Raw genomic sequence first — 57,671 nt, 5'->3', positions numbered from 1 at the left:
GATCGCGGTGAAGCGGGAAGTAGAATCTCGCGGCGGATCCGAAGCGCTGCACAGCATTCGAGAAGGCGACATTCTCGAGATCAGTGAACCGCGCAGCCTTATCGGAGTGGCAGCGAACGCCGAACACCATCTGTTGATCGGCGCCGGTATCGGCGTCACTCCCCTGCTCAGTATGGCGTATCACCTGCACGACAGTGGCGCGGACTTTCAGCTTCACTACTTCTCACACAGTCGGGAGCACACCGCGTTCCTCGAATTGCTGGAGGAACGGGTCGAATTCCGCGACCGTGTCCACCTACACATCGGGATCACCCGCGCAGAGCAGAAGGCAGTTCTGGATGAGCTGACCGGCGAGGCACGCCCGTCTTCGGCCGTGTACACCTGCGGTCCGGAAGGTTTCATGGATTCGGTGGCATCCATCTTCACACCGACCGTGGGGCCGAACAACGTTCACATCGAACACTTCGTCGCTTCCGACATCGACACCTCGGGGGACACCGAGTTCACCGTCGAAATGGATACCGGTGAATCCTTCGAGATTCCCGCCGACCGAACCATTCTCTCCGTGCTGGAGGAGAACGGCATCGAGGTGTTCAAATCGTGCGAGGAAGGCATCTGTGGATCGTGCGTGTCCGGCGTTCTCGAGGGTGTGCCGGAGCATCGAGACAACTGCTTGTCGGCTGCAGACAAAGCTACGGGCAATCAGATCGCCCTGTGCGTCTCACGCGCCTTGTCGAGCAGATTGGTCATCGAGCTGTACTGATCCCAGCCGAGACCACGACTCCCCCGCCTTCGGACGGGGGAGTTTTTACATCTACGTACGTTGACAAACAACGTGACACGGAGCACAGTGGACTAACTTGGATCCGCGGCTCTCCGATCCGTCCGGAACAGCCAGTTTTGCACTTACGACGCCGACCGTGTGACTTCAGTTCGTTACATACAGGCATCGAGCCGGCAACGACTCGCGACGATTATCAGTCAACACACGTAGCCCAAAGTAAGGAAAACGAATGCCTGCTGAGAAAGTCCGACCCGCTGTCGACCGCGCATCCGACGGCACAGCGACCGCTGGAAGCCTCGCGCGCGGAAAGCTCGGCACCACCGACCTCGTAGCCCAGTCCTTGGCCGTCGGGCCGATCACCTCCGCGGCCCTCCTCGGTGGCATCATCGCCGCCAAAGGCGGTAGCGCCGGGCCCTTGTATCTCGTGATCGTGCTACTGGGAGTTCTGGGACTCGGAGCCGTCCTCGTCATGTTCGCCCGGCGCTACACCAGTGCTGGTGTCATGTACGAATACGTCGGCCGTACGCTCGGACCGACCGCCGGTATCTCCACAGCAGGCTTCTACTATCTCGCCTACATCATCCTCGGCGGCCCGACCATGCTGATCGGTGCGGGTGTACTCGGCCACGATGTGATGATGACGTACGCCGACGTCGATGTGCCGTTCTGGCTGATCTCCCTCGGAGTACTGCTGTTCGTCACTCTGGTCAACATTCGCGGTGTCGATCTCTCGGTACGCGCACAGCTGACCATCTTCGTGTTGTCCGTCGTGCCGTACCTGATCATCGCCGTCACCGTGATCGCCAAGGGTGGTGCCGACGGCAATACTGCTGTGGTGCTGGACCCGACGGCTCCCACCGCAGGCCAATTTCTCCCCACGTTCATCTTCTGCGCACTACTCTTCGTCGGCGTCGAATCATCGGCCTCGCTGGGTGAAGAAGCCAAGGACGCACGAAAGTCCGTACCACGCGCCATCATTGCGACCATCCTGATCGTCGCGGGATTCTGCCTTCTGATGCAGTACGCGGGAACCATCGGTTTCGGTGTCGAGAACGTCGCTCAGGATTGGGCTTCGGACCCACTCGGTCTGTCCACCCTGGGAACCACATATGTAGGCGAGTGGATCGCTCCACTGGCCCAGCTGGGCCTCGTCCTCGACATGGTCGCGGTGGCGATCGGATTCATGGTCGCTTCCTCGCGCGGAATATTTGCACTTTCCCGCGGACGCCTCCTCCCCCGATCGGGCTCGAGCCTGAGCAGGTGGCAGACGCCGACCGCCGGCATCGGGGTGTTCGCGGCGGTGTCCGTCCTCGGAATAGCGTTGGTGGCGTTGATCAGCGCGCGCACGGACATGGATCCCTACGTGGGCTTCGCCGTGGGCGCTACCTTCGGCGGATTGCTCGTCATGAGTGCGTATTTCGTGTTGATCATCGCGGCGATCAAGCTGTTGCTGCAGCGTGAATGGCACTCAGCCGGATGGATTGCGGTCGCGGCCGCAATTCTGACCGTCGGCGCAGGAATTGCCGGATCGATCTTCCCGCTGCCCGCAGACGAATCACGGTACGGAGTCTTCGCGGCTTTGGTCCTGATAGCGGTGTGTGTCGGATGGGGCATCTATCACGGAGTTGCCAGGCACCACACCCTGCCCGAACTTGCAGTAGCCGAACACGATCTCGCACCGACCGATGTGCCCCGCGCTCATATTCTCTGAAGGAACGATGCTGTGACCGACGAAAGAATGACCCTGTTCGACCTGCGAGTCACCGTGTGTGAGATCAAAGGTCGCTCGGTGTGCGGCATGAAAGAAGGTGACTTCTTCGAGGTTCGCAACAGTGATCAACTTACCCTTCCGGAGGGACAACCCTTCTGTTACTGGGCAATTCAAGCTGTCCTCCCCATGCTGCCGGCGAAAATGCGACGGCTCCCAGCAGCGGACTGGTTGGAGCAGGACACGATGGCGTGTTGTCCCGATCCCGAAGAGGGGCTCATCATGCGCATCGACCGCATCGGCGAAGTCACCATGCGCACAGAGGATCTGTCCTGATGGGGCACTACACGGAATTCGGCGTCGGGTTCGGCGGGACGCTGCCGCCCGCGGACTATCGCGCGTTGGCCCGATCGTTGGAGGCACACGGCTTTCACGTCGCGACCGCATTCGGCGATCTGATGATGCAACCCCCTGCCATGGTGCTGGCCGCCATGGCAGAGGCCACCTCCCGCTTGCGGCTCGGCGTCGGATGCTTCACGCCGTGGACCTTGCATCCGGTCGAGATTGCCGGCCAGATGGCCTATCTCGATCAACTCTCCGAAGGCAGGGCGTTTCTGGGAATCGTCCGTGGTGCATGGTTGGACCAGCTGGGTATCGATACCACCCGGGCGTTGACCGCCATAGCGGACACCCTCGGTGTGGTCGACGCCGTTCTGGCCGGTGACGGTCGCGGATACGACGGCACGAAGTATTCGGTCGGGACCGGTACTCGCCCCTACTATCCGGTACCTCGAAAAGCACTGCCGCTCATGATAGGAACATGGAGCCCCCGGCTTGCCGAGTTCGCCGGCCGACGAGCCGACGAGATTCAGGTCGGCGGCTGCGCCAACCCTGCCATGATCCCGCTGATCCGCGGCTGGGCCGAACCCGGAGAACGGGCCGCGGGAAAGCTCCCGGGAACAACGAGGATTGTCCTCACGGCAGTGACCGTCGTCGACGAGGACGGCGACGCTGCGCGCCGTCGAGCCCGCACCGAAGCCGCGTTACCGATGCATGCGATCGCAGCGCTGGATCGAACTGTCTCGATCGAACCCGAACTGCTCGACCGCATCGGAACACTGCTTCGGCAACATCGCTACGAGGATGCCGGACTGCTGATTCCCGACGACCTGCTGACGAAGTTCTCCTTTTGCGGCACTCCTACCGAGGTTGCCGAACAGGCCGCCGCCGCCTACGACGCCGGGGCCACACGGGTCGAATTCGATTCACCGTTCGGCATCACCGAAGCCGGTGGAATCGACCTCCTGGGTAGCAAGGTCCTGCCGATTCTTCGTTCGCTCGGGTACGGCTCGTGACCGACATCGGGCAGTACGAAATCGGAGTCGGCCTCGCGGGAAGTTTCGCACCACAGGACTACGCACCTCTGGCCGCTCGTCTGGAAGCGGCAGGTTTCGATGCCGTCACAGTATTCGGCGATCTGATGTACCAGCCCCCGGCGCTGGTGCTGCACAGCATGACCGCGTCGACATCCCGGATGCGGCTCGGTATCGCCGCGTACACGCCGTGGACGCAGCACCCGGTGGAAGTCGCGGGGCAAGTGGCACTCCTCGATGCCGCCTCCGGAGGGCGAGCCTTCTACGGCCTGGTACGCGGGGCGTGGATGGAGCAGTTGGGCAACGATCAGAGCCGGGCCCTTTCGGCGATCGTCGACACTGCGTCGATCGTGACCGCACTACTGGCCGGGGATACATCCGGTTACGAAGGAAAGGTGTACTCACTCGCTGCGGGCACCACGGCGATGTACCCCGTACTCCGCCCGAAGGTTCCTCTGCTGATCGGCTCCTGGAGTCCGCGACTTGCAGCCATCGCCGGGCGTATCGCAGACGAACTGCAAGCAGGCGGTAGCGCCAATCCAGCCATGGTGGGCCGCCTGTCCGCCATGGCTGCGGTCGGTGATTGCGAGCAGACACCGGGGATCTGCCTCAATGCGATCGCTGTCGTCGACGAAGATGGACACGCCGCTCGTGCCGCAGCCAGAACCGCTGCGGCACCGTACTTCGACGTTGTGGCCTGCCACGATCCGACGGTCGAGTTGGATCCGGAACTGTCCAAGCGCATCAACATTCTGTGCCGAGCCGGCGATCATCGAGCCGCAGGTCTCCTCATCCCCGATGACGTGCTGAACAAATTCGCGTTCGCCGGGACACCCACCCACGTTGCCGAACACGCGGCGAGCATCATCCGAGCCGGCGCACGCCGGGTGGAGTTCGATACCCCGTTCGGCCTGACCACCGGTAGCGGCCTTCGGCTGCTGTGCGAGGAGGTTCTGCCCACAGTTCGGGCCATTCTCCGAAACTGAAACTATGCAATCGTCGGCACTCGATTCATCTGTGCAACAACAACTATCACCCGGCGCGGCCGGGTAATCAACAGAAAGCGTTATCGATATGACCCCATCTACCGCCACCACGACACCTCCCTCGGTCGATACCGATCGTAAGAAGGTGATCGTCGTCGGGGCCGGATTTGCCGGTCTGACCGCAACCCGAGAGCTCGAAAATGCAGGATACAGCGTCACCGTCTTCGAGGCCCGTGACCGGATCGGCGGCCGCGCGTGGACCAATTCCCTACTGGGCGGCCACCAACTGGAGATGGGTGCTACATGGGTGCACTGGATGCAGCCTTTCGTGTGGACCGAGATCACTCGATACGGCCAGAAGATCTACCCGAGCCCGGACATAGAGAACGCGTACTGGGTCAGTGAGGGCACCGTTCATTCCGGAACCGAACACGATCTCGATGTCGCACTCAGCGCGATCCAAGAAAAAATCTTCGAGGGTTCTCGCGAGTTCTTCCCCTTCCCCCACGAGCCCCTCAGGGTGCTTGAGGATCCGAACACCCCGGACGAGCTCCGTGCACGCTTTCTCGCTGCAGATGAAGGCAGCGTGCTCGACTGTCTACGTAACGGTGAATTCACCCAGGAACAGATCGATCTCGCGGACTCGTACTGGTCCGCCGGGTATCAGGGGTCGACCGCAACGGCGTCGCCTCTGATGGCAAAGCACTGGGCGTCGTTGAGTGATCATCGCAGTTCTCTCATGGACGAGCAGACTCTCCGTTTCAAGCTCGTGGACGGTATGCGCGGCTTGTACGAGGCCTTGGCGGCAGACATCCGTAGCGACATCGTGCTGGATACCGCCGTGACACGAGTGGAACACGGCCCGACGTCGTCCTCGGTGACGCTGGCCGACGGCACCGTCGTCGCCGCCGACGCCGTCGTCGTCACGGTCCCGATCGGCGCGCTGAAGAACATCACGTTCTCCCCGCCGCTCGGAGCAGAACAGCAGACCCTCATCCGCGACGGATCGAACTCCACGGGTTTCAAGATCTGGGTCAAAGTCGCCGGTCACCACTCGGTCATCGCCGGAGCTCCCGGTGAGCACCCGATCTCACTGCTGCGCAGCGAGTACTTCCTCGAGGACGAGGACGCCACAATCCTCGTCGGATTCGGATCGGACCACACCGCAATCGATCTCGACGATACGGCGTCCGCGCAGAAGGCGCTCGATGTCTGGGCCACCGGGATGCAGGTCCTCGATTGCGGTGGGCACGATTGGGCCGCAGACGAATGGTCGGGACAGACGTGGGCAACACTGCGGTCCGGACAGTTCACCCAGGGCTGGAAGTCGTTCCACGGCAGGGAAACTCGGCTCCGATTCGCGGGTGCGGACATCGCTCGGGGGTGGAACGGAGTGGTTGTCGACGGAGCGATCGAAACCGGAATCACCGCTGCACGCACGCTGATCGCCGACTTGAACAAGGTGTAGATCTCCAGCGCGGCCGAACTGTGTCATCGGCGTCTCGCGACCGAAGCAACGCTCGGTCCCGAGACGCCGTGCGGGCTCACACCGACGTATTCGCCCGGCATCCATCGAGAATCGTGTCGATGAGCGCGAGCTGCGCTTTCCGAGACGTCCCAGAGTGCCCGAGCACTGCGGTGACCTGTAGGCCGATGATCGTCGTCATGATCAGGCTCGCGTGCACGTCGACGTCGATGTCTCGAAGTACACCGTCCTCGACCGCCTCTGCCAGATGGGCCGCAATTCGAGAACTCCACTGGCCGACGATGTCGTTGTTGGACTTCTCCATGTCCCTGTCGGTCAATGCTCGTTGCCACAGCGAAATGGCAATCCGTGCTTCGAGCCGAGTCTCTTCGGTCAACGGCATGATCTCGACGCAGACCTTGCGTAGCGCCTTCAGCCCACGATGAGTTCTCACCGAACTCTCGATTCGAGAATTGGTCTCCTCGAGCACCAACTCGAATGCGGCGCGCAGAATTTCGTCCTTGCCCGAGAAGTATCTACTCAGCGCTCCGTTGGTGTACCCCGCCTCGGCCGCAAGGTCTCGCATGTTGACGCCGTCGATGCCCCTGGCCGCGATGAGACGCCACGCGGCCGCAACGATGGTGTGGCGACGCTCGTCGCGATCGACCACTTTCGGCATGATGTCCTCGTCTCGGTATCGATTGTGTAGCAACCGTACCAAGACGAGGACTCCGTGCAGGACGCACTTGTGCTCGCTTCCGAAACTCGTCGGATGAGATCGCCTTCAGGAAGTTGTGGCCGAATCTGCTGCAGCAATTCGGCTGCGCTCCAACCGAACCGGTGCAGTCTCAGGGAGAATCCACAGACAGGTCAACGAGATGACGCACGCCCCGGCCAGGTAGTAGCCGATGTTGGAGGCGTCACCGGTGAAGGCGACGATCCGATTGGCGATCAATGGCGCTATTCCGCCGCCGAGTACCGCGCCGACGTGGAACGCGATGCCCATGCCCGTCTGGCGTTGTTCCTTGGGGAACAGCTCGGTGAAGTAGGTGTACATGGGCCCGAAAAGGAAACCAGTGGTGGTGAATCCGATCATCAAGCCGAGGACGACCGAGGTGACGGTGCCCCATTGAGCCATGTGAAAGATGGTGAGCGCGGCTGCGATGGTGGCTATCGCGCCGCCCATCATCACCGGTCGCCGTCCGATTCGGTCCGACAACAGAGATGCGATCACCACGGCGACGCCGTGCAGTACCAGTGCGGCAATGCTGCCGTAGACGATGTCGGTACGTGGCAGGCCGAGCCCTTCGGGTGCCTTCGCGGTGGCGTAGGACAGCATGAAGATCGCCAGCACGAAGGTGGTCGAATTCAATCCCACGTTGACGCCCGCGGCGAGCAGCAAGCGCCGCCAATTGCTCTCGATCACTGCCTTGAACGGCATCTGCGCACGCACGGCCTCTTCACCGCGGTCGGCAATCATCTGTTGGAACACCGGGCTCTCGTGAACGCCCCTACGAACCCACAACCCCATCACAAGCACCAGGCCGCCGAAGAGGAACGGGAGCCGCCAAGCCCAGTCCTGAACGGTATCCGCTGGTAGCAACAGCACCAGGGCGAACGATACGTTCGCGAGGATCGTTCCGATCGGCGATCCGAGAGCTGTGAAAACTCCGTACCGGGCCCTTTGATCGTCGGGCGAATGCTCGATGGCCAGTACCGCCGCGCCACCGGTCTCGCCGCCACGACTCAAACCGTGAAGGAGCCTGAGCAGGACCAGACATACCGGTGCCGCGACGCCTACCTGCGCGTACGTCGGTAGCAAGCCGATGATCAGGGTGGCGGCACCCATCCCGAGGAACGTCAGTTGTAGAGCGCGACGACGACCGTATGTATCACCCACCCAGCCGAAGAACACAGCTCCCAACGGAGCCATCAAGAACCCGATGCCGAACGTCGCCAGCCCCATGAACGTTCCGAACCACGCGTTACCCGTTCGAAAGAAGTTATCGGTGAACACGAGTGCAGTCGCAGTTCCGTAGATGGCGAAATCGTAGAATTCCAATGAGGTTCCGACACCGCTGGCGAACGCAATGCGCGTCAGACTCGACCGCTGCGGGGGCGACTGGACTTCGGTCTCGACAATTTTTTCGGACATCGGTTCGCTCCTGCTCGGTTGAACGGCCGCCGGACTGAACAATGACTTTCACGGCGCTGTAGACAACACTGTCGACTGTTCGAGTGGAAATTTCAGCGCAAGTCCAACGAAATAAAGGTTTCTCTACACGGGCGATGCAACCTCCCTATTGACATGTCCGCTTCGATCCATCACGGCTTCAGCAACACCGAGGTGCTGGGGTAAGCCTCCGCGAAGTGGTTCGGCAGTGGTGCCACGAAGACATTTTCGGTGCGGGTACGAGAAATGAGCCACCTGCCGTCTACCTTGCGGAAAGCATTGTTCAATCGACTGGATCGCAGCAGACTCTTGCCGTCGGCAAACAGCCAGGGCTGCATATGAATCCATTGACCTTCTGCTGTGTCGCCGGTGACGTGGATCTGTTCGGAGGTGAGGTAGTGCGCGTTGAGCAACAGTGCGGGGTCGTTCTTTTCACCCCAGAACCTGTTGAAGTGCGCCCGAATTGCATCCTTGCCCTCGGCGCGACCGAATTGGCCATCGTAATATTCGCCCACGCCTTCCCACACCGCATCCTCGGTGTACAGGTCGAGCACGAGTTCGATTCGATGGGCGTCGTCGTCCACCCCGAATTCGGGACACGGCGTATCGCACAGAAACATGTACCGCGCTTGAATGCGTCGGATGTCCGCCTCGGACTCGAGTACCTCGAGTCGAGCTGTCAATTCGGCGATGGTCGCATCGGTCATTTTTATTGTCTCTCCTCGATATTTGTTCACGGTCTGCTCCGCCTGGACGCTACGTCGTCGGCGAACGCGTCGACATAGGCAAATCCTTCAGTGACCCGGGCGCAGGAGGGGCTATGACGGCGGTAAAGAAAATGACTATGTTCGCCGGGCCTTTGCGGTCGTAGCCTCCTACCTTATCGGTCAACACACGTAGAGCCTTCGGCCTGAAGTTCGTGTGCGTACCACTGAGCCCAGCGCAAGGAGCAGTACACATGTCCGTCAATGCGAATCAACTACGGGGATCGATCGGGGTCGTCGGCATCGTCTTCCTCGTCGTGGCCGCCGCCTCCCCCCTGACTACCGTCGCGGGGTCACTGCCGGTGATGATCGCTCTCGGCAACGGTGCCGGCGCACCGCTGACCTACGTCATAGCGGCGCTGGTCCTCTTGGTGTTCAGCGTCGGTTACGCCACCATGAGTGCCGCGGTCACCGACACCGGAGCGTTCTACACGTACGTCACGAAGGGGCTGGGCAGCAGCGTCGGCGTCGGTGCCGCCGGCCTCGCGGTGTTCGCCTACACCACTGTCCAGGCCGGTGTATACGGGTTGGCCGCCAACACCATTCAATCTTTGGTCGTCAAGTACGGTGGGCCCGACCTTCCTTGGTGGGTGTGGGCGTTCGTCCTGATGGCTGTCGTCGGTCTGGTCGGCTACCGCAACATCGACGTGGGTACCAAGGTCCTCGGGGTGTTGCTGGTGCTCGAGTTCATCGCCATCGTCGCACTGTCGGTGGCGGTGTTCTCCAAGGGCGGCGCGCATGGAGTCGACTTCGACTCCTTCACTCCCGACGCGTTCTTCTCTGCCTCGCCTGGCATCGCGATGATGTTCGCCATCGGGTCGTTCATGGGTTTCGAGGCCACCGCGATCTACAGCGAGGAGGCGCGCAATCCGAAACGGACCGTGCCCGTCGCCACCTATGCTGCAATCATCGTCATCGGCGTGCTGTATGCAGTCGCCAGCTGGGCCGTCGTGCTGGCATTCGGTAGCGACCGAGTTGCCGCTGCTGCCGCTGCAGACACCGCAGGCCTGACTTTCGACGCTGCAGCGTTGTACCTCTCCCCCGCCGCCGCTGACGCGATGGCAATCATGCTGGTGACAAGCCTGTTCGCGACTCTGCTGGCATTTCACAGTGCTATCTCGCGCTACGTACTTGCGCTGGCGCGCAAGGGTTTCGCGCCACAGCGCTTGGCCGCAATCCATCACAGGCACGGTTCACCGCACGCCGGTTCGTTGCTGCAGAGCGCCTCCGCCTTCGTCGTGGTCGGCATCTTCGCCATCGTCGGCGCCGATCCCGTATTGCAGTTGTTTACCTGGATGTCAGGGGTGGCGATCGTCGCGATCCTGGTCTTGATGGTGTTGACGAGTGTCGCGATCATCGTCTACTTCCACCGCACCAGCAGCGACAACCGGTGGTGGCACACCCGCATCGCTCCGTTGCTGGGCAGCCTGGGCTTGATCGCCATCACCGCACTGGTCGTAGACAACTTCACGACCCTCATCGGTGGTTCGGACACAATTGCCAACGTCTTCCTTGCCGGCGTTGCCGTGGTGTTCCTGGTCGGCGTGGTTGCGGGGAAAATCGTGGCCGGCCGTCGGGCCGGTGCCGAGCCCCAGAAGATCGAGCCCCAGAACGTCGAGCCCGAGAACGTCGAGCGCACCCCGTCCACGAGCTGAGTACCCATCACCGCTACCCGACTGTCCGCTCGGGGGCACATCTTGCAATCGAAAGGCTACTCATGTCAGGCGGCACGCTCATCGAGCGGCGGTTCAACGTCATGGGGCGCAACGCCCCCCTGTTCTACGACCGGCCTGTGCACTTGGTGCGCGGCGAGGGGGTGTGGGTCTACGACGCCGACGGTCGCCGCTTTCTCGATGCGTACAACAATGTGCCCCACGTCGGTCACTGCCATCCTCGTGTCGTCGAGGCCATCGCACAGCAGGCAGCCACACTCAACCTGCACACCCGCTACCTGCACGAAACCGTCGTCGACTACGCGGAACGTCTTACATCCATGTTCGCCGAGCCGTTGGACACCGCGATGTTCACGTGCTCGGGAACCGAGGCCAATGAACTCGCCCTGCGAATGGCACGCTTCGCGACCGGGCGTGCGGGCGTCATCGTCAGTGATTTCAGCTATCACGGCAACTCGGCAACCCTGGGCGCGCTCACGACGTGCTTCCCCGTGGTGGAGCAGTTCCCCAGTTTCGCGCGCACGATCAAGGTTCCCGACCCTCGGGTAGACAGTCACGGCCTGGACCAGGACGCACTCGCCGACCGCTACGTCGGGTATGTCGAGGATGCGGTGCGATCACTCCAAGCGGATGGAATCGGAGTGGCAGCCCTGCTGATCGACTCGTTCTTCGCCAACGAGGGTCTGCCGGACCCGGTGCCCGGATATGTCGCCGGAGCCGTTCGTGCCGTCCGCGGCGCCGGCGGTGTCTTCATCTGCGACGAAGTACAAGCCGGCTTCGGGCGCACCGGCGATGCGATGTGGGGCCACGAACTCAGCGGGGTGGTCCCCGACATCGTCACCCTGGGCAAACCGATGGGCAACGGTCACCCTCTGGCCGGGGTCATCGCGTCCAATGAACTGGTCTCGGATTTCCAGGCGGCCTCGACCTACTTCAACACCTTCGGCGGCAACCCGGTTTCGGCCGCTGCTGGAAGTGCCGTCCTCGACGTCATCGAAGAGCAGTCACTGCAGGACAATGCCCGGTCAGTCGGAACGCATGTCCGCCGTGGCCTCGAAAAACTGAAGTCCGAGCATACGATCATCGCCGGCGTTCGGGGACGCGGTCTGTTCTTCGGGTTGGAACTGATCCACCCCGACGGCCGACCCGACCCCGAGGTCACCAAACTGCTGGTGAACATGATGCGTGAGCGGGGAGTGCTACTGAGCCGCATCGGCCGCCACGACAACGTGTTGAAGATGCGGCCGCCCATGGTCTTCACCGTCGCGAACGCTGACCTGCTGCTGTCCACCCTCGATGATGCATTCGCGGCGCTGTGAACGCCGTCGAGCACTTCTACGGACTCTCCGACGCCGATCAGGCGGAGAGACTGATGTCGTTGGCGCATGCAGCCGGCCGATTCTGGGAGGGCGGCTTCACCGACCTCGAACTCGTCAAATACCGTGAGAACGCTGTCTTCTCGGCACGCCGACCCGATGGGCAACGAATCGCGGTTCGCGTCCACCGCCACGGCTATCACTCCGATACCGCGCTGTGGTCGGAGCTGCACTGGATGGGCGAAATCGGTTGTAGCGCAGAGGTCGACGTGCCTCCCGTGCTCAGTGCTGCAGACGGACGTCTGCACGTGCTGGTCACACACGTTGCGGTACCCGAGCCGCGTCAGGTGTCTGTGCTGGGGTGGTTGTCCGGCTCACCGGTCGGTACGTCGGAATCGGGTGCCGACCTGGACGATGCCGCGGCCGCCGAACTCTATCTGCAGGCGGGGAGAATTGCCGGCGTCCTGCACGCCCACGCCGTCTCGATGGATTTGCCGGCAGGCTTCACTCGCCACGCGTGGGATGAAGCGGGACTGGTGGGTCCCGACCCACTATGGGGTCGATTCTGGGAATCCCCGACTCTGAGCCGCGAACAGCGAGATCTACTGCAGCAGGCCCGCATTGCGGCACAAGAAGATCTGACACAATTCGGCAAACACGCGAACAACTACGGACTGATTCACGCCGACTTCGTGCCGGAGAACCTTTTACACGAAGCCGGCCGGTTGAAACTGATCGATTTCGACGACGCAGGATACGGCTGGCACCTGTTCGAACTGGCTACCGCCTTGTACTTCAACGTCGACGAGCCGTGCTACCCCGGTATCTCGACGGCGCTGCTCACCGGCTATCGGACCGCGCGGACGCTCGACGAACGCGACGAGGATCTGCTTCCATTGTTCGTGTTTCTGCGCGGCAGCACATACCTGGCATGGGTTCAGTCCCGACCCGAAACCGAGACGGCCAAGACGATGGGTCCCATGCTCGTCGAACGTGCCTGCACGGCCGCCGAGCGCTATCTACTGTCGCGGCCGTGCGGAGTCAGCGGTGACGTGTCGGCCGACGAATGCCGATCGACGGGCTGAATATCGGTGGTCTCGGTCCACCGACCTTTGCCCCGGGCCAACGTCGGGTGATTCATTGATTCCACTTATCAATCAACGGAAAATAAGTCTTTGTCAATGATGGATCCCCCACCTACTGTGGTCAGGGTCACCCCATACATAGAAAGGCTCGGTCATGGAACTACGGCACCTGTACCACTTCGTGGCCGTTGCCGAGACTCGGCACTTCGGGCAGGCTGCTACGCGGCTGCACCTGGCTCAGCCGGCGCTCTCGCAATCGGTTCGCCAGTTGGAGGCCGAGCTGGGTGTGACGCTGCTGGCCAGAACGACCCGTCAGGTGAGCCTGACTCCGGCCGGGGAGTTCTTCTATCGAGAGACACTTCGTAACTTGGACAACCTCGAGCAGAGTGCGCGGGGAGTACGACGGATCGCCGACGGCCGATACGGATTGGTGCGCATCGGCTTCACCGGAACAGCCGCCTTCGATCAACTGCCGCCGATCGCGCGCGCGATCAAGCAAAGACTGCCCGGTATCGCGCTCGAAATCCACGGGGATCTACTGACCCCTGCGCAGGTCGACGGTCTGCGCGCCGAACATCTCGACGTTGCGGTGCTGCGGCCTCCTGTTGCTGGTGACGATCTGGAGCTACGGAAGATCACCACGGAATCGTTGGTGCTCGCGCTGCCCGTCGATCACCGGTTGTCCACCGAACCGGCGCTCGACGTCACCGATCTCGCGTACGAGGACTTCGTCATGTATGCCGACACGCATTCGGTGGTCAACGACGCTGTGGCGACGAGTTGTCGCGCAGCGGGTTTCAGCCCGAGGCGTGAGCACGAGGCCCCGGACACCTCGGTTCTCCTCGCACTCGTCGCGGCCGGGTTGGGCGTTGCGTTGGTTCCCGAGTCCGTCCGCGCCCTGCAGTTGAACGGCGTCGTGTTCCGCGACATCTCCGGCGCGAGCACTATAGATCTGGCGTTGGCCTGGCACCGAGATCGACCGTCGGCGCTCGTCGACGCGCTCGTCGGCGCCCTCGAGGATGCGGGAGTGCTCCCGCGACTCGAACCATCGGTACCTTCTGCTCCGTTCAAGGACATGTCATGAAAATTGTTGCAGTCGAGGCTATCCCGTACTCGATCCCGTACCGAAAACCACTGAGGTTCGCCAGTGGTGAGGTCTCGGCAGCCGAGCACGTTCTCGTCCGGGTGCATACCGACGACGGCGTCGTCGGTGTCGCCGATGCTCCGCCTCGGCCGTTCACCTACGGCGAGACCCAGCGGGGAGTGGCTGCCGTGATCGAGACCCTGTTCGCTCCAGCGATCATCGGCCTCACCCTCGTCGAGCGCGAGGTGGTGCATGCGAAACTGGCTCGCACCGTACGCAATCCGGTGGCCAAGTCGGCAGTGGACATGGCAATCTGGGACGCCCTGGGGCAGACCCTCGACCTCCCCGTCACGCACTTGCTCGGCGGATACACCGACCGGATGCGAGTGAGCCACATGCTCGGGTTCGACACCCCCGCTGCGATGGTCGACGAAGCCACCAGAATGCGCGAGACCTACGGAATCGAAGTCTTCAAGGTCAAGGTCGGGCGTCGACCCGTCGACCTCGACACCGCCGTCGTCCGCGCGCTCCGAGAAGGACTGGGCGACAGTATCGAACTCTACGTGGACGGCAATCGCGGATGGACCGCAGCCGAATCTGCGCGTGCGATGAAGGACATGTCGGATCTGGGGCTCACCCTCGCCGAGGAACTGTGCCCGGCCGACGACGTCCTCGGCCGCCGCTGGCTCGTCCAGCAACTCGACATCCCCTTCGTGGCAGACGAATCCGCGACCACCCCGGCCGAGGTCACCCGCGAGATCCTCGGTGGTTCCGCAACTGCGGTGAGCATCAAGACTGCGCGCACCGGATTCACCACGTCGCAGCGGACCCACCATCTGTGTGAGGGCCTCGGCATCGACGTGGTCATGGGAAACCAGATCGACGGGCAGCTCGGCACCGCCTGCACCGTTGCCTTCGGCGCGGCGTTCGATCTGACGTCCCGTCGCGCCGGCGAACTCTCCAACTTCCTCGACATGAGCGACGACCTGCTCACCGAGAGCCTCGAGATCAGGGACGGCACGCTCAGCGTCCTGCCCGGCTCGGGACTCGGTGTTCGCATCGATCCGGACAAACTCGCGAAATACCGCACCGACCAATAATTTTCGGCCCCCGAGCGCAACTTTTACACAAGGAGTTCACTATGAGCATCGACCACGCAGCATCGACAGAGGTCTCCGCCGAGGTTGCCACCGCCGCCGCGACCGGCGCGAACGCCACCGAACGCTTCACCTCCGACAAGCAGTTGGCCGCCGACACCCCACCCGAGCGCGTGAGTCTGCTTGCCCGCCAGGTTCTCTCGGCTGTCCACGACACGATCCGCGAGCACAAGGTCACCTACGACGAGTACAACGCACTCAAGGCCTGGCTCATCAACGTGGGACAGACCGGTGAGTGGCCGCTGTTCCTCGATGTCTGGGTCGAGCACGTCGTCGAAGAAGTGGCGGGCGAGTCCCGCGAGGGCAGCAAGGGCACTATCGAAGGCCCCTTCTACGTCCCCGGTGCCCCCGAACTCGGATCGGCTGCGATCGTGCCGACGCGGGACAGCGAACAGGGCACCCCGCTGTTGTTCCAGGGCAAGGTAACCAGCGTCGACGGCAACCCACTACCGCACGCCGTCATCGAAATCTGGCACGCCGACTCCGACGGCTTCTACTCGCAGTTCGCACCCGGAATTCCGGAGTGGAATCTGCGCGGCACGGTGACCACCGATGATCAGGGCCAGTTCTGGATTCACACCATAAGGCCTGCGCCCTACCAGATCCCGACCGACGGTGCCTGCGGCAATCTGATCTCCGCAGCCGGCTGGCACCCGTGGCGTCCGGCGCACCTGCACCTCAAGGTCGCCGCAACCGGGCACCAGCAGGTCACCACGCAGCTCTACTTCCCAGGTGACGTCCACAACGAGGACGATGTCGCCAACGCCGTGAAGCCGGAGCTCATGCTCGACCCTCGAGAGGTCGACGGTGGCCACGAGGTGACCTACGACTTCGTACTCGACAAGGACTGAGACACATGCTCTTCGCCGTGAAGATGAATGTCGCGCTGCCGCAGGATCTCGACGCGGACGTACGAACCGACACTCTCGCCCGAGAGAAGGCGTACTCGCAACAACTGCAGCGCGACGGTGAATGGGTGAGCATCTGGCGCATCGTCGGCCAGTACTCCAACCTCAGCATCTTCGACGTGCGCGACAACGAACGGCTCCACGAGATCCTGTGGAATCTACCGCTGTTCCAGTACATGACAATCGAGGTATCACCGCTCGCACAACACCCGTCGGACATTTCTGCCGTGTGAGGACTCTTGCCGAACTCGAAGTTATGGACGGAGTCTGCCCAGAATCCATCCATAACATCGAGTTCGGCGGACCCTACAGCTTCGGCTGGGCCAAACAACTCGGCGGCGGATCCATCACGTATCCGTTCGTGGCGATGCTCGCAGCACAAACGCTTGCGGGCGTCGGTATCTACATCGCATACCGCACCCGCCCGGACCGGGACGACTTCGACGCTCCGGTCAGCGGTCCGGTCGTTGCGAAAGGCAGCACTCCCGTCTGACGGCCTCCGCCCGCGCAGCACCAGTGCCAGCGATCGAATCAAGGATGACGACGATGAAGTTTGCCCCGTCCCCCGCAGTACGCGATCGTGCTGTACGTCGAATATGCGTCATATCGAGCACTCGCACACAGCGTTCGGCTCCGTTGCGATTTCTGGTGTGCTGATTGCGCTTGCGAGGGATGGGAGTGCGGCCTCTGGCACCCATCGAGCTGTTCGGTCAGGACGGCTTCAACTGCAGCGTCGATGTGGCTCCGGCGCGAGTATGAACCTGAACGACCACACTGTCGGCGCGGTAGAACTCGATGCTGTACTCGAAGATCTGTCCGGACTCCAGCTGCGCTGTTCGGTGAACGATCAGAAGAGAACTTCCGATAGGAACCTGCAAGATCGCCGCTTGATGCCGGTCGGCCGCAGCCGCGGTGACCGTTTCCAAGGCCTCGCCTCGGCGCATACCGTACGAATTCTCCAGAAGGTCGTACAACGATCCTGTCAGAGAGTTGTCCAGGAGCCAAGCGTACATGGACGCTGGGAATAGCACGTCTCGATACTCATCGGCAGACCGTCGGCAAGCCGCGACGCACGGTGCCGCTGCCGGTCTGGCTTGCGGAACGGATGCGGGCTTACCTCGCGGAACACCACCCGAGAGCCATCGAGTCGACCGCTCCCCTATGGCCGTCGCGGAGGAACGGCGGTGGATACCGCGCAGCAGGCGAACGCTGCGCAGTCCCACTGGACTGGTCGCAGCCGTTGGCGCTGGGATCGTTCTACGACACGATCTTCCGACCGGCATTGGTGGCCGTCGGCGTACCGGCAAGCGCCCCGGCGAAAGGCAATGCCCGGCCACTCGCGGGGTCCATCTACACGAACTCCGCCACACGTTCGCCACCATGCAGTTGATGGCCGGTACCCACTTCACGCAGGTATCAAAGTGGCTAGGTCACAACACTTTCACGCTGACGCTCGACACATACGGCGATTGGATTCCCGAGGAGGACGGCGGCGCGGGCAATAACCTGCCCGAGCCAACCGACCTACCGATGACGCCCAACGCCCAGCCGTCGAACGTCGTGCCGCTTTTCGGAAAGAGGTCCAGCTAATCCGACGCATCGGGTAAACGCAGCAGATGTGCGCCAAATTTCCAACCAGTTACTCGACTTAGCCGAGTTCGGAGAAAGTCGTGTTCGGAAGGCGAATTATGCGATCTGGCGCGCCCAGCGTGTCAGAGAACGAACACTGCACATCCTCGAGGGTGAGATACGCCGTATGTTCGAGAACCTCTACCAATTTCTCATCCGTGTAATCACGCTCTGCCAACGATTCCATGCCCTTGACGGCTGGGTCCAGATAGACCTCTGCGAAGCTGGAAGCTGCCTGGTTGTCAGGCTGTGTTGCTCGAAGCAATTCCGCATGCGCGCTGAACATCTGACCGTTCGCGCACGTTGTACCCGCAGCCATCCCCCACGGCATGAAAAGCGTAATGGAGATCTGACGACCGTAAGCATTGGCCGCGTGCGCGATCCTCTGCAGCTGAAAGTCAGGCTGTAAATACCAATCGATCGTCGGCGTGTGAGCCGGGAAAATCGACGCTTCCGAAGTGTTTGTCGGCTCGTTCGTTTCAGGTCCGGTCATGGGTTCAAGTATCGCACCAGGGTACGACAAGCACTCGATGGCGGACGTTGCGCTTTATTGTCAGTTCTTGCTGATAGGTTCTCCCGCATGGAGAATGAACCGACGGACACATATGGCACTGATTTTGGGTGGAGATTGAGCTCAGTAAGGTCCATCTGGAGTCGCTACCTGGCTCAAAAATGAAGTCCGACCTAGCGGCCATGAACTAATGCTCATACACGTTGGGTACCAACGAGAAAGAGCTGAGTTCACACATGAACGTGGTCCTCCAGAGCAGCGCCCGCCTTCAATCTACGCCCGAGAATTACAGGATTATCGGATCCATATGGACCCTGGTGCCCCCAGCCGGACTTCAACCGACACTTGACGGATTTCAACTCCCTAGAGGTGAATTCACGAGAAGTGCGATGGACTCGCTAATTCCTTATTAGAAACGCTTTTCGTGCATCGGGGTCCGCCTCGGTCAATCGCCGAACGTACCGACTTGTGCCACTCCGTGACACCGAGCTCCACGCAACCCAATCCGAGCGGACGATGGTGAACCGTGCCATACAGCAGCGGATCAGCACGGCATGGCATCGATCTGCTGAGCAGGAGTACAGCTCAAGACATAGTTCATCCTATCGGCGACGCAGCAGTGTGCGAACGAAAGGCTGCGGAAAACCGCGCATATTAGATTCGCAAGTCGACGTCGGTTGACTGTCCAACAATCTCCCGTAGTGCTTCACGCAGGCCTCGACGCATCGACAACTGCCCAGCGTCCGCCGGTATCTACCTACAGCGGGCTCGACGGACCCGCAGCAGCAAAGGCTCCAGCAAGAGTCTCTGACGAAGATAAGTGCGGAGAGTGAAAACGAGTCGGCATCAACCGCGACGGCACTTTATGCAGAGGAGCCATCGCGACCGGCACAGGCCAGCACGCCAGCGGGAGACTAATCGAGGTTAGCCCCACCACGTTATATGTAGCCGTGGTATCTCCTCTGCACGATGGCGCCCTGAACCCAATCGATCATACTCATGTAGTCGAATACGGGTAGGCCCACCGCGTCTTGAACTGAGTGCGAGACTGCTGGAAACAGAGTGCACTCCAGTAGAATTGCCCCGATAGTGGGGTCATCCTGCACCAGTTGCTGCGCTACTGACACAATTTCGCGCTCGAGTTTCTTAGGATTATATCCTCCCGAGTTCGTGAGAATCAGATCCATTTCTGGCATTTCGGAGACATTCCCCCCTGCAATCACAAGACGCGATTCTTCAGCGATTCCGCAGTTGCGAAGGGCAGCCGAGCCGGGAAGCGCGAGGCCGTCCGCGCAAATAATTGCAACCTTTCGGTCGGACGCCATGCTGTTCAAAATCATCGGCAGTTGCATCAGGCTCGACATAAAGCACGGCACCGACACGGCCTCACGGACTTCCGGTATGTAATTCCCGAAGTACCCGCATCCGCCGATAATCGCTCGACAGCCTTGATCGACAAGCTCCTGAGCTGCTTCGATGAGATCTTTCAAAACCTCATCATTAAGCCCCGGGCGTACAACATTGTCGACGGTTGCCGACGCCACCGACCTGAAGTGAACGGGGTACTTGTAGGTCGTTGCATTCTCCACGCTGCCGGGCGGTAGAGCGTATCCCGCGACTCCGAAGAGAAGCACACCGATTGCCACCCCGCCGAAGGTTCGTCCGGGCTTGTTGACAACGAGACGATCAGGATACTCGTTGGTTGGTGTATACATCTCGTTGATCATCCGGTCCGCCTTCGGGTTGAAGTTCCGAGCATTTTGTAGGTGCGACGTTCTCGCTCATCAGCGGACCTAAACACCGTCGCTAGTGGTTCGGTCCTGACTGCTGACTCCAAGATATTGGTTTGAAGGTTCACCCCGCAAGGCGCGCCTACAACAGCGACACCGAGCAACCATCGACGTACTCAATGCCTAGTCGTCGACCACCGCCCGCAAATGACACCAAACATCTGCCTTTAGGTCGTAGTTCCTGTTCGACAGGATTGCGTTTCATCACAGTCCTCCGGTATCGAGTTGCCAAAACTCGTTGAGTAAATCCAGGCTTCGAAGAATTTCACGGGCGGGCGAGCGCTTGGTCAAGAGTTCGTAAGCCGAGCATGCTCGGTGTGACCCGATAGGTCAAACGATAGATCCTGCAGGAATCCATTCAGTATCTCTACACGAATACGGCACCGTTACCTCCAGCTAGATCGAGCTCCCCCCCTTCTGGCTCGTTCGCGTCCGCGCGCCCAGAATCAGGACGCCTCGTTGGCAAGTCGTCGGTACGTGACGTCGTCTACCACGACGTCGACCACCGCGTCCGACTTGCCGTCGAATGCGGATAGGTCGGCACCGTATTCCGCACCGAGTCGCTCGAAATGGCGGGCAATCCGATCAGGTAACTCTGCACCGACACTCGCGAGGTCGATTGAGATCACGAACATTCCGACACCTGGACTCCGACTTCCTCGATCGAACCGAGGAGCATCGACAGACCAGTTCGATCCCGCCATGACCGCGAGTAATTCCACTAGCAGAGCGATGTTGGCCCCCTTGTAGCCGCCGAAAGGCAGGAGTGCACCGCGAAGGGCGGCTGTCGGATCGTCGGTCTCGATCCCGAATTCGTCCACTGCCCAACCGGAGGGAAGAGAGGCGTTTTGCGCTGCTGCGGACCGGACGTTGACGTACGCCGTCTGGCTGGAGGCCTGGTCGATAGCGAGCACCGACCGCCCGTCGACCGGGCACGCGAATGCCAACGGGTTGGTTCCGATTGTCGGGCCTGTCGAACCCCCGAAGGTCATCAAGGCCGGACTGTTGGCTCCTGCAATTACCAAAAAGCCATCTCCTGCCAATCTTCTTGTGTAGAAGCCTAATTCACCCGCCGTGAATGACGAAACCACGTTCAGCATCCCAATACCGGAGTGCCTGACCGCTCCGGCATATTCGTCGTAAGCCATCTCGAAGGCCACTTGCGCGGCCCCGGATCGCGCGTCGGCCACGACTATGGCATCGGTGACGCGCGAAATCTCCGGCTTCGCTGTCGGGTCGAGCCTTCCGTCCCGAATGGAATCGAGGTAATCGAACAGGTGGGAAATGCCGACGGCACGCTTCCCACGTACCTCAGCCTGACAGGTTGCGCGAGCCAGCACCTCGGCGACGATCTCACTGGCACCGACGTTCTGCAACGCGTTGCGGCACAACGCTCGAACGTGTTCGATCGAACAATAGTGGCCCATTATCGCCATCCATTCTCGCTGGTTGGGGTGCGATCCACTGGTTCGCGGCGGCGACTGATCGAGGGTTCCAACCGATCACCGTCGAGATGTTCTCGGCAGTCCTCCGCACCGCATCGACCTTCACAGGCATCGCATCACATCGACTGCTAGCGGCGCGGAATCAGACGATGTTCGTCTCGCCACGCTCGATGTCCGCCGCGGAGAATCGGTCGAGTGCGAACGAGCGAATGTCGTAGCTCGGTTCCTTCCCCAGGTACAGGTCCCGCACGATCTCCCCGGTTGCCGGCCCCATGAGAAATCCGTGTCCGGAATACCCTGTAGCCACGAGCAGACCCTCGACGGCTTTACATCGATCGATGATCTGGTTACGGTCCGGAGTCACCTCGTAGAGGCCGGCCCACCCTGTGGCGATGCCGTAGTCCAGGATTGCCGGTGCTCTGGTTCCCGCTATCTCGCCGAGGCCGAGAAGCCAATCGTCGAGCTCGAACTTGAGGTTGAAGCCCTCGGGTTCGTCGGGGTCCGACCATCCCAACAGCAGCCCCTTTCCTTCCGGATGAAAATAAAAGTTGGAGGGGAAGTCGATCGTCAATGACGGGGATGTCGCGGGGAGCTCACGAAGGGGTTCGGTGAACGCGATCTGTCGTCGAACCGGCGAGACGGGAATATCGACCCCGACCATCGCTCCGATGGCACGCGACCACGCACCGGCAGCAACCACGACAGTCGAGGTCGCGATCCGGCCGTGCTCGGTGACCACACCGGTGATTGTGCCGCCGTCACTGTCGATGCCGGTGACTTCGCAATGACGAATGATGCGTGCGCCCTTTCGCCTGGCCGCGGCGGCGTACCCCATGACCACCGACTCCGGCGTCGCTTTGCCGTCGTGTGGAGACCAGGCCGCACCCAGCAGACCGTCGGTGTCGATCAACGGTGAGATACGCTGCGCCTCCTCGGGACTGACGATGACGCTGGGTACTCCGTGTGCATTCTGCAGAGCAACACTTTCGGTGAAGACATCGAGGTTCTGCTGGTCGGACAACAGGTACAGGTACCCGTCTCGGCGGAAGTCGATCTCCTGCTCGAAGTCGCGCGCGAATTGTGCGTACGCCTCGAGCCCGCGTAGCCCGATCGCGATGTTGGCAGCGTTGCTGAACGAAGCCCGAACCCCGCCTGCTGCTTTGCATGTCGACCCGGCGGCGAGTTCATCTCGCTCGAGGAGCACGACGTCACTCACTCCCGCTTCCGCGAGATGGAAGGCGATGCTGGCGCCGATGACGCCACCGCCGATGACGACCACTGCGGCGTGGTCGGGGAGGTCCTTGCTCATGACGCCTGCTTTCTTGGATCCGACGAGCACGTGTGTGGGAAGCGTTGGTGAAACTAGAACTAGATCGACTTCGGCGAACGTCCCCGCAATCGCATCGCTTCGCGAACTCGATCCTGGGCAGTCCGACGTGCCACGTCGTGCGTCGTCGCCGATTGGCTTTGCGAGGCGACCAGCGTCTCGACCGTGCTGGCGCGCAGTTTGCCGGAGATTGCGTCGTAGACAGCAGCGGCATCAGGTCGAATCCCTGAGTGCCGAGAGTCCATCGCGATCGCAGCTGCAACCACCCCACCTGCGTTGGCAATGAAATCCGGTACCACCGTCACTCCACGCTCGAACAGAATCTGTTGTGCGCCGGCACTGCTGGGCAAGTTCGCCCCCTCGACAACGATCCGGGCAGGGATGGTGGCGGCCAGCTTCTCGTCGATGACGTCCTGCAGTGCCGCAGGCACCAGGATGTCCGCCTGCACGGACAGTTCTTCGCCGGAGGCGAGTGGCTTGGCCGCACCACCGTAATGGTTCACCAAATCGTCACCGTGCAATCCACGCAGCGCGAGCAACTCGGCCACATCGAGCCCGTCCGGACTGTGTATTCCGCCCTGAGACGTCGAGACCGCAACCACGGTTGCACCGAGTTCGGCCATACGCTTCGCGGTGGCCGCTCCCACTGCCCCGAACCCCTGAATCGACACGGTCAACTCGGCGGTGTTCAGCCCGATCGTCCGCGCTGCGGCGTCCGCGGACTCCGCGACGCCGTGTCCGGTGACGCCGAGCTCGTCGTACGGAAGACCGCCCAGCGCACTGGGGGTGCCGACTGCGCCGCCTCGTCCGCCTACCTCGTCGAGCATCACGGCGGCGTCCTTCTCAGTCAGTCCCACGTCGAGTCCGAAAACGTACTCTTCCGGCACCTCGTTCTTCAGAGCGCGAACGAACGCGCGAAGCACGTCTTCTTTCGATGCCGAGTTCGGATCTGCCCAGATGCCCGCCTTCGCCCCGCCGTAGAACAGGTCGACGCCCGCCCACTTCCAGGTCATGTTGCGGGCGAGGCGGGCTACTTCGTGCACGCTCACCGTCGTGGACATGCGGGTACCGCCTTTGCCCATGCCGCGTGCGGTGTTGTCGATCACCAACACACCCCGCATACCGGTGCGGGTGTCGGAAACGCAAACAATCTTTTCCGGTCCCCACTCATCAATCAACTCGAACATCGTTGCAAATCCTCACTTTTCGGCATTCTCGATTTGAACAATGCTGGGATCAGGCGAAACTGACACCCTGTGCCAGTGGGAGTTCGCGGGAGTAGTTGATGGTGTTCGTCGCCCGTCGCATGTATGCACGCCAGGCGTCGGATCCGGATTCACGGCCGCCACCGGTGGTTTTCTCGCCGCCGAATGCGCCGCCGATCTCTGCACCCGAAGTGCCGATGTTGACGTTGACGATTCCGCAATCCGAGCCGTCCGCGGCGATGAAGAGTTCGGCTTCACGCTGATCGGTGGTGAAGATGGACGACGACAGTCCTTGCGGTACGTCGTTGTGCAGCGCGATTGCCTCGTCGAGGGTGTTGTAGGTGAGCACGTACAGAATCGGCGCGAACGTCTCTTGCTTGACGATGTCGCTCTGCGCCGGCATCCGCACGATGGCGGGCTCGACGTAGTAACTGTCGGCGCTGCTATCACGGCGGGCACCGCCGACCAGTACCTCTCCACCCTGTTCGACGGCCTTGGCGAGGGCCGCGGTCATGTTCTCGTACGAACGGCCATCGATCAGTGGGCCGACAAGAGTGCCGTCGGAGAACGGGTCACCGATGGGCAGTCGCTTGTAGACGCGAGTGATGCGGTCGATCAGTTCGTCGGCGATGTCGGCGTGCACGATGGCTCTGCGCATGGTGGTGCACCGCTGTCCTGCGGTTCCCGCGGCCGAAAACACGATGCCGCTCGTCGCGATATCGAGATCGGCGGACTCGGCCACGACGGCGGCATTGTTGCCGCCCAACTCGAGGATGGTCCGTCCGAATCGTGCGGCGACACGCGGCGCGATCTGCTCCCCCATACGCTCTGAACCGGTGGCACTGATCAGGGGAACCTTGGGGCTGTCGATGAGGACCTGAGTGTCTGCGGCACTGGCTGCCACCAGGTTGTTCAGGTTGGCGGGGGCCCCCGAATCGGCTGCGGCTCTGTCGAACAGCGCAGAGCATGCCGCTGCTGTCAGGGTTGCCAGTTGCGCGGTCTTCCAGACCACCGTGTCGCCGCAGACGATGGCCAGCGCGGTGTTCCACGACCACACCGCCGCGGGGAAGTTGAATGCCGAAACAACACCGACGACCCCGAGCGGATGCCATGTCTCCTGAAGTCGGTGACCCGGCCGCTCGGACGGCATGGTTCGACCGTCGAGTTGACGCGACAGCCCGACGGCAAAGTCGCAGATGTCGATCATTTCCTGCACTTCGCCCAGGGCTTCCGAGCGGATCTTGCCGACCTCGATGCTGATCAGGTTCGCGATGTCCCGCTTGTGCTCGGTGAGAAGTTCGCCCAGGCGTTTCACCAAGAATCCTCGAACCGGTGCGGGAACGGTGCGCCACTGCAAGAACGCCTCGTGCGCCGAGTCGATCGCCTGCTCGACGTCCTGTGCGTCGGCACCTGGGAACTGAAAGAGCACCTCGCCCGTCACGGGGGTTCTGACGTCCACCGCGATTTTTTTGTCCGCCTCGATGACCGATACATCCACACCGCAGTGTTCGAGACTCGTGCGCGCAAGCTCACGCAGCGACTCGGTCGTGGGGAGGGATAGATTCTCGGAAAGCTGGGTGCTCACGGTGTGACTCCTGTCGTCGGTGCTGCGGGTAGTTCGGAAATTGTGGGCAGGCCAAGCTGCAGGGCAGACGACGCGAGTGACGCGCGACGGATGCCGGAGTACAGCTCGTACGGATCGTGCAACTGCCGGTGCAGCGCACCGGCCAACCAGGGCGCGTCGATGTTGTCGGCCTTGGTCGCGGAAAGGTCTCGTCGCCCTTCGGACGTCAGATTCGACTGAAAGATTCCCGCAGCGGACTTGGGCAGAAAGTCCTCGTACACAATAGGTTCGGGAGTCAGCCACCCCTGTTCGATCAAGTCCGAGAGAGAGCCACCAGGCTTGCTTCCATCGGCGACTCGGCGCGTCGGGGTGAACGTGAAGTATGCGAGGTCATGGAGGGCGAGCCCATATTCCGATGCCGGTACGGTGCGGTTCCACACCGATGCGGCAATTGCGGTGCGTTCCGTCGCCGACGCCGCACCGTTCGTACCTGCTTGGCGGACCTTGTCTTCGACCTCACCGACGAGTCGGTCGTAGACCTCACGACCACGTGGGGTGGCCGCGATGCCACGTGCTTCGACCTCGCCGAAGCGCACCCGAAGCGCGTCCTCGACAACCGTCCCGTCGGGTTCTCGGAACACCCGAGGCTCGGCCAGCGCACGAAACGAGGTCTGCCGCAGCAGAAGGTCGGGGCCCTTCCAGCGAGGCGGCCCCTGGATGGTGTCGATCATCTCGATCCCGCGCAGCTGCATCCGGTGGTAGAGCGCATCGATGTCGAGAACGCGGGGAGTGAGGTGGTTGATGTGAGTACTGCTGACACCACCTATGTCTGCCGCCACCGAGGACACCTCCTCCAGCTCCTCGTACCAAGCCCGGTCGACGGCTTCGGTCGAGAGCTCGAACGCACGGGTGGCGAGGGTCAGGAATGCTTCGGCGTCGGATTCGTCGAGTCCGCAGTACTTCTCGGCGCGATCGGCAAGGACGAGCAGTGCAGGGTCGAACAACGACCGCCTCCGCAGAAAGCTCTCGAGTCGTTGCTGGAGGTCCGCAGTGAAGAACCGCCGGTCCGACGGGACGAGCATCGAAGTGAAGACCCGGAAGGGGTTGCGAGCCAACTCCGTCGAATCGATCGGGCGAAATGCCGTCGACACCACCGGAACCGACGATACTGCGGCTTCGCGTAGATCGTAAAAACCCACCGGGAACATGCCCATGGCTCCGAAGATGCGGGCCACTTGAGCCATCTCATCCGGGGTGCCGACCCGAATCGCGCCGTGGCGTTCGGCGGTCACGCGATCGCTCGACCCGAGCCGCTCTGCGGCAGAACCCATTTCCGAGATCACATCGTCGTTGACGCTCTGGGAAATGTCGACCAACGTGTTGTACGCCGGAACTTCCGATCCGTACATCGTCGAGAGGCGGCGAGCGAATGCTGCTCGCAGCTCCCACTGCTGAATCAAGGGCATGACATGTCGCTCCAGGGCAGGCGAAAGAGACGGTCCGAACTCACGACGAATGTCGATATCGAATCGACGAGGCGAGGTCCCGGGAAACACCCGGGGCAGTGAGTTCGTAACGACTACCCTTGTCGATCCAACTCGATAGTTCCAGCGATAGATTTTGCGTCGAACCGTATAGAATCTCTATATGAACTTCTCGTTGGCGCAGCTGGTCGCACTGCGGGAGTTGGCGAGACACGGCACGATGACCGCCGTGGCCGACGCACTGGGCTACACACCCGGAGCTGTCTCGCAGCAGCTGGCCGCGCTCGAAAAGTCCGTCCATATGCCTCTTTTCACGCGCGTCGGACGTCGAGTGGTATTGACCGACGCCGGAGTCGTCCTCGCCGAGCACGCGCGGCGCATCCTCGACGCCGAGCGGTCCGCGTGGGATGCGTTGCGAGCGCTCGACGAAGACATCGCTGCTCCTCTGCTGCTGGGCACCTTCGGAAGTACCACTGCCGCGTTGTTGCCTCCGGTGGTCGCTGCCGTCAGCCGGGACCATCCGAAGCTCGCGCTGTCGAGCCGCGAACTCGATGTCGACGACGCGATGGCCGCCGTGCAGAAGGGACAGGTGGACATCGCATTCGGTCTGGACTATCCCAATTCGCCGCTGCCGCTGTCACCGGACATCGATGTCATCACGCTACGAAGCGAGCGGTTCGGACTCGCGGTATCGCCGGGGTCGTTGGGAATCCGAACTGCGTCCACGATCGACCTGGCTGCAGCCTCCGAGTGGGACTGGATTCTGCCCGCCCCACGGACCCGATTCGGTCAGGCCATTCGCATAGCCTGTCGCCAAGCAGGTTTCGAGCCGCGGGTGACTCACGAGGTCACCGACACCGCAGTGTCGCTGACGTTGGCGTCCACCGGCCTCGGTTGCGCTCCCGTCACCTCGATGATGCTGGACCTCAATCGCTCGGTACCGGTCCTGCGGATCGAGCTGGAACAAGAGAACACTCGGCGGATCGTGTTGATCCGCTCGTCCGGGTCCGCAGATCGCCCCACGGTTCGCGCCGTCAGCGAGACCATCCGCGCGGTGGTGGACGACTATCCGGTCTCTTGACACCGCGCGTCTGGACACCGATCTCTTCACGGTCCGGGGCGAAGGTCAGTCGCCCCGGCGGATCGCTGCAGCCAGAAGTTGCGCGAGGTGTTCGCCTCGTCGGTCTGTCAGATCGGAGAGTTGGGTTCGGCACGAGTACCCGTCGGCCAGAATCGTGGTGTCTGCGGCCGCTGCGTCCACAGCAGGAATCAACTGCTGTTCGGCGACTGCCACCGACACCTCGTAGTGCCCACGTTCGACGCCGAAGTTTCCCGCCAGTCCGCAGCACCCGCCCAGTCGGTCGACCCGAGCACCTGCCCGATAGAGAAGGTCGGCGTCAGCACTCCACCCCATGACGGCGTGGTGATGGCAATGTGGTTGCGCGACAATAGTTCTGCCCGACATAGACGGTGGTTGCCAGCCTCGATCGGTCAGTAGCTCCGCGAGAGTGCGCGTATTGTCGGCAACCCGCCTCGCATTGTCGCCGTCCAGCAGTTCCAGAGCGTCGGAACGAAGAACGCCGGTACACGACGGCTCCATTCCGACCACCGGGATCCCAGCCGCCGCGGACTCGGCCAGCGCATCGACGGTTCGACCGAGAATCTTCTTCGCTGCACCCAGCTGCCCCGTCGAAATCCACGTCAGCCCACAGCACTGCTGTTTGTCGGTCAGCCGCGGACTGAAGCCTGCTTCTTCGAGCACCCGCACGGTGGCCACACCCACCTCGGGGGTGAAGTAGTTGGTGAAGGAATCGACGAACAAATTCACCGGGTCTCCCCCACTCTTACGCTCGTTGTTCGTGGAAGCGAACCAGGACCGAAACGTTCGGTGCGCGAACGGCGGGATCGTGCGCCGTGCATCCACACCGGCCGCGGCCAGCGCGACGGGCCCGAGTCCAGGAATCCGCATTGCCGCGTTGACCGTCCGAGGTGCCAGGCTGGCCAGCTTGGCCCACCGCGGCAGCCAGCCGAGGGAATAGTGCGAGGCCGGCCTCACACGCCCCTTGTAGCTCTGATGAAGAACCTCCGATTTGAAGGCCGCCATGTCGACGCCGGTGGGGCAATCGGACGCGCAACCTTTGCACGACAGGCACAGGTCGAGGGCCTCGTGCACCTCGGGTGATCGCCATCCGCCCGATATCTCGGACCCGTTGATCATCTCCTGCAGTACCCGGGCCCGCCCGCGGGTCGAATCCTTTTCGTCTCGGGTGGCCTGGAACGAAGGACACATCACCTCACCGGACGCGGTGTTGTCCGCCCGGCACTTGCCCACACCGGTGCATCGGTGCACTGCCTGCGAGAAGTCGCCGCCATCCTGGCGGTAAGCCAAGGCCAAGTTGCGGCGGAACGGTAGCGCCGCGGGTACACGCAGATCGGCATCCAGGGGCCGGGGGTCGACGACAACACCTGGATTGAGCAGGTTGTCGGGATCGAAGGCATGTTTGACTGCCGAGAACAGCGCGAGCGCCTCCTTGGAGTACATCAGTGGCAGCAGCTCGCTGCGGGCCCGTCCGTCACCGTGCTCGCCCGACAGCGAGCCACCATATCCGGCGACGAGCGTTCCCGCCGCTACGAGGAACTTCCTGAACACGTCTGTCCCGCCAGGTTTATCGAGCGGCAGGTCTATGCGAATGTGCAGACACCCGTCGCCGAAGTGGCCGTACGGAAGTCCCGACACGCCGAACTCGTCCATCAACCGATCGAAGTCGCGAAGGTAGTCGCCCAAGCGAGCCGGCGGGACCGCCGCGTCTTCCCAGCCCGCATGTGCAGGCAGCCCAGCGGGACTTCGCCCGGCCAGCCCAGCGCCGTCGGCCCGAATTCGCCACAGCGCCGCAGCACGTACCGGATCGGTCACGACCAGCGAATCGTCCGCACCGCACTGATCTGCAACGTCGTGTGCTCGTGTGAGCGCCTCCGCCTTGGAGCCGCCGACAACTTCGACGAACAACCACGCCGACCCTCTCGGCAACGGGGGCACCGCGTCCGGTCCACGCCGCGTTCGGACGACGTCGACGATTCTGGAATCGATCCCCTCGCAGGCCGTGGGGGCGAACCTCAGGACCGTCGGTGTGGCGTCTCCGGCCGATGCAATGTCGGCATAGCCCAGCACGACCAGGACCGAAGACGAGGGCTCGTGCACCAGGCGGACCGTCGCCTCGGTCACCAGACCCAACGTTCCCTCGCTACCGACCAACATCCGTGCCACATCGAACCGGTTCTCCGGCAACAGGTGTTCGAGCGCATATCCTGACACCTGCCGACCGAACTGACCGAACTCGGTCCGTATCGTCGCGAGGCCACCTGACGCGATCGCGCTCAGGCGTTCGAGCACCTGTGAATCCGACGGGTGCGAGACGTGGCTGCCGAGAACTGCAGATCCGAGGCGCAGATGCTCGCCGGAACCGGTCAGGACAGCGAGGGCTGTGACGTTGTCGGAGGTACGCCCATAGCCCAGTGTCCGGGAGCCACATGCGTTGTTCCCGATCATTCCTCCGATGGTGCACCGGGTGTGCGTGGACGGGTCCGGGCCGAACCGGAGCCCGAGCGGAGCTACGGCCGCCTGCAAGGTCGTCTGCACCGTTCCCGGTTCCACCACGGCAGTTCTCGCATCCGGATCGATCGACAGAACACGGTTCATGTGGCGGCTGAAGTCCACGATCAACCCGGTGCCGACAGCATTACCCGCCACAGAGGTCCCAGCACCCCGAGCAGTGATGGGCACCCCGACGTCCCGAGCCACCGATACCAGCGCAGCGACCTCGTCGGCATCCCTAGGACACACCACCGCAGTGGGAGTTACCCGATACAGGGAAGCATCGGAGGAGTACGACGCCCGTTGAGCACCATCGGTGTACACGTCGGCGATCCCGGCTGCGCGGAGATGTTCGGACAGGAGCCCTACTGAAGTCATACGTAGCATGTTACAGACCGTGGCATGCTACGTAACGTCGATTGCTAGAATTCCCTCGTGTCCGACACCGAACTTCGCCTCGAACCCCTCCCTCACACGCCCGGGCGACGCGTCGAACAGGTGGCCGCTGCCATACGAGCAGCCATCGACGCCGGAGTCATGTCACCGGGGGTGAAGTACTCTGCGTATCAACTGTCCGATCTGCTCGGCGTATCGCGCACCCCGGTACGAGACGCGCTGCTTAGGCTGGAAGAAGTCGGTCTCATCCAATTCGAGGCCCGGCAGGGATTTCGTATCGTCTTGCCACACCCCCAGGAGATCGCTGACATCTTCGCGGTACGCATCGCCCTCGAGGTGCCCGCCGTTAGGCGAGCTGCCTCGAAGGCTGATCCAGCCACAGTCGAGGCTTTGGAAATCCATGTTGCACGTATGCATACAGCAGTTGACGCCGACGACGAAGCGGCCTTGGCCCACCATGATCTGTCGTTCCACGACGCAATCCTCGATGCCGCAGGCAACGAGAGCGCCCGGAAGATCGTGGCATCCCTCAGAGAGTCGACGCGATTGCTCGGGGCCACGACAGGGCAACGTTCGCGAACGCTTGCGGACATCGACGACGAGCACGCGCCGATTCTCAAAGCGATAGCAGACAACGACCCGAATGCCGCAGAGATCGCGATGCGGGAACACTTGGCCGCGACGGGTCGACTACTTGTCACCCAAGCGATCGACGAGCAAGGCCTCGAGCTCGATACCGAATCCATCTGGGCGAACGCAACAGCCGAATGACGTGCACATTGCTACTCGGTTCATGAACGATCCGCTGCCTCGATGAACTTGGGCGACCGTGCCGCCACCTCGCCCGTGACAGCCTGAAGTGCACGCACCGCGCCGGCGATCGCGGGATTGGCACGACTCGCTCTGTACATCGCCATGACCGTTCGATGAGAATCCAGATTCTCGATGAGGGTGTGATGGATGCCGTCATCGGCCTTGTATCCCAGCGCAGGTACCAGCGCCACACCCAGTCCCGACCGGACGAAACCGCGAATTACCGCATAATCGTTACTTCGACAGTCGATCTGAGGTACGTATCCTGCCGACCCGCACAGCCGCAGAAGCGTGGCCGCCCCCGGCGTTCCTTCCCTGGTGGCGATCCACGTCTCGTCCTGCAAGTCTGTCAGCGCGACCGGATGGCCCGCCATGAAGTGATTCGCCGGCAGCAACAACACCAGCTGCTCTCGTAGCAGGGTCGTGGTGCGAAAACCTTTGGGAACACTCTGTGGAATCTGGTCGTATCGGTACACCACTGCAAGGTCGAGTTCCCGGTCACGCAGTCGTGGAATGAGCTGGTCCGGCTCCCCCTCGTCCAGCAACAACTCGACACCGGGGTTCTCGCGGACGAAATCGGCCATGGCCAAGGGCATCACGTGCTCACTTGCCGTCGGGAAACTCCCGAGCCGGACGCGCCCGATCGCACCGTCCGCAATTGCCCGGACGTCCTCCTCGAGCTCGGTCAACGCAGACAACGCCTCCTGAGAGCGGGAGGCGAGGAAATCCGCCGCGGCCGTAGGTCGGACACTGTGCGGGTCTCGATCGAACAGTTGGAGTCGGACGTCCTTCTCGAGTGCACCTATCTGCTGGGATACCGCCGATCCCGTATAGCCGAGCCTCCGGGCAGCATCGGCGAAGGACCCGGTTCGGATGACCATCATGAACGTCCGAAGGTGCACTGGATTGAGCACAAGCACTCCTAACTTCTTCGAGGAAACAGCATAACTTTTACTACCTGTTTCCCGAGAGGTCCACTTACCAGCACCCGATGAATTAGAGGGGTACGTGAACCCGTTCGTTGAACCAGAATGGCTCGTCATAGCAAGACTAGACCTAGCTGCAGGTCAGCGAACACAGATCCGGCGCGAAACGCAGAATTTACCAGCCTGTCACGGCTCGATTCGACCTCGACGGGCATGCTCTATGTAGAGCTAGAATTTCTGTATCCCCCAACGAATCAGCATAAGTATCTCTTGCCACAGCTTTAGCATCAGTGGTACTAATTCACTCTCGCTCAGGGTGCAACTGATGCAGAGTGATGTCAGGATCTCCGCATCCCCCGAACTCGAGCACACCGTGCCGCTAAATCTGTCCGATTTCGTCAGCCCAGTCCAGGAGAACGAACTCCGATGAATACCTCTTCACCGAACAGTCCAGCGATTCATCTGGAGTCGGTCACCAAGAAGTTCGGAAACGTCACTGTCATCGACAACGTCTCACTCTCCGTGAAGGAGGGGGAAGTCGCGGCGATCATCGGACCGAGCGGTGCAGGCAAGAGCACGCTGTTGCGCTGCATCAATCTGCTCGAGCGACCCACCAGCGGTCGAATCACCGTCGAGGGCGTACAGATCGACGCGGAGATGACCATCACCAAGAAGGACCTGTCGCAGTTGCGACGAAACGTCGGAATGGTGTTCCAGTCTTTCAACTTGTTTCCGCACCTCGACGTCCTACGTAATGTCAGCCTCCCTCAGGAGCGGGTATTGGGACGCAGCAAGGCCGACGCGGACAAGAGGTCGATGGAACTCCTGGAACGAGTAGGACTCGCAACTCACGCCAAGCAGTACCCCAGCCGGTGCTCGGGTGGTCAACAGCAGCGGATCGCGATCGCGAGAGCCCTTGCGCTCGACCCGCACATCATGCTGTTCGACGAGCCCACGTCCGCACTGGACCCAGAACTCGGACTCGAAGTGTTGGCAGTCATGAAAGAGCTTGCGGCCGAGGGCATGACGATGGTGGTCGTCACGCACGAGATGCAGTTCGCACGCGATGTCAGCGACCACCTGGTGGTCATGGCCAACGGCGCAATTCTCGAAGAAGGCCCCCCGGAGCAAATCTTCACCGACCCCAGCCAGCCGCGAACACGGCAGTTTCTACGCGCAGTGCTGGAGCGCTGAGTCGTGGAAATGTTCCTGACCATTCTCGGCGGAGTCCCGATGACGCTCTTGCTCACGGTGTCCGCACTGGTGATCGGTGCCATCGGAGGGATTCCACTGGCCCTGGCCAGACGTTCACGCTTCGTTGTCGTCAGAGGCCTGGCACGAGTGGTGATTGAGTTTTTGCGCGGCCTCCCCCCCATTGTCTGGCTGTTCATCATCTTCTTCGGCTTCGGAACGCTTGTGCCCCAACTCGACCCGGTGTCGGCGGCGATCATCGGACTCGGCGCCATCTCGTGCGCATACATGGCCGAGATCTACCGGGGAGGGCTTTCTGCGATCAAAGTCGGTCAATGGGAAGCCTCCGCCGCACTCGGGATGACGTCGGGTTCCACTCTGTCGAGAATCATCGGCCCGCAGGTATTTCGGGTGTCGATACCTGCAGCAGCAACGTACGGAATAGGTCTGCTGAAGGACTCGTCCGTCGCCTACACGATCGGCGTCTCCGAGGTCGTCTTCTACGCCAATCAGGAGTCCCGCGCCACCGCCGACGCCATCGTTCCCTTTCTCTTGGCCGCTCTGGTTTACGTACTCATGACCATCCCCTGCGCGTGGGGAGCCAGAACTCTCGACGCTTCACTGCGAAAGCGGGTTGCTCGATGAACGGACTATTGAACGACTGGTCCACTTACTCCCCCGACCTACTGAAGGGACTGTGGGTGAGCGTCCGCCTCGCCGGCGCAGCTCTGCTGATCGGACTACCCTTCGGCCTACTCCTCGCTGTCGGGTCCAGCGCGGAGCAGCGTTGGGTTCGAACAGTGGTCATCGCGTTCGTTGAGATCGGCCGCGGTACACCTGCCCTGGTGGTGCTGCAGTTGTTCTACTTCGGACTTCCCTCTGCCGGAATGACTCTCACGTCGTTCGTCGCCGCATCTCTGGCGCTGGCACTGACCACCGCCGCGTACACCAGCGAAATTCTGCGCGGAGGTATTCAGTCGGTTCCACAAGGCGAGCTCGAAGCCTCCGAGGCGCTCGGCATGCCGCACCGCGACACTCTGCGATTCGTAGTGATTCCGCAGGGTGTGCGCGTCGCCCTCCCTGCACTGATGGGGTTCGCGATCCTGATCTTTCAGGCAACGGCACTTGCCTACACCATCGCACTCCCCGAATTGCTCAGCGCCGCATACTCGATCGGCTCTTCGACCTTCGAGTACCTGAGCGTACTGGTACTGGCAGGCCTGTTCTACGCGGCCATCACGATCCCCGCGAGCTGGCTCAGCGAACGAGCCGGCCAGCGAATGAGTCGACACCTTTGACACAGCTCGCCCCTGAAAGACCCACCGACCGTTTGGAGTGACAATGAAACAACACCGTCCGTACTTCGTGGCCATCGCCGTCACCTTTGCTTCTCTCACCTCACTACTCGCCGCCTGCGGCGGCTCGTCCTCATCCGGCGAGGTCAGCGCAGATTGTGTTCCGGCACATCAGTTCTCGACGATTGCTGACGGCACCCTCACTGTTGCGACGTACGACCTGCCACCGTTCTCGAAAATGGAGCGCGGCGAAATCACCGGTGTCGAAGGTGAAATCGTCAAGACCATCGCCGCCAAGGAGTGCCTCACGATCACCCCGAATGCGGTGGCAGCCGCCGCCATCATCCCAACCGTCCAGGCCGGACGCGCGGATCTGGCCGTTGGCGACTGGTATCGGACTGCGGCGCGTGAAGAGGTCATCTCGTTCAGCGACCCGCTTTACATCGATCAGATGGCTCTGATCTCCAAGGAGGGCTACACCAAGATTTCCGATCTGCAGGGCAAAACCGTAGGCACCGTGGACGGCTACCTGTGGGTCGATGACATGAAGCAGTACCTCGGTGATTCCCTGAAGGTCTATCCATCGAGCCTGAACATGAACCAGGACCTGCAGGCCGGCCGGATCGATGTCGGAATCGACAGCTTCGGCTCAGGAGCGCTCAACAACAAGGACTCGGACATCAAAGTGTCGGTCGCCGAACCGTTCGACGGTGTCGCAGCGTCCCAGGAGGGTGCGCAGGCCGGGCTTCCCGTGCAGAAGAGCAACCCTGAACTGCTCGCCGCGTTGAACGCCGATCTCGCGGAGATGCACGCCAACGGCGACATCGCCCGAATCCTCACCGAGAACGGCCTGGAGGCTTCCGCGGCAGATGTCGGAGAACCACGTCTCATCGGCTGAGTCTGTCCACTGTGCTCCTGGCGTCAACACCGACGCCAGGAGCACCACCACACGGAAAGACACCCGGGCGTCACAGTGCCCGTCAGCAGTCCATCAAGACAGCACAATTCAGCCTGAAGAAGAACGGATCACCTGTCGAATCGACGACGTGAAGCCGGATTTCACCAGACTCCTCGTCGAGACGGCCGAGCCCTGGGTGGCCACTCTCCTACGTGAGACGGTCACAAGCGCGACGTCGCGGCTGAAGCAGGCTTTCGTGTTCGGTCGCCCGCACGACGCGGAAGGTAGTGACACGGTCGAGGTCACGGCGTCGGACGCTGCTCGGCACCACACACTCGACGCTGTCGAAGCATCGCCGACCGATGCACATCTTGATCGCCTGCTCTCCGAAGCCCGCAGCCCCAGCAGCTTTCGCGCGATCACCACAGTCGATGCCGTCCGCACCATCTGCGGATACGGAACCGTGGCCGAGAATCTCGGAGTTACGAACGACTACATGATCGCCCGTGGAGTCGATGGTGCGATATTGGACAGACACTGCGTGAGGGTGGAATAGCGGAGCGGTCCTCGGCCATCACTCCATGTCGAGTTCGGCAAGCTGCTCGACCATGTACGCCACCGCTTTGTCGACCTTTCTCCGCCACAATTGCGTAACCTCATCCGAGTCCCGATCCTGCATTGCCCGCAGCAGAGCCGAATTCTCCTCGACGATGTCGCCCGCCGCGTAGGCGTAGTCCAACCCGAGAATCGACAAGAACATCCGCAGCTGCAACGACAGCCGAGCGAACATCTTCTCGATACGCGGGGCGTTCGCCAGGGCAGCCGCAGTGTCCTGCCACCGAATGTCGGCCTCACCGGCACCCGCAATATCCCCGGCTCGCGCGTACTCCACGATGTCGGCCAGTCCCGCCTCGAGCGGCTTCAGACGGCCGACGTCGCCCGAGGCGAGTCTGCGAAAAAGCAGTGCCCCCAACGGACCACGAGCAGTGTAAGTGTCGTACACGTCAGTGCGGGTGGGGATCGGAATGTATGCACCCCGATGCGGCTCCAGTTCGACCAGGCCATCCTCGGCCAGAATGTTGAGCGCATCGCGAATAGGCCCGCGAGACACGCCCAGTCGCCGGGCCAGCGGCGTCTCCGCAATTCGCTGGCCGGCCTGGAACTCGCCACTGGTGATAGACGCACGCAGCGCCTCGAGCACCGAAGCCGAGAACGGGGGTGGATGGTCGGTGCTCTGTCGATCCGAACGGGGGGTATTCCTCGCGGACCGTGCGAGCCGACGCCACGCGAACGCCGCCGCGGGGTCAATCGCCCATTCTCGAACTCGTGCCTCCAGCACAAGCAATTCCGACGACTGTCGAGGGTCCAGAAGTGCCAGAATCGCCTCGACCTGCGCAACCCATAGATCTGTTGGCACCGTGTGTATCTCGAAGCGAACCGACCGCTCGAGGCCTCGCAGGAGGGCAGGCGGAGCGGCTGCGTCCACCAGCACTCTCGCTGTCCGTCCCTGCGGAATGTCGGCGTCCAGACCGTCCACATTGTCGCGCATCCGTTGTGTGAGGTCCGTAGATGCAATACCTGACAAATTCAGGGCGTGATGGGCCGACAACGTCGTCCGGATCGACTCTGCGACAGCGCGGGGACGATCCGGCGATCCCTTACGCCAGGACACGAGCGGGGTGGCCGGCTCGTGAAATACGAGAAGTCGCAGAGGTAAGTCCACCACTACGCGAGCCAACACGAGTGGCCCCTCGACGATCGACAAGGGGTGCGGCGGTCTATCCGGGGGCCAGGTGAACGATCGGCGCAGAGCCCGGCTGGCGGCAGTCTGCGAGATCTCGAGCGCTTCGGCAATCGCACGAGTGGTCCACCCCGACGCGGGCGGGGGACTGAGCATCAAGCGTTGTATCGAATCGTTCATTCCTGCTGATGTCGTCGCCGGCCTCCCCGTTCGAGGGAGATCTGCAAGGGCCGCGGCACCGCCTGCCTCGTAGCGCGCACACCATTTGCGAACGGTGGCGGTCGTCACTCCCAGTTCGCGCCCCACCCACGCCGCATTGTTCGTCTCGCTCAACAGGACGATCCTGGCCCGTTGCGCTTGTTCTTGAGTGGTCCTGCGGGAGCGTTCGATGTGAACGAGCGATCGGCGATCATCCTCGGACAACCACATGTTCCCGCCTCTCGTTCACGGCAGTATTTCGCCTCGCGCCCACTTTCCTGCATGAACCGACGCAGTGAGTCAAAAGTACCTGACAGCAACCAACGGTGGTTGGCGCTGGGAGATCAGGGATGCGCCCAGTTCGAGGTGCTCTCGTGCCGAGAACCTTCTTTTCACCCTAGAAGTTACAACGCCGTGTCACGGGCTGTTCCGATTGTCGACATCGCCCCTCGAGCCCATAATCGTACGAGACCCACGTCACAGCGACCTTTCGGCGTCTGCCGCACCCTCGCACGTGAATTCGTCTGTACTGCAACGTTTGTCCAACCATCTTTTCAAGGAGCACCATAATGTCGAACATCGTCAACGTCTCGTCGTCGACCACCGTCGCCGGATCACGCGGAGAGATCGAGCACGTGAGGACCGACGGCTACTCGCTGAACTTCTGGAACTTGCGTGAGCTCGCCAAGGGCGCGCACCACAGTAACGAGTACGACATCGCGATCTACGTCGTCGCCGGAACGCTCCACGTCTACGACGAAGCCGACGAAGATCGAGTGATCGGTGCCGGAGACAGCGTGCTCATTCCCGCCGGTACCGAGTATTCGATGTCTTCGGAGTCTGCAGACCTCGTCGAATACCGGACCAACCAGAGCTGACCCCGGTTCTGGCGACCGACTCTCCCCGGGGCAGGGCGCATACCCGTCCTGCCCAACCGATACCGACCAAGACCCGACCACGCTACGGAGGACCCTGTGCAGAACAACGACCCGTTGCTGAGCGAATTCACCCTGAAGAACGTGACGCTTCGCAATCGAATTGTCAGCACATCGCACGAGCCCGCCTACAGCGAGAACGGGCTACCGACAGATCGTTATCGCGCCTACCACGTCGAAAAGGCGAAGGGGGGAGTCGGTTTGACCATGATCGGGGGCAGCGCACTCGTCAGCGCCGACAGCGCACCCGCGTTCGGAAACCTGCAGCTCTACCGAGACGAGGCGGTCCCACATCTGCGCCGGCTGGCCGACGAGGTGCACGAACACGGTGCGGCAGTGATGACGCAGATCACCCATCTCGGCCACCGCACCAGTAACTACACCCATGACTGGATCCCAGCCCTGTCCGCCAGTGCGGTGCGCGAGTCCGCGCATCGGGCATTTACCCGACCGGCAGAGAAGCTCGATCTCGATCGGATCGCCCGCGACTTCGCGGACACCGCAGCCCGGTGCAAAGAGGGAGGTCTCGACGGCGTCGAGCTGATGGCGTACGGCCACCTGCTCGATTCCTTCTGGACCCCTACGTGGAACCACCGCGACGACGAGTACAACGGATCGTTCGAGAACCGAATGAGGTTCCCACTACAGGTGATTCGGGCCGTCCGCGATGCCGTCGGCGATGACTTCGTCGTGGGTATCAGGATGACTTTCGACGAAGAGCGCAAGACAGGGTTGCACGTCGACGAGGCAGTGCGCATCGCTGGAGTGGTCACCGAGGCCGGTATCGACTTCATCAGTGTCATCAAGGGCTTCATCGACACCGACGCCGAGCTGGCGCGAATGATCCCGCCCATGGGCACGCCTGCGGCTCCGCACCTCGAATTCGCGGGCAAGATCAAGAAGCTCGTCGATGTGCCGGTGATGCACGCGGCCAGAATCGGAGATGTCGCAACGGCTCGCTACGCGATAGCCGAGGGGCTGTTGGATCTGGTGGGCATGACTCGCGCGTTGATCGCCGATCCGCATCTTCCCCGCAAGGTTGCCGAACGACGCGAAGACGCCATCAGACCGTGCGTCGGAGCCAACATGTGCATCGACGGCATCTACACCTCGGGAGCGGCGCTGTGTATTCACAATCCCTCCACCGGTCGTGAACTCGGGCTACCTCATGTCCCCGCCGAGGCTCCCAAGACGAAGAACGTCGCGGTGATCGGTGCCGGACCGGCCGGGCTGGAAGCTGCACGCGTGCTGGGCGAACGAGGGCACACCGTCACGGTATTCGAGGCGAGCCCCAGCGCAGGCGGCCAGATCCTTCTTGCATCGGTGACCGCACGCCGCCGTGATCTCATCGGCATCATCGACTGGCGGATCGAGGAGTGCAAGCGTCGCAACATCCACTTCGAGTTCAACTACTTTGCCGACTCCGCCGACGTTCTGCAGCGCGATTTCGATACGGTCATCGTCGCCACCGGCGGCATGCCCAATACCGACGCAGGAGTCGACGGGCACGAACTGGCCATCGACACCTGGGACATCCTCTCGGGCAACGTCAAGCCCAAGGGTTCGGTACTGGTGTACGACGATCACGGCGGCAATCAGGCGCTCGATGCCGTCGAGTACATGACCAAGTACAGCGACGACATCCACTTGGTCACACCCGAACGCACGATTTCACCGGATGTCGGGGCTCTGACCATGGCCGGCTACATGCAGATGCTCGCCGAGAACGACGTCCGCCTCACACCCGCACAGCGACTGGTGTCGATCGAAAAGGAAGGTGCCGGGTACAAATCCACCTTCACGGTCGACGGCTCCTCCAAGCGCATCGAACGCCGCACTGATTCCGTTGTGATCGAACACGGCACAGCACCGGTGGACGACGTCTATGCCGAACTACAGAAGCTGTCGTTCAATCTCGGTGAAATCGACCTCACCGATCTGTTGGCAGTGCGCGAGCAGACCAACAAGCACAACCCGGACGGAAGGTTCTGGCTCTACCGAATCGGAGATGCAGTCAGTAGCCGCAACATCCACGCCGCCATTCTCGACGCCTATCGCCTGTGCAGCGCTATCTGACGAGAAGCCTCAAGTCTCATCCCCAAACGAACCCGATCGTTCACCGCACAAGGAGATTCATGAGCACCACCTGCAAAGGTGTCATCGCCCGGTCCAAGGACGCCGAAGTCGAACTCGTCGACATCGTCATCCCCGACCCCGGCCCCCACGACGTCATCGTCAAGATCCAGGCCTGCGGGGTCTGCCACACCGACCTCACCTACCGCGACGGCGGCATCAACAACGAATTCCCATTCCTGCTCGGCCACGAAGCCGCCGGCATCGTCGACACCATCGGCGACGCCGTCACCCACGTTTCCGTCGGCGACTTCGTCGTCCTCAACTGGCGCGCCGTCTGCGGAGAATGCCGCGCCTGCAAACGAGGCCGACCCTGGTACTGCTTCGACACCCACAACGCCTCACAGAAAATGACCCTCACCGACGGCACCGAACTCACCCCCGCCCTCGGAATCGGCTCCTTCGCCGACAAAACCCTCGTCCACGAAGGCCAATGCACCCGAGTCGACCCGACCGCCGACCCCGCCGTCGTCGGACTCCTCGGCTGCGGAATCATGGCCGGCCTCGGAGCAGCAGTCAACACCGGCAACATCTCGCGCGGAGACTCCGTCGCCGTCATCGGCTGCGGAGGAGTCGGAGACGCCGCCATCGCCGGAGCAGCCCTCGCCGGCGCATCGACCATCATCGCCATCGACCGCGACGACACCAAACTCGCCTGGGCGAAAGAACTCGGCGCCACCCACACTGTCAACGCCTCCCACACCGCACCGATCGACGCCGTCAAAGACCTCACCGGCGGCCACGGAGCCGACGTCGTCATCGACGCCGTCGGACACCCCGAAACATGGAAACAAGCCTTCTACAGCCGCGACCTCGCCGGCACCGTCGTCCTCGTCGGCGTCCCCACCCCCGACATGCGAATCGACATGCCACTGCTCGATTTCTTTTCCCACGGAGGATCATTGAAGTCCTCGTGGTACGGCGACTGCCTCCCCGAACGCGACTTCCCCACCCTCGTCGACCTGTACATGCAAGGCCGTCTACCGCTCGAGAAGTTCGTCACCGAACGCATCGACCTCGACGACATCGAGGCCGCGTTCACCGCCATGCACGACGGCACGGTCCTGCGTTCGGTCGTCGTCCTATGACCATCGAAACACTCACCGACGCAGACGGACTACGCATCGAACGAGTCATCACCTCAGGAGTATTCACCCTCGACGGAGGCGAATGGGAGGTGCAGAACAACATCTATCTCGTCGGTGACGACACCGACGTCGTCGTCATCGACGCCGCCCACACCGCCGCCCCGATCATCGACGCAGTCGCCGGCCGACACGTCAACGCCGTGATCTGCACCCACGGACACAACGACCACATCACCGTCGCCCCCGAACTCGCACACGAACTCCACGCCCCCATTTTGCTGCACCCCGGCGACGATGTTCTGTGGAAACAAACCCACCCCGACACCACCCATTGGAGCCTCGACGACCACCAACGAATCGCCATCGCCGGCACAGACATTCAGGTCGTCCACACCCCCGGGCACTCCCCCGGATCGGTGTGCCTGCACCTCCCCGAGGCCGGTGTCCTGTTCTCCGGGGACACCCTCTTCTCCGGTGGCCCCGGTGCCACCGGGCGGTCGTATTCCGACTTCCCCACCATCATCGGATCCATCCGCGACCGACTCTTCGCCCTCCCCGAGGACACCACCGTTCTGACTGGACACGGCGATGCCACCACAATCGGCACCGAATCACCCCACCTCGCCGACTGGATCGCCCGCGGGAATTAGCGAGTTTTAGGGTCACGCAGTATGTTCCTCGACGCTGCCCGGCGAGCCGGTAGTTGGACAGCCACGGCAGCGATGAGGATCAGAACCAAGCCTGATAAATTGGCAAGCGTCGCCGGTTCATGCAGAAATCCGACGCCGATGATCGTCGCGACGACCGGCGGCATGTACGAGGCACTCGAGGCGGTGACGGCTCCGAGTCCTGATACGGCGATATGAAACAGGATGAACGCAAATCCTGTTACCGCGGAACCGAGGCCGACCGCTACTGCAATCAATGCCCCGAAGTCGCAGGCGATATCCGTGATGCCATCGAGATCGGTGAACAAAGCCAATACGACGGCTGCGAGGCCATCCGGCAGATCGCCGACGCACCCGCAGGAATGTCGAGCGGGCTGATGAACCGACGTGTGTATCTGAAAGACGGCCCTAGACCTGCCGATCCGAGCATCGTGAACAGCACACCGGAGACATTGTTGTTTTCCGCTGCCCACGGTTGAGCGAGCACGACGACGCCCATCACCCCGTCGCCGAGACCGAGGGCTATGTACCCCTTGAACCGTTCAGTTCGTAGTACCAGAACGGCGACGATGAAGGTGAACAGAGGGATCGAAACACTCAGCGCGCCGCCAATTCCGCTGTCGAGCGATAGGTTCCTGCGGCGTACGCGTAATTACCGCATCGTCCACAGATCTGGCTTTTCTGACCGATATATGGGAAGTATGACAGTATTCGACGCACCCGCACCAGACGTTGTGTGTCGTGGTCGAGGACGGCAGTCAGGTACCCGCCAGCTCGCTCGGGGGCGTCAGCCAGCTATCACTCCGTTGGTCAATGTTCCGATCCCGGATATGTCGATGTCGATCGTGTCGACGCGTCCTGTCTCAGTTGACCGTTGACGTTGCAGCTCAACCGGACTCCGACATCGAGGTCGAGTTCGGTCTCGATCCACGGGCCGCGGGCAGAAGGTGTCGAACCCTTGCCGCGAGTGAGCTGGGGATCGCTTCGTTGCAGATCCCGCGCACTGACGACATTGGCACACGTATAGCCGAAGATGTAGCCGGTCGCCTCGGCAGCCTAGACGAATCGTGTGGTCTTGCCGATGATGAACGCCAGTTCCGCTTCGTGCTCGACGTGAGTACTCATGTCTGTCGGTGGCAGCACTATATTGTCGCCATGCCCGATGATCGCCGACGGGCCCTTCATGAAGACAGACGGCGACCCGTCGTGCTCGTATCCCATTTCGGTTCGGCAGCGTAGTTTCTACCGACACAGAAGATCTTGGACGGCGTGACCGGGGCCGCTAGCCGTACCTCCTCTGCCGACAGTTCGATGCCCACCGACTCCCCACCCTCGTAGGGACTGCCGTCGAGCACACGAACATGTTGTCCACGCGCGCCGCCTACTTCACGTCTCTACCTGTCTCGATGCGGGCATATTTCATCTGCTCACTCCTTCACCGGCGCAATATCGCCAGGTCGGACCCGATCCACACCGCGAGTCGGGGCCCGCGTGTCGATAGGACTGGGTTACGTGTCCACCCGAGTACGAGTGCGGACACGATTGGCCGCTGTGTACAGCAGCACGATCGCGAGGACTCCGTAGAGCACCCAGGTGATGGGGCCGGCGACGAGAATGGATGCGTCGACACCGCTCGACATCGTCGCGTTGCGCAGGCTGGTCTCGGCCAGCGGACCGAGGACGACTCCGATCATCGCGGGCGCGAATGGAAACCCGTAGCGCCGCATCAGGATCCGACAAATCCAATTCCGAACAGAGTAACAGGTCGGTCACTGCGGCTGATGTGGCGTAGACACCCAGCGCGCAGAACACGGTGATACCTACGTAAAGGTATGGCCGCGGAATCAGTAGCACCTTTGCCCAGATCGGGGCGAACGGCACGTTGAGGATGAGCAGCATCACCAACCCGACGAATAGGCTGGCGAGCAGTGCCCAGACGAGGTCGGCGTTGCGCTCGAACAGCAGAGGCCCTGGTTGCAGGCCGTACTGCTGAAATGCTGCGAGCATGATCGCGGCGGTGGCCGAGGTTGGCAGACCCATGGCAAGCAGTGCGCCCATCGCGGTGCCCGAGGTTGCGTTGCCCGCTGCCTCTGGTGCCGCGACACCACGAATGGCACCTTTGCTGAATTGCGGCACATTGCGCCTACGGTCGAGTCGTCTCTCGGCGCAGTAGGCCATGAAGGTGGGTACCTCGGCTCCGCCGACGGGAATGACACCGAACGGAACACCGAAACCGTTGCCGCGCAACCACGCCGGCAACGCTTCTTTGAATTCACCGCGGGACAGGAACGGCCGACCTGTGACAGTGCCCGTCTCGGGGGCCTTGGTCCGATGAATCCTCGACGCGACGTAGAAGACCTCGCCGAGGGCCAGAACTTTAACGGTCATGACGATGATGCTGACGCCGTCGAACAATTCGGGTACGCCGAGTGTGAACCGATGAGTTCCGGATATACCGTCGATACCGACGACAGCGAAGGCAAGTCCGATCAGTAGTGCAGCGAGGCCTTTGGTCACCGATTTCGAGACGACCGACGCCACCGCCATGAATGCGAATATTGCCAAGGCGAAGTACTCCGCCGGTCCGAAGTTGACCGCGAGGTCCGCAAGTGAGGACGCAAAGAACACCACCAATGTCGTGGCAATCAGACCACCCATGAACGCACCGATTGCCGATGTGGCCAGCGCTTGTGGGGCACGACCACGTTTCGCCATGCGGTGGCCCTCGAATGTGGTCGCAATGGCTGTCGATCCGCCTGGGTTGTTCATCAGGATCCCCATGGTGGAGTCTCCGAAGAGTCCGCCGAAGTACACCCCCACGAAAATGATGAAGGCACCGGTGGGGTCGAGGGTGAAAGTGACCGGAAGTAGTAGCGCTACCGCCATCGCCGATCCGAGTCCGGGGAGTACGCCCACGGCGGTACCGAGGAATGCACCGATGAACACCCAGAGCAGGTTCATCGGGGTCAGGGCTTGGGCGAATCCGCCCATCAGAAGGTCGAGGCTCTCCATCAGAAGATTCCTTCCAGAATTCCGGCCGGGAGGTTCAGGTCGAGACTTGCCGAGAAGAATGCTTGAACCGCACTCGAGAACACCAGTGCGATACCGAGATCCATGGCCGGCCGCGGGCTACCCATCGCCCTCGCGACGAACCAGAAGAGCATGGCGGCGGACAGGATCCACCCGACCGTCACCAGTAGGACAGTGAAGGCCAAGAACGCACCGAGCTTCATTCCCAACGACTTCCAGTCGGTCTGCGTCCTGTACCGAGTCGTGCCGGGATGCAACAACTCCGGGTCAGGGGCCATCGGTGTGCGCAGCATCTGCACGGTGAGCACGATGCGGGAGCGCGACGTGCCAGCGGCCGGGCGGTGGGGCCGCATCACGACCGCGATGGTCCAGACCTCGGAGATCTGGACACTCGCAGGTCTTGAAACTGTCGACAGTATTCATTATGGTGCTTTCAAGCACACCTCAACTGAAGGAAGCTTCATGAGCGAACTATCGCTGCAGCACGTCACGGATGATCCTCAGCAACGAACTCGGCGCGCGGTCGCTGCCGCAACGGCGGGCACCTTCATCGAGTGGTACGAGTACGGCCTCTACGCCTTCGTTGCGGGCCTGGTCATTGCACCCCTGTTCTTCCCCCCGGATATAGGTTCGCTGGCCCAGCTAGCCGCCTTCGGCACATTCGCTGTGGGATTTATCGCCCGCCCACTGGGGGGTATCATTTTCGGTGCTGCAGCTGACAAGTGGGGTCGCCGCCCCGTAATGGTCATCTCGATTCTTCTTATGGGCGTAGCGACCACAGCAATAGGATTGCTGCCGCCATTCTCAGTGATCGGCCTCTGGGCACCCATACTCCTGGTTGTCTTTCGACTGGTACAAGGCGCTGGCGCTGGTGCCGAATTGGCCACTGCGATGATCTACGTAAGCGAGTCCACGCTACCGAAAAAGAAGGGGTTCCATTCGTCTTTCTTGATGTTCGGATCTATGGCAGGAAACCTACTCGCGCTTGTTCTGTTTACGACTCTTAGTGCAGTTCTATCTTCGGAATCTTTCCTCGACTGGGGATGGAGATTGCCGTTTCTATTAGGATCAATACTGACAATCGTCGGCATCGTTCTGCGGAGCGGAATTGGAGAAACACCGGAGTTCGAGAAGGTCCAGGAGTCGCGTAGGGTCGGAAATACAAGCGCGGCACGTAGCAACCCATTCCTTGCGATGATCTACTCATTTCGTGCGAGTCCACGAAACTTTGCAGGGGGATTCTTGATCCCATCCGGGCTCAACGTAACCGGATTTGTTGCAACAACTTTCGGAATCAGTTACCTAACGACCCAGATCGGTCTACGGCCGAGCGAGGCCCTGTTGACCAACCTTGCAATGATCTCCACCGGAATGGTGTTCATTTTGTTGTGGGGGAAGCTTTCCGACCGATTCGGCTCCAAGTCGATACTATTGGCAGGGGCGATCGGCGGAATAATTTTTGCGTTCCCTTACTTCCTACTCTTGGGCACCGGGAATTTGGCATTGATAGTACTGGCAAGCGTCATTCTCTGGGCAGTCGGGTGGGCGACCGGGACCACGACTCAGACCGTTGTACTACCCACTCTTTTCAAGCCCGAGTATCGAGCGTCCGGTCTCACCTCTTCACGAGAACTGCAAGGCGGCTTCATCGCCGGGCCGACACCGCTTGTTGCTAGCGCACTTGTTCTCGCACTGAACGGTTCGCCCTGGCTCGTCGCCGGCATGCTGATCGTCGCACAACTGATGACGATTACCGGAACGATGATTGCGCGTCCGATAATTACGGCCGAAGACGCGGCGGAAACTCCCGCTTACCGAGGCCTTGTTCCAATTTCCCCAACTCACCACAACAAGTAAATCGAAAAACAAGGAGAACTCAAGTGCCACTACATGAATTGCGTCGACACATTGCCGATCGTCCACTGATCGGCACCACGATTTTATCAACGGCCCCCTCGGTTGTCGAGATCGCCGCAATGAGCCCATTCGATGTACTCTGCCTGGATGCTGAGCACTCAGCTCTATCTATCGAACAGATAGAGTCGCTCGTTCGAGCAGCCGACGTGCATAACAAACCGACTATCGTGCGCGTTCCCGAGGCCGGCCACTACATTGGTCGCGTTTTGGATCTCGGAGCGTCGGGGGTTGTCGTCCCCCGACTCGAGACTGCAGAAGAGGTCGCCGACGTTGTCCAGCGAGCTCGTTTCGCTCCATCGGGAAAACGAGGGGCTGGACCAGGTCGAGGTAGCCAGTACGGGTACTCACTCGCAAGCAGTGAGTACACAGCCCGAGCCAACGCAAGCACTCTGGTCATTGTGCAGATAGAAAATGCGGCTGCGGTTGACGCGATCGACGAGATTGCAAGTGTTCCCGACCTGGACGCCGTGGTAATTGGGCCTTTCGACCTTGCACTTTCTATGGGAGTAGCGCCCGGTGGGCCCGAGCACACCAACGCGATCGAGAAGGTTATCGAAGCCGCGACCGATCGCGGGATAGCTACAGGTGCATTCTGCTTCAGCGAACGCGATGTCGACTTCTACACCAGGAGAGGAAGCCGAGTTCTCCTGATAGGAGGGGATCTGCCGTGGATTTCGTCCGGCGTTGCAGCTGAATGGGACATGTGGGACCGTGTCAAGTCTGCAACTTCGGCGACGGTGGCGTGAACATGCCCAAAGTCATCATGACCAGCCTGGCCGTTCCTTTGGAAGCCGAGGCGGCCGACATACTCGGTTCGGCGGGCATCGAGTTCGAGGCACGCAACTTGACGACCGAACATGAACTCATTGCGGGTGCCACCGATGCTGACGCCTTGATCGTAGTTGCCGAGCCGATCAGTTCGGAGGTGCTGCGCGCACTGCCTCGACTCCAAGTCGTCACCCGGTTCGGGATCGGACTCGACGTGGTCGACATCGCAGCGGCGAGCGCAGCGGGAGTGTGGGTCAGTAACGTTCCAGACGCCAACTACCGTGAGGTTGCTGTTCACACAATTGCGCTTGCGCTCAACCTGTCGCGGCGGATAACCACGCTGGACAGAGCAATGCACGAGAATGGATCGGCACACCTGTCGTTGGCCTTCGGAACCCGCCGACCCGACGACCAAGTATTCGGCCTACTCGGCGTCGGCAGAATAGGACGACGGGTGGCGACAATGGCCCGAGCTATCGGGTTTCAGGTCAAGGCATTCGATCCCGCACTCACTGAGGAGTCAGCACTCGAGCAGGGCATCGACTTGGTGACGTTCGATGAGCTCATAGCAACATCTGACATTCTGTCTTTGCACGTACCCTTGACATCGGTGACAGCGAATATAATAGGCGAAGCAGAAATAGCCCGAATGCCCCGCGGATCCATCCTTGTGAACGTCTCGCGTGGGGGCCTCGTGGACGAAACAGCCCTGGCGGCTGCGATCGAGTCGGGGCAGATCGCGGGCGCAGGCCTGGATGCGTTTGTCGGCGACAGCGGCCCTCTGGACGCAACCAATCGACTCAGGTCGCTCGAACGCGTGATTCTGACTCCGCACTCCGCGCATTTCAGCGCAGAGTCGTTCGCAGAGACCAAGATGAAGGCGCTGCATGATGTGCGAAGTGTGTTGCAGGGTCGGCCCCCCACGTACGCGGTGAACTCGCCACTTGCTGTGAACCGCTAGCCGACCGTCTGTGGTCCGCAGAGGTGCGGACCACAGGGTCGTCGGGCCAGGTCCAAACTGCAACTGCTCCGATGGCACAAAAATCGGAAGGTTTATAGTTGCGTCATGTCCGCCGACAATCGAAACTTCGACAGCATCAACGTGCTGTCGCTGGTCGACGAGGCCCAGCGGCAGATTCGAAAGCGAATCGTAGCAGGAGACTTCGCACCCGGAGCACCGTTGAGAGATTCAGTGCTCGCTTCACAGATGGGCATCAGCCGGTCTCCGGTCCGTGAAGCGCTCAGGATGCTCGAGCAGGCAGGACTTGTCAGAAAGGCCGCTAATCGCTCGTACCGGATCTCAGAGTTGGCTGCCACCGACATTCCTGAACTCGCTTCACTTCGAGTTGCTGACGAGATTATTGCTGTCCGTTCAATCGTCAAGAACCGCACAAATGTAGAGTCGTTGGACAAAGCGATCGACAGGTTTCGCGACGCCGAAGCGACGCCCTCGGAGATCGCCGAAGCAGACCGCGAATTCCATTCAGCGGTAGTCGATCTTGCCGGCATGCCGCGTCTCAGTAATCGGTACGCGGAACTGTCCGATCAGATACGTCTCGCGCTGATAGCCGCAGATTTCAACCACGATCTGGTCAGCCCGATCGCTCTCGATCGCCACGTTTCTTTACGAACAGCATTGCAGGCCGCCGTTCGAACCGGAGAACCAGAAGCAGTCGTGCGGATTTGGGAAGAGCACATTTTGCGCGGAATGCGTGTCCCTGACCTGTTCCGCTGAAACACAGTCTTCGTTTGGTTACCCAAGTCCCGAGAACCGTTGCGTCGACTGCACAACCACTGCGCAGACCGTCACACAATGATCCCCATAACTGTTCGTTTTCACGAGAACGCGACGACCGAATTGCTCGAACGCCGATCGACATACGTTCGAGCAATTCCGTCGATGCGTCAATTTCCTCGAGTCAGAGCCTGTACCAAAGGTCGCCAGCGATCTGCGTATTCACCGATCGCGACACCGTCGCCGAAGGACGAGTCCAGCAGATAAAGGCCTGACGTGCAGGTGGCACCGAGTTCGGCGAGTACAGGTCGCAAAGTCAGCTCGGGCGCGAGTGCGTGTGTCGGACCTCCACCGAGCATGAGCGGAACCGCCACAACGTGCGCGAGACCCGTGCCTCCGGCGAACTGCTCGAGGAACAGTTTCATCAAACCGCTGTACGTTGCCTTGAAGGTGGGGCTGGCGAAGATTACCAGCTGTGACGAGGCTGTTCGATCCACGTTGTCGGCGACATCGGAATCGCCCCAGCCAAGGAGTTTCGGCCCCAACTCGGACAATTCGATGGTCTCGTCGGCCGTGTTGCCCGACAGCTGTTCAGCCAGCATCTCAGCTGCCCGACGGGTATGCGATCCATGCTTGGGGTTGCCCACCACCACTGTCACATTCATTATCAATCCTTACGATAGGAGTTTCAGCTTCCGGTTCTACGAACAGTCAAAGCTCGTCGGCTGTACCGCGGCCCAGACCGTTGAACCGCCTGGTGCCACTCTCCGGGTATTGAAGGTCGACTCGACCTGCACCGCTCAGTGGCCTGAACGCGGTACCCGGATCACTCCCCGACTGCGGATAGCGCGTGGAAACCACTCCCGTGGAAGACAAGTGGCGCGATATCGAGGTTCGTGCGCAGTGCGTGTACGGCCAGGAGAACCAATTCATGATCGCCGGCGGGGACGATTTCGTGCACCGAACAGTCCAACCATGCTGCAGCGCCGACCAGGAACACAGCTCCGTCGTCGGTGGTGCTGAGCTCGAGACCCGCGAAGCGGTCACCATCGCGTGCGGCAATCTGCCGACACGCTGCCGATTGGCCGACACCGAGGACGGAAACTCCAAGCCTCGGGGACGTCGCCAGAGTGGGCCACGTCGTCGAGGTGCGTTGGACGCAGACCGACACCAGTGGCGGGTCGATCGACACAGCAACGAAGGAGCTGGCCGAAATACCGATCGGCGCTCCGTCCTGATTTGCGCAAATCGTGGTGACACCGCTTGCGAAGGCACCGAATGCTTCCTTCAGCTTGCGCACATCACCGTCGTGATCTTCGAGCACGGTGAACTCCTAAATATCAGTGGGATCGCGTATCACGAGCAATCGTGCAAACGCTTTTCGTCTGTCTTCATACGTGCGAGGGCCAGAAACGGAGGTCTGGACGATAACCGAGCAATTTCGCCCATCAGACGACGACCGGTCACGCCGTGCCCTCCCCTTGCGTCCCGCGTGACTGCTTCCGCTACTGCTGACCCGAGTCTCTGAAGACGGAATTCCGGTTGGAAGCATGCGCTGCCACGTACGCAGGGTGGCGCAGTGTTGCGTCCGGCCAGGGCGGCGGAAATCCGGTTCGAGAAAGAGACAGATGGCAATTTAGCCGAAAATCTCGCCGAGTGCCCCGCCGCGGCTCTTCCGTTGCGGCGGGGATGGCCATGACGTTCGGTGTGGCCACCCCCGCGAGCGGGACATGAAGTCCGCCGCACAGGAAAGCTTCAAACCAGTTGTGCTGCAACGACTACAGGAGCTGTCACGGCTTTGGTAGCGAGTTCCACGAATTCGCAGTCGCGACCTTCGCAGACAATCCTGCATTGGCTTGTCGTGAACCTGTTAGCGTCGAACTAGATTCGGCGCAGATCAGAATGGGTAACGACCGCGTCGATGCACAACGAGTACAACCGATTCGACGCTGCAGTCACTCGTTGGGAGTGACGCGGGTCAGCACGCCGTACTCGGCAAGCTTCGGGAAAATGTGATCCGTGACTGCGTCGAGATCTTTCGTGTAGTCGGGAACAATCAGCATGATGCCGTCGAGGTCGCCGTCATTGACAATGGTCGCCAAGCGCTCGGCGAGGGTGTCGTACGACCCGGACATGTAGCCGTCCATCAGCGCCTGCGGAGGAGCGCCCTCCGTGAAGAACTTGGAGTTGGCTCCTGTCTTTGCGGCATCCTTGTTCTGCGCGTATCCGGCGATGATATCGAAGACCGCTTCACTGTCCACACCATCATTGAAATGCTTGACGCGAGCCTCGGCGAGCGCGTCTGTTTCCGCGGGCACGAGGGTGATCGATCCATAGGTCTTGAGATCGGTTCTGCCAAGCTCACGAGCAGCATCTTTGGTCCGACGAACGGTCTTCAAGTACTTCGGTTCGTCGTTGGCCAGAGTGAACGCAATATCGCAGTTCTCAGCGGCGAAACGGAATCCACGGTCGGACGACCCTGCGTTGACGAGTTCGGGCATCTTGGAGGGTTTCGGGCCCATGTGGCCGTTGTCCGTTTCGAAGAATTCACCCTTGAAATCGATGATCTCGTCAGTCCAGAACTGCTTCACCAAGGAAATCCACTCGTCTCCGAGGTCGTATCTCTTGTCGTGGTCGAGGTCGTCGTTCCACAGACCAACATGGGACATATCGAGGTAGCTGGCCCCGGTCACAAGATTGAGCCCCACTCGGCCAGGTCCGATCTGGTCGAGCGTCGCCACCATCTTTGCGATTGTCGCAGGCGGGTATACGACCATGTGTGTGGTGGCGAAAACCTTGATTCGTTCGGTGGCCTGAAGTAAGGCAGCCGACGTGGTTATCGATTCCAGAGCGTGCATCCAGTGGTTCGTCGGGCCTTTTCGGCCGCGCCAGATCGCCGGGCTCAGGGCGAAATCGAAACCTCGTAGCTCTGCACGCCGCGTGATATCGAGCACTCGGCCGAAGCTGCCGTCCTCGATAGCGGGTGAGTTGGCAGAGTGAATCCAGCCGTGATTGCCAACCGGTAGAAAGATCCCGGTCTCGATTGTTTTCGCCACTTGGCGCTGTCCTCTCTGATTGAGTGATGGACAGGTGAGCGCTCTGACCGAAACAGCCTGGTCGATCGTCTGCCAGAAGACGCCTGGGGCGCTATCCGTCGTGCCGGAGATGCACTGTCCAATCCTTGAGTATGTCGAACTAGTATCGCTCGTCACACAACCGCGAGAGTAGTAGCAGTTTGCGGTTTCGTCAACAGATCGGCTTCTCCATTCGCACCGGCCGATCAGACCCACGTCACGCGTAAATCGCCCACGTCGGGCAGGTCAAGGGCGTTATCGTGCGCGCTTACCACACCAGTGAACGAACATAGTCGGGACACCCCCCACATCGGTCGTTACGAACCTGTAAATCAGCGTTGCTCCCAATGCAACTGAAGCCACAGCGATCGTGCTGGCCATCGAGCAACGCATCCTTGACGGACGGCCGATACACGCGATACTTTCCAATAGGAGCTGTGTCGCGCATGTTGACAGGCATCGACCGGGTGAGGACCTGCGAGCGGCCAGTTCTCGAGCGTTCGGACCCTGCTACCCGAAGGGAATACACGCGCCCGCCACCTACGTAGCACACTCTGGCAGAACTCATCCCGTATTGCCGGTGGGTCAGAATCCAATCGCGCACGTCCGAAGTATGCCTACTGCAGTGCACCGCATTTCCAGCAATCCATACGTTGCAACATTGAGGAACAACACGATGACAAGCATTCAGACGCCCGTAGCCCAGGGGCAGCAGCAAACCGTGGACCTGGTCCTCGCCGCTGGTGCGGTGATCACGGTGGACCCCAGTCGGCAGATCATCCTCGGAGGCGCAGTCGCCGTCGCAGGCGCGAAGATTGTCGCAGTTGGCAAGCGAGCGGACGTGCTTGCCCAGTTCACACCCGCTCGGTTGATCGACCGGCCGAACGGCATTCTTACTCCAGGCCTGGTCGACAGTCATTCTCACCCGGCGGGTGCGTACCTGATTCGCGGGACGATCGACGAGCTGCCGGCCATCGAGCGGCTTACCCGAACGCTTATGCCGCACGAGGACGATCTTCGACCCGACGAGGCGTACGTCGCGTCGATGGCGACTTTCGCCGAGATGATCCGACACGGTACGACAACCTTCATCGATGCCGGTGGCCCGCAGACCGAGCAGACCGCGGCCGCAGCCGCTGCGATAGGTATCCGCGGGGTCCTGGCCCCGCAGATGAGCGATCTCCCCGGTCCGTTCGAACGGAAAGTCCTGTCCGCGAGTGAGAATCTAGCTCACGCCGATGAGCTGTTCGCCCGATTCGACGGCGCCGCGGACGGCAGGCTCAAAGTCTTCTACGACTTGGATCATCCCCTGTCAGTGACCGACGAGTTGCTCGCTGGTGTCGTGGAGCACGCGCGAGCGAACAACACGGGCATCGTCGGACACTACATAGGGCGTAAACCGCTGGGTGAAATTCCCGAGCACGCTCCGGATCTCGCACGTTACGAGCGGAGCGGCATCCTGGATCACGGCATTGTGCTCGGACATCTGGGGTGGATTCCGGAGGCAGACGTGCAGAGGCTTGCCGCATCCGCATCCTCTGTCGCACACTGCCCGTCCTCGTCGATGCTCGGTGCGCATGGCAACATTTCCAAGGGCGCGATTCCGGAGTTCGTCGCTGCTGGTGGCCTGACGACGCTGGGCACAGACGGAGCTGCCATCAGCCGGTTCCTCGACCTTGTACGCGTCATGTACCTTGCGGCTGCCACGCACAAGGACGTGCGTACCGATCCTTCCATCATGCCTGCGACAACGGTATTCGAAATGGCGACCATCAACGGCGCGAAAGCGGCACGATGGGAAGACACCATAGGGTCGATAGAGGTGGGAAAAGCTGCAGACCTGGTCATGTTCGATGCGAGCGGTTTGACATTCGCACCGAATCGTTTTGCGGACCCGGTCAACGACCTCGTCTACGCCTCGAGCGGATCCGACGTCGAGACCGTGCTCATCGACGGCCGTGTGGTGATGGACGAAGGCAAACTGCTGTCCGTGGATCTGCCCGCATTGGTGGCCGATGTCGACGCTGCCGCGGCATCCTCGCTCGGTCGACTCGGTCGGGAACAGAAGCCCAGCTGGCCTATTGTCTAGGGCTGGTTAGACATTGGGGTTGCCATGAGCCGGCGTCGCAACATACTCCGATTCGGAGTCCGAGGTATGTTGCGACCCTGGACGGAAACAACTTCGACCCTCTCTATCGAAGAATCAGTCAAGGCCGCACCTGTATCCGACTCGGCCGCAATAGCTTTCAACGAGTGCGACAGTCGGCAACGTACAGCGGCGGAACGGTGACACCACACGGAGGGGACCAGGCCGGCGGTCACAAAACCACGCTGCGCCCAGAGCAATGTCGAACACGCCCAGCGCCGATTCGAGCCCCTTCGGTCGCACAGTGGAACGAGGGCCGAGAAGCCGCAGTCGCTATCGATGAGCGTTCGACCTGGAACCGAGCATCGGAATTTATGCTCAAAGCGCTTCTCATGGTTCGGGTTTGCCGGTGTTTCCAGATACCTAGGGCCAGAAATGTGTCTCACATCGACGCATCGTCCGGAACCACGGTAGGGAAGGCCTCCGCGACAGGCTCTTTCCTTTCTCCGGCCGCAAGCTAGCGACGCAGACATCCCACTGCAGACCATGGAGCGGCCGCTGGAGGACCGGTTCTGCTCCAACCTCGGTATATCGAGTTGTTAACGTCGGTATACTGGGCGATACATTCAGAGAAAGGTTGCCTTGACCACGCGTTATGCACACCTCCTTATGCCAACCCCAAGCTCGGAGAGCGTGGATCAGGCAAACCCGTATCGTATGGTGATCCTATGAAGCAAGATGCGGACGTTCAGGTGGGTGTTGGCGCTGGCCGCGACACGCGTCTCGCGCAGTTGATTCTCACCATTTTCGGCCTGTGTGCGCGCTCCGAAGGCAACTGGCTCTCCGTTGCCTCCGTGGTTTCACTGATGGGAGACCTCGGCATGGACGGCCAGGCCGTGCGTTCCTCGATCTCGCGGCTGAAGCGGCGCGGGGTCTTACGTGCCGAACGAAACGACGGTGCCGCCGGATACTCCCTTTCTGAAGCAACGCTCGAAGTTCTGGCCGAGGGCGACGTTCGAATCTTTCATCGGAAGCGTGCGGCCGAGGAAGACGGTTGGGTTGTCGTGGCCTTTTCTGTTCCCGAGTCCGAGCGAGACAAGCGGCACGCTCTTCGCTCCAATCTCACACGCTTGGGTTTCGGGACAGCAGCCCCTGGAGTGTGGATCGCCCCAGGCACAATGGCACGCGAAGCGCGACACACCTTGGATCTCCGCGGCTTGTCCGAATACGTGGACATGTTCAGCGGAAACTACATCGCCTTCGGTGACCTACACGCAAAAATTCGCGTTTGGTGGGATCTCGACGAACTGACTTCCTTGTATGCGGATTTCCTCGAGGTCTACCGCCCGGTGTTGTATCAGGCAAAGTCTTCGAGCATTACGCCATGTGACGCGTTCCAGATCTACGTACCCATGCTCACTCAATGGCGCCGACTGCCGTACCGCGATCCAGGCATTCCACTTTCGCTACTCCCCCCTGCTTGGAACGGCGAGGCGGCAGGAGCATTGTTCGACCAACTCAACGAGTTGCTCAACCCACTCGCGCACAAGCATGCCTTCAATGTGGTCCACGGAAAAGGATCGCTTGCTGAGTGACACCCTGCCTTCGGCATGGTTCGCGTCGCCACTGTAAGTCGTCTTCTCTTGTGATTCCCGAACTACAGCGCAATTCGGACCACTCGATCTTCGCTGGGTAGGCGGCGGATGCCAGCGAAAATCTCCACACCACCCGCCATAGTGCCGCTGTCGCGTCCGTC

51 protein-coding genes and 2 pseudogenes (1 of these 53 only partly in view) are annotated in these 57,671 nt (G+C 61.3%); 32 read left to right on the top strand and 21 right to left on the bottom strand.

The genetic code is table 11. From position 1 onward, the window contains the following. The 6 genes from E4P29_RS15885 to E4P29_RS15860 form a co-directional block, all read left to right on the top strand. Positions 1–763, top strand: partial view of a PDR/VanB family oxidoreductase gene (locus E4P29_RS15885; protein ID WP_135046186.1) — the 3' portion only. Its footprint begins 194 nt before the window's first position; the window shows 763 of its 957 coding nt (coding positions 195–957); the start codon falls outside the window, past its left edge; its stop codon occupies positions 761–763. A gap of 250 nt (positions 764–1,013) precedes the next feature. Beyond that, the gene (locus E4P29_RS15880; RefSeq protein ID WP_135046185.1) at positions 1,014–2,495 is read left to right on the top strand and encodes an APC family permease; all 1,482 of its coding nucleotides are present in this window, start codon (positions 1,014–1,016) and stop codon (positions 2,493–2,495) included. 12 nt (positions 2,496–2,507) lie between these two features. Next, the gene (locus tag E4P29_RS15875; protein WP_209205427.1) at positions 2,508–2,828 is read left to right on the top strand and encodes a TIGR04076 family protein; all 321 of its coding nucleotides are present in this window, start codon (positions 2,508–2,510) and stop codon (positions 2,826–2,828) included. Continuing rightward, a complete protein-coding gene (locus E4P29_RS15870; RefSeq protein ID WP_135046184.1) occupies positions 2,828–3,847 on the top strand; it encodes an LLM class flavin-dependent oxidoreductase in 1,020 nt (339 codons plus the stop codon). The genes E4P29_RS15875 and E4P29_RS15870 overlap by 1 nt, the downstream gene beginning before the upstream one ends. Beyond that, positions 3,844–4,851, top strand: a complete 1,008-nt coding sequence (locus E4P29_RS15865) for an LLM class flavin-dependent oxidoreductase (protein ID WP_209205426.1) — start codon at positions 3,844–3,846, stop codon at positions 4,849–4,851. Before E4P29_RS15870 ends, E4P29_RS15865 begins: the two co-directional genes overlap by 4 nt. Positions 4,852–4,939: 88 nt before the next feature. Next, entirely contained in the window at positions 4,940–6,319 is a 1,380-nt protein-coding gene (locus E4P29_RS15860) for an NAD(P)/FAD-dependent oxidoreductase (protein WP_135046183.1), read from the top strand. 76 nt (positions 6,320–6,395) lie between these two features. On the opposite strand, the gene E4P29_RS15855 is transcribed toward E4P29_RS15860, so the two are convergent. The 3 genes from E4P29_RS15855 to E4P29_RS15845 all read right to left on the bottom strand — a co-directional run bounded on the left by E4P29_RS15855 (position 6,396) and on the right by E4P29_RS15845 (position 9,196). Next, a complete protein-coding gene (locus E4P29_RS15855) occupies positions 6,396–6,995 on the bottom strand; it encodes a TetR/AcrR family transcriptional regulator (RefSeq protein ID WP_135046182.1) in 600 nt (199 codons plus the stop codon). Between the two features lie 105 nt (positions 6,996–7,100). Continuing rightward, positions 7,101–8,471 (bottom strand): MFS transporter, encoded by a 1,371-nt coding sequence (locus tag E4P29_RS15850; RefSeq protein ID WP_135046181.1) that lies wholly within the window; start codon positions 8,469–8,471, stop codon positions 7,101–7,103. 170 nt (positions 8,472–8,641) lie between these two features. Further along, complete coding sequence (locus tag E4P29_RS15845) at positions 8,642–9,196, bottom strand: nuclear transport factor 2 family protein (protein WP_135046180.1); 555 nt, start codon at positions 9,194–9,196, stop codon at positions 8,642–8,644. Positions 9,197–9,447: 251 nt separating this feature from the next. Between E4P29_RS15845 and E4P29_RS15840 the strand changes: the two genes are divergently transcribed. The 8 genes from E4P29_RS15840 (at position 9,448) to E4P29_RS15805 (ending at position 16,969) form a co-directional block, all read left to right on the top strand. Then, on the top strand, positions 9,448–10,908 hold the full coding sequence (locus E4P29_RS15840; RefSeq protein ID WP_135046179.1) for an APC family permease: 1,461 nt from the start codon (positions 9,448–9,450) through the stop codon (positions 10,906–10,908). Positions 10,909–10,970: 62 nt separating this feature from the next. Then, positions 10,971–12,245, top strand: a complete 1,275-nt coding sequence (locus tag E4P29_RS15835) for an aminotransferase class III-fold pyridoxal phosphate-dependent enzyme (RefSeq protein ID WP_135046178.1) — start codon at positions 10,971–10,973, stop codon at positions 12,243–12,245. Further along, positions 12,242–13,327, top strand: a complete 1,086-nt coding sequence (locus E4P29_RS15830; RefSeq protein WP_209205425.1) for a phosphotransferase — start codon at positions 12,242–12,244, stop codon at positions 13,325–13,327. Before E4P29_RS15835 ends, E4P29_RS15830 begins: the two co-directional genes overlap by 4 nt. Positions 13,328–13,481: 154 nt before the next feature. Next, the gene (locus tag E4P29_RS15825; protein ID WP_135046177.1) at positions 13,482–14,411 is read left to right on the top strand and encodes a LysR family transcriptional regulator; all 930 of its coding nucleotides are present in this window, start codon (positions 13,482–13,484) and stop codon (positions 14,409–14,411) included. Then, positions 14,408–15,511 (top strand): enolase C-terminal domain-like protein, encoded by a 1,104-nt coding sequence (locus E4P29_RS15820; RefSeq protein WP_135046176.1) that lies wholly within the window; start codon positions 14,408–14,410, stop codon positions 15,509–15,511. Before E4P29_RS15825 ends, E4P29_RS15820 begins: the two co-directional genes overlap by 4 nt. Positions 15,512–15,552: 41 nt before the next feature. Further along, positions 15,553–16,419 (top strand): catechol 1,2-dioxygenase, encoded by an 867-nt coding sequence (catA, locus tag E4P29_RS15815; RefSeq protein WP_135046175.1) that lies wholly within the window; start codon positions 15,553–15,555, stop codon positions 16,417–16,419. A 5-nt stretch (positions 16,420–16,424) separates the two neighbouring features. Continuing rightward, positions 16,425–16,709, top strand: coding sequence for a muconolactone Delta-isomerase (gene catC, locus E4P29_RS15810; RefSeq protein ID WP_135046174.1), 285 nt, complete (start codon positions 16,425–16,427; stop codon positions 16,707–16,709). After that, entirely contained in the window at positions 16,706–16,969 is a 264-nt protein-coding gene (locus tag E4P29_RS15805; protein ID WP_135046173.1) for a hypothetical protein, read from the top strand. Before catC ends, E4P29_RS15805 begins: the two co-directional genes overlap by 4 nt. Before the next feature lie 217 nt (positions 16,970–17,186). Here the strand turns inward: E4P29_RS15805 and E4P29_RS26550 are convergent, their stop codons facing one another. Beyond that, positions 17,187–17,759, bottom strand: a complete 573-nt coding sequence (locus E4P29_RS26550; protein WP_280634547.1) for a UTRA domain-containing protein — start codon at positions 17,757–17,759, stop codon at positions 17,187–17,189. Positions 17,760–17,856: 97 nt separating this feature from the next. Between E4P29_RS26550 and E4P29_RS26375 the strand changes: the two genes are divergently transcribed. Further along, on the top strand, positions 17,857–18,066 hold the full coding sequence (locus tag E4P29_RS26375; RefSeq protein WP_245154355.1) for a hypothetical protein: 210 nt from the start codon (positions 17,857–17,859) through the stop codon (positions 18,064–18,066). 58 nt (positions 18,067–18,124) lie between these two features. Here E4P29_RS26375 and E4P29_RS15790 read toward each other — a convergent pair whose 3' ends face one another. The 7 genes from E4P29_RS15790 to E4P29_RS15760 form a co-directional block, all read right to left on the bottom strand. Then, positions 18,125–18,598 (bottom strand): hypothetical protein, encoded by a 474-nt coding sequence (locus E4P29_RS15790; protein ID WP_135046171.1) that lies wholly within the window; start codon positions 18,596–18,598, stop codon positions 18,125–18,127. A gap of 956 nt (positions 18,599–19,554) precedes the next feature. Next, on the bottom strand, positions 19,555–20,343 hold the full coding sequence (locus E4P29_RS15785; RefSeq protein ID WP_135046170.1) for an aspartate/glutamate racemase family protein: 789 nt from the start codon (positions 20,341–20,343) through the stop codon (positions 19,555–19,557). A 509-nt stretch (positions 20,344–20,852) separates the two neighbouring features. After that, on the bottom strand, positions 20,853–21,833 hold the full coding sequence (locus tag E4P29_RS15780; RefSeq protein WP_167735507.1) for an Ldh family oxidoreductase: 981 nt from the start codon (positions 21,831–21,833) through the stop codon (positions 20,853–20,855). A 160-nt stretch (positions 21,834–21,993) separates the two neighbouring features. Next, positions 21,994–23,160, bottom strand: a complete 1,167-nt coding sequence (locus tag E4P29_RS15775) for an FAD-binding oxidoreductase (RefSeq protein ID WP_135046168.1) — start codon at positions 23,158–23,160, stop codon at positions 21,994–21,996. Positions 23,161–23,219: 59 nt separating this feature from the next. Then, the gene (locus E4P29_RS15770) at positions 23,220–24,365 is read right to left on the bottom strand and encodes a Glu/Leu/Phe/Val dehydrogenase dimerization domain-containing protein (protein ID WP_135046167.1); all 1,146 of its coding nucleotides are present in this window, start codon (positions 24,363–24,365) and stop codon (positions 23,220–23,222) included. A gap of 49 nt (positions 24,366–24,414) precedes the next feature. Next, the gene (locus tag E4P29_RS15765) at positions 24,415–25,968 is read right to left on the bottom strand and encodes an aldehyde dehydrogenase family protein (protein ID WP_135046166.1); all 1,554 of its coding nucleotides are present in this window, start codon (positions 25,966–25,968) and stop codon (positions 24,415–24,417) included. After that, positions 25,965–27,413 carry a DUF1338 family protein gene (locus E4P29_RS15760; RefSeq protein WP_135046165.1) on the bottom strand — a complete coding sequence of 483 codons (1,449 nt, stop codon included), beginning with the start codon at positions 27,411–27,413 and terminating at the stop codon, positions 25,965–25,967. The genes E4P29_RS15765 and E4P29_RS15760 overlap by 4 nt, the downstream gene beginning before the upstream one ends. A gap of 181 nt (positions 27,414–27,594) precedes the next feature. On the opposite strand from E4P29_RS15760, the gene E4P29_RS15755 reads away from it, so the two are divergent. After that, entirely contained in the window at positions 27,595–28,512 is a 918-nt protein-coding gene (locus E4P29_RS15755) for a LysR family transcriptional regulator (protein WP_135046164.1), read from the top strand. Positions 28,513–28,557: 45 nt separating this feature from the next. On the opposite strand, the gene E4P29_RS15750 is transcribed toward E4P29_RS15755, so the two are convergent. Beyond that, a complete protein-coding gene (locus E4P29_RS15750) occupies positions 28,558–31,410 on the bottom strand; it encodes an FAD-binding and (Fe-S)-binding domain-containing protein (RefSeq protein WP_135046163.1) in 2,853 nt (950 codons plus the stop codon). 48 nt (positions 31,411–31,458) lie between these two features. Between E4P29_RS15750 and E4P29_RS15745 the strand changes: the two genes are divergently transcribed. After that, positions 31,459–32,190 carry a GntR family transcriptional regulator gene (locus tag E4P29_RS15745; protein ID WP_135046162.1) on the top strand — a complete coding sequence of 244 codons (732 nt, stop codon included), beginning with the start codon at positions 31,459–31,461 and terminating at the stop codon, positions 32,188–32,190. Between the two features lie 20 nt (positions 32,191–32,210). Here E4P29_RS15745 and E4P29_RS15740 read toward each other — a convergent pair whose 3' ends face one another. Then, positions 32,211–33,146, bottom strand: a complete 936-nt coding sequence (locus tag E4P29_RS15740) for a LysR family transcriptional regulator (RefSeq protein WP_167735506.1) — start codon at positions 33,144–33,146, stop codon at positions 32,211–32,213. A 438-nt stretch (positions 33,147–33,584) separates the two neighbouring features. Between E4P29_RS15740 and E4P29_RS15735 the strand changes: the two genes are divergently transcribed. The 5 genes from E4P29_RS15735 (at position 33,585) to E4P29_RS15715 (ending at position 37,098) form a co-directional block, all read left to right on the top strand. Further along, complete coding sequence (locus tag E4P29_RS15735; RefSeq protein WP_135046158.1) at positions 33,585–34,352, top strand: amino acid ABC transporter ATP-binding protein; 768 nt, start codon at positions 33,585–33,587, stop codon at positions 34,350–34,352. Positions 34,353–34,361: 9 nt separating this feature from the next. Beyond that, entirely contained in the window at positions 34,362–34,994 is a 633-nt protein-coding gene (locus E4P29_RS15730) for an amino acid ABC transporter permease (RefSeq protein WP_135046273.1), read from the top strand. Further along, the gene (locus tag E4P29_RS15725) at positions 34,991–35,647 is read left to right on the top strand and encodes an amino acid ABC transporter permease (RefSeq protein WP_135046156.1); all 657 of its coding nucleotides are present in this window, start codon (positions 34,991–34,993) and stop codon (positions 35,645–35,647) included. Before E4P29_RS15730 ends, E4P29_RS15725 begins: the two co-directional genes overlap by 4 nt. A gap of 43 nt (positions 35,648–35,690) precedes the next feature. After that, on the top strand, positions 35,691–36,542 hold the full coding sequence (locus tag E4P29_RS15720) for a transporter substrate-binding domain-containing protein (protein ID WP_135046154.1): 852 nt from the start codon (positions 35,691–35,693) through the stop codon (positions 36,540–36,542). 148 nt (positions 36,543–36,690) lie between these two features. Beyond that, the gene (locus tag E4P29_RS15715; protein ID WP_135046152.1) at positions 36,691–37,098 is read left to right on the top strand and encodes a hypothetical protein; all 408 of its coding nucleotides are present in this window, start codon (positions 36,691–36,693) and stop codon (positions 37,096–37,098) included. 18 nt (positions 37,099–37,116) lie between these two features. Here the strand turns inward: E4P29_RS15715 and E4P29_RS15710 are convergent, their stop codons facing one another. Then, the gene (locus tag E4P29_RS15710) at positions 37,117–38,712 is read right to left on the bottom strand and encodes a GntR family transcriptional regulator (RefSeq protein WP_135046150.1); all 1,596 of its coding nucleotides are present in this window, start codon (positions 38,710–38,712) and stop codon (positions 37,117–37,119) included. Positions 38,713–39,050: 338 nt separating this feature from the next. On the opposite strand from E4P29_RS15710, the gene E4P29_RS15705 reads away from it, so the two are divergent. From E4P29_RS15705 to E4P29_RS15690, 4 genes are all read left to right on the top strand, one after another. Further along, positions 39,051–39,359 (top strand): cupin domain-containing protein, encoded by a 309-nt coding sequence (locus tag E4P29_RS15705; RefSeq protein WP_135046148.1) that lies wholly within the window; start codon positions 39,051–39,053, stop codon positions 39,357–39,359. A 96-nt stretch (positions 39,360–39,455) separates the two neighbouring features. Further along, a complete protein-coding gene (locus E4P29_RS15700) occupies positions 39,456–41,492 on the top strand; it encodes an FAD-dependent oxidoreductase (RefSeq protein WP_135046146.1) in 2,037 nt (678 codons plus the stop codon). A gap of 59 nt (positions 41,493–41,551) precedes the next feature. Beyond that, positions 41,552–42,637 (top strand): S-(hydroxymethyl)mycothiol dehydrogenase, encoded by a 1,086-nt coding sequence (locus E4P29_RS15695; RefSeq protein WP_135046144.1) that lies wholly within the window; start codon positions 41,552–41,554, stop codon positions 42,635–42,637. Next, positions 42,634–43,287 carry an MBL fold metallo-hydrolase gene (locus E4P29_RS15690; protein WP_135046142.1) on the top strand — a complete coding sequence of 218 codons (654 nt, stop codon included), beginning with the start codon at positions 42,634–42,636 and terminating at the stop codon, positions 43,285–43,287. Before E4P29_RS15695 ends, E4P29_RS15690 begins: the two co-directional genes overlap by 4 nt. Here the strand turns inward: E4P29_RS15690 and E4P29_RS15685 are convergent. The 4 genes and pseudogenes from E4P29_RS15685 to E4P29_RS15665 all read right to left on the bottom strand — a co-directional run bounded on the left by E4P29_RS15685 (position 43,284) and on the right by E4P29_RS15665 (position 46,688). Next, positions 43,284–43,778, bottom strand: coding sequence for a DMT family transporter (locus E4P29_RS15685; protein WP_135046140.1), 495 nt, complete (start codon positions 43,776–43,778; stop codon positions 43,284–43,286). The two genes, E4P29_RS15690 and E4P29_RS15685, sit on opposite strands and share 4 nt — an antisense overlap. Positions 43,779–44,115: 337 nt before the next feature. Further along, positions 44,116–44,526 (bottom strand): annotated as a pseudogene (locus E4P29_RS26370) (fumarylacetoacetate hydrolase family protein). A gap of 287 nt (positions 44,527–44,813) precedes the next feature. Next, a pseudogene (locus E4P29_RS15670) lies at positions 44,814–46,317 on the bottom strand (tripartite tricarboxylate transporter permease). Then, entirely contained in the window at positions 46,317–46,688 is a 372-nt protein-coding gene (locus tag E4P29_RS15665; RefSeq protein WP_135046271.1) for a tripartite tricarboxylate transporter TctB family protein, read from the bottom strand. Before E4P29_RS15665 ends, E4P29_RS15670 begins: the two are co-directional and overlap by 1 nt. Before the next feature lie 109 nt (positions 46,689–46,797). Between E4P29_RS15665 and E4P29_RS15660 the strand changes: the two genes are divergently transcribed. The 4 genes from E4P29_RS15660 to E4P29_RS15645 all read left to right on the top strand — a co-directional run bounded on the left by E4P29_RS15660 (position 46,798) and on the right by E4P29_RS15645 (position 50,755). Then, positions 46,798–48,192, top strand: coding sequence for an MFS transporter (locus tag E4P29_RS15660; RefSeq protein ID WP_167735503.1), 1,395 nt, complete (start codon positions 46,798–46,800; stop codon positions 48,190–48,192). Between the two features lie 23 nt (positions 48,193–48,215). After that, positions 48,216–48,998, top strand: a complete 783-nt coding sequence (locus tag E4P29_RS15655; RefSeq protein ID WP_280634546.1) for an aldolase/citrate lyase family protein — start codon at positions 48,216–48,218, stop codon at positions 48,996–48,998. Between the two features lie 2 nt (positions 48,999–49,000). Then, positions 49,001–49,981: a C-terminal binding protein gene (locus E4P29_RS15650; RefSeq protein ID WP_167735502.1), complete on the top strand. Its 981-nt coding sequence runs from the start codon at positions 49,001–49,003 to the stop codon at positions 49,979–49,981. 105 nt (positions 49,982–50,086) lie between these two features. Further along, entirely contained in the window at positions 50,087–50,755 is a 669-nt protein-coding gene (locus E4P29_RS15645; protein ID WP_135046130.1) for a GntR family transcriptional regulator, read from the top strand. A gap of 170 nt (positions 50,756–50,925) precedes the next feature. Here the strand turns inward: E4P29_RS15645 and E4P29_RS15640 are convergent, their stop codons facing one another. The 3 genes from E4P29_RS15640 to E4P29_RS15630 form a co-directional block, all read right to left on the bottom strand. Continuing rightward, the gene (locus tag E4P29_RS15640) at positions 50,926–51,420 is read right to left on the bottom strand and encodes an NAD(P)H-dependent oxidoreductase (RefSeq protein ID WP_135046128.1); all 495 of its coding nucleotides are present in this window, start codon (positions 51,418–51,420) and stop codon (positions 50,926–50,928) included. 161 nt (positions 51,421–51,581) lie between these two features. Further along, entirely contained in the window at positions 51,582–52,079 is a 498-nt protein-coding gene (locus E4P29_RS15635) for a flavin reductase family protein (protein ID WP_135046126.1), read from the bottom strand. 631 nt (positions 52,080–52,710) lie between these two features. Next, entirely contained in the window at positions 52,711–54,045 is a 1,335-nt protein-coding gene (locus E4P29_RS15630; protein ID WP_209205423.1) for an LLM class flavin-dependent oxidoreductase, read from the bottom strand. 460 nt (positions 54,046–54,505) lie between these two features. Between E4P29_RS15630 and E4P29_RS15625 the strand changes: the two genes are divergently transcribed. Beyond that, entirely contained in the window at positions 54,506–55,918 is a 1,413-nt protein-coding gene (locus E4P29_RS15625) for an amidohydrolase family protein (RefSeq protein ID WP_167735501.1), read from the top strand. Between the two features lie 725 nt (positions 55,919–56,643). Then, complete coding sequence (locus E4P29_RS15620; protein WP_135046122.1) at positions 56,644–57,510, top strand: PaaX family transcriptional regulator C-terminal domain-containing protein; 867 nt, start codon at positions 56,644–56,646, stop codon at positions 57,508–57,510. The last annotated feature ends 161 nt before the right edge of the window (positions 57,511–57,671 follow it).

Origin of the sequence: Rhodococcus sp. 1R11, assembly GCF_004563845.1 — a bacterium.
GTDB lineage: Bacteria > Actinomycetota > Actinomycetes > Mycobacteriales > Mycobacteriaceae > Rhodococcoides.
Note: the sequence above shows the minus strand (reverse complement) of the source record. Positions and strands in the feature narration are given on the sequence as shown.

What these genes read in the sequence shown, in the direction of transcription:
- E4P29_RS15880 (WP_135046185.1), top strand. Translation starts at nt 1,014, where the DNA reads ATGCCTGCTGAGAAAGTCCGACCCGCTGTCGACCGCGCATCCGACGGC.
- E4P29_RS15870 (WP_135046184.1), top strand. Translation starts at nt 2,828, where the DNA reads ATGGGGCACTACACGGAATTCGGCGTCGGGTTCGGCGGGACGCTGCCG.
- E4P29_RS15860 (WP_135046183.1), top strand. Translation starts at nt 4,940, where the DNA reads ATGACCCCATCTACCGCCACCACGACACCTCCCTCGGTCGATACCGAT.
- E4P29_RS15855 (WP_135046182.1), bottom strand. Translation starts at nt 6,995, where the DNA reads ATGCCGAAAGTGGTCGATCGCGACGAGCGTCGCCACACCATCGTTGCG.
- E4P29_RS15850 (WP_135046181.1), bottom strand. Translation starts at nt 8,471, where the DNA reads ATGTCCGAAAAAATTGTCGAGACCGAAGTCCAGTCGCCCCCGCAGCGG.
- E4P29_RS15845 (WP_135046180.1), bottom strand. Translation starts at nt 9,196, where the DNA reads ATGACCGATGCGACCATCGCCGAATTGACAGCTCGACTCGAGGTACTC.
- E4P29_RS15840 (WP_135046179.1), top strand. Translation starts at nt 9,448, where the DNA reads ATGTCCGTCAATGCGAATCAACTACGGGGATCGATCGGGGTCGTCGGC.
- E4P29_RS15835 (WP_135046178.1), top strand. Translation starts at nt 10,971, where the DNA reads ATGTCAGGCGGCACGCTCATCGAGCGGCGGTTCAACGTCATGGGGCGC.
- E4P29_RS15825 (WP_135046177.1), top strand. Translation starts at nt 13,482, where the DNA reads ATGGAACTACGGCACCTGTACCACTTCGTGGCCGTTGCCGAGACTCGG.
- E4P29_RS15820 (WP_135046176.1), top strand. Translation starts at nt 14,408, where the DNA reads ATGAAAATTGTTGCAGTCGAGGCTATCCCGTACTCGATCCCGTACCGA.
- catA (WP_135046175.1), top strand. Translation starts at nt 15,553, where the DNA reads ATGAGCATCGACCACGCAGCATCGACAGAGGTCTCCGCCGAGGTTGCC.
- catC (WP_135046174.1), top strand. Translation starts at nt 16,425, where the DNA reads ATGCTCTTCGCCGTGAAGATGAATGTCGCGCTGCCGCAGGATCTCGAC.
- E4P29_RS26550 (WP_280634547.1), bottom strand. Translation starts at nt 17,759, where the DNA reads ATGCCGGTCGGAAGATCGTGTCGTAGAACGATCCCAGCGCCAACGGCT.
- E4P29_RS26375 (WP_245154355.1), top strand. Translation starts at nt 17,857, where the DNA reads ATGCAGTTGATGGCCGGTACCCACTTCACGCAGGTATCAAAGTGGCTA.
- E4P29_RS15790 (WP_135046171.1), bottom strand. Translation starts at nt 18,598, where the DNA reads ATGACCGGACCTGAAACGAACGAGCCGACAAACACTTCGGAAGCGTCG.
- E4P29_RS15785 (WP_135046170.1), bottom strand. Translation starts at nt 20,343, where the DNA reads ATGATCAACGAGATGTATACACCAACCAACGAGTATCCTGATCGTCTC.
- E4P29_RS15780 (WP_167735507.1), bottom strand. Translation starts at nt 21,833, where the DNA reads ATGGGCCACTATTGTTCGATCGAACACGTTCGAGCGTTGTGCCGCAAC.
- E4P29_RS15775 (WP_135046168.1), bottom strand. Translation starts at nt 23,160, where the DNA reads ATGAGCAAGGACCTCCCCGACCACGCCGCAGTGGTCGTCATCGGCGGT.
- E4P29_RS15770 (WP_135046167.1), bottom strand. Translation starts at nt 24,365, where the DNA reads ATGTTCGAGTTGATTGATGAGTGGGGACCGGAAAAGATTGTTTGCGTT.
- E4P29_RS15760 (WP_135046165.1), bottom strand. Translation starts at nt 27,413, where the DNA reads ATGCCCTTGATTCAGCAGTGGGAGCTGCGAGCAGCATTCGCTCGCCGC.
- E4P29_RS15755 (WP_135046164.1), top strand. Translation starts at nt 27,595, where the DNA reads ATGAACTTCTCGTTGGCGCAGCTGGTCGCACTGCGGGAGTTGGCGAGA.
- E4P29_RS15750 (WP_135046163.1), bottom strand. Translation starts at nt 31,410, where the DNA reads ATGCTACGTATGACTTCAGTAGGGCTCCTGTCCGAACATCTCCGCGCA.
- E4P29_RS15735 (WP_135046158.1), top strand. Translation starts at nt 33,585, where the DNA reads ATGAATACCTCTTCACCGAACAGTCCAGCGATTCATCTGGAGTCGGTC.
- E4P29_RS15730 (WP_135046273.1), top strand. Translation starts at nt 34,362, where the DNA reads ATGTTCCTGACCATTCTCGGCGGAGTCCCGATGACGCTCTTGCTCACG.
- E4P29_RS15725 (WP_135046156.1), top strand. Translation starts at nt 34,991, where the DNA reads ATGAACGGACTATTGAACGACTGGTCCACTTACTCCCCCGACCTACTG.
- E4P29_RS15720 (WP_135046154.1), top strand. Translation starts at nt 35,691, where the DNA reads ATGAAACAACACCGTCCGTACTTCGTGGCCATCGCCGTCACCTTTGCT.
- E4P29_RS15710 (WP_135046150.1), bottom strand. Translation starts at nt 38,712, where the DNA reads ATGTGGTTGTCCGAGGATGATCGCCGATCGCTCGTTCACATCGAACGC.
- E4P29_RS15705 (WP_135046148.1), top strand. Translation starts at nt 39,051, where the DNA reads ATGTCGAACATCGTCAACGTCTCGTCGTCGACCACCGTCGCCGGATCA.
- E4P29_RS15695 (WP_135046144.1), top strand. Translation starts at nt 41,552, where the DNA reads ATGAGCACCACCTGCAAAGGTGTCATCGCCCGGTCCAAGGACGCCGAA.
- E4P29_RS15690 (WP_135046142.1), top strand. Translation starts at nt 42,634, where the DNA reads ATGACCATCGAAACACTCACCGACGCAGACGGACTACGCATCGAACGA.
- E4P29_RS15665 (WP_135046271.1), bottom strand. Translation starts at nt 46,688, where the DNA reads ATGCGGCCCCACCGCCCGGCCGCTGGCACGTCGCGCTCCCGCATCGTG.
- E4P29_RS15660 (WP_167735503.1), top strand. Translation starts at nt 46,798, where the DNA reads ATGAGCGAACTATCGCTGCAGCACGTCACGGATGATCCTCAGCAACGA.
- E4P29_RS15650 (WP_167735502.1), top strand. Translation starts at nt 49,001, where the DNA reads ATGCCCAAAGTCATCATGACCAGCCTGGCCGTTCCTTTGGAAGCCGAG.
- E4P29_RS15645 (WP_135046130.1), top strand. Translation starts at nt 50,087, where the DNA reads ATGTCCGCCGACAATCGAAACTTCGACAGCATCAACGTGCTGTCGCTG.
- E4P29_RS15640 (WP_135046128.1), bottom strand. Translation starts at nt 51,420, where the DNA reads ATGAATGTGACAGTGGTGGTGGGCAACCCCAAGCATGGATCGCATACC.
- E4P29_RS15625 (WP_167735501.1), top strand. Translation starts at nt 54,506, where the DNA reads ATGACAAGCATTCAGACGCCCGTAGCCCAGGGGCAGCAGCAAACCGTG.
- E4P29_RS15620 (WP_135046122.1), top strand. Translation starts at nt 56,644, where the DNA reads ATGAAGCAAGATGCGGACGTTCAGGTGGGTGTTGGCGCTGGCCGCGAC.